Annotated in this window: 52 protein-coding genes (2 of these 52 only partly in view); 37 read left to right on the forward strand and 15 right to left on the reverse strand. The window is 48.3% G+C overall.

What is annotated here, in order from left to right; all coding sequences use genetic code 11:
* Positions 1-91, reverse strand: partial view of an NUDIX hydrolase gene (locus tag ABXR35_RS15465; protein WP_367062344.1) — the start only. The gene continues 557 nt to the left of window position 1, outside the view; only the first 91 of its 648 coding nucleotides appear in the window; it begins with the start codon at positions 89-91; its stop codon lies beyond the left edge, outside the window.
* 324 nt (positions 92-415) lie between these two features.
* Here ABXR35_RS15465 and ABXR35_RS15470 point away from each other — a divergent pair, with 324 nt between their 5' ends.
* Positions 416-721 carry a hypothetical protein gene (locus ABXR35_RS15470; protein ID WP_367062347.1) on the forward strand — a complete coding sequence of 102 codons (306 nt, stop codon included), beginning with the start codon at positions 416-418 and terminating at the stop codon, positions 719-721.
* A 195-nt stretch (positions 722-916) separates the two neighbouring features.
* Here the strand turns inward: ABXR35_RS15470 and mscL are convergent, their stop codons facing one another.
* Positions 917-1,396 carry a large conductance mechanosensitive channel protein MscL gene (mscL, locus tag ABXR35_RS15475; protein WP_367062350.1) on the reverse strand — a complete coding sequence of 160 codons (480 nt, stop codon included), beginning with the start codon at positions 1,394-1,396 and terminating at the stop codon, positions 917-919.
* Between the two features lie 528 nt (positions 1,397-1,924).
* Between mscL and ABXR35_RS15480 the strand changes: the two genes are divergently transcribed.
* The 17 genes from ABXR35_RS15480 to ABXR35_RS15560 all read left to right on the forward strand — a co-directional run bounded on the left by ABXR35_RS15480 (position 1,925) and on the right by ABXR35_RS15560 (position 20,663).
* Entirely contained in the window at positions 1,925-2,302 is a 378-nt protein-coding gene (locus ABXR35_RS15480; protein WP_367062352.1) for a hypothetical protein, read from the forward strand.
* A 424-nt stretch (positions 2,303-2,726) separates the two neighbouring features.
* Positions 2,727-3,479, forward strand: coding sequence for a YveK family protein (locus ABXR35_RS15485; protein WP_367062355.1), 753 nt, complete (start codon positions 2,727-2,729; stop codon positions 3,477-3,479).
* A complete protein-coding gene (locus tag ABXR35_RS15490) occupies positions 3,463-4,134 on the forward strand; it encodes a CpsD/CapB family tyrosine-protein kinase (RefSeq protein WP_367062358.1) in 672 nt (223 codons plus the stop codon). Before ABXR35_RS15485 ends, ABXR35_RS15490 begins: the two co-directional genes overlap by 17 nt.
* A 554-nt stretch (positions 4,135-4,688) precedes the next feature.
* Positions 4,689-5,594: a UTP--glucose-1-phosphate uridylyltransferase GalU gene (gene galU / locus ABXR35_RS15495; RefSeq protein ID WP_367062361.1), complete on the forward strand. Its 906-nt coding sequence runs from the start codon at positions 4,689-4,691 to the stop codon at positions 5,592-5,594.
* Between the two features lie 74 nt (positions 5,595-5,668).
* Positions 5,669-6,289 (forward strand): sugar transferase, encoded by a 621-nt coding sequence (locus ABXR35_RS15500; protein WP_367062821.1) that lies wholly within the window; start codon positions 5,669-5,671, stop codon positions 6,287-6,289.
* A gap of 34 nt (positions 6,290-6,323) precedes the next feature.
* A complete protein-coding gene (locus ABXR35_RS15505) occupies positions 6,324-7,262 on the forward strand; it encodes a GDP-L-fucose synthase family protein (protein ID WP_367062364.1) in 939 nt (312 codons plus the stop codon).
* Between the two features lie 38 nt (positions 7,263-7,300).
* A complete protein-coding gene (gmd, locus tag ABXR35_RS15510; protein ID WP_367062367.1) occupies positions 7,301-8,284 on the forward strand; it encodes a GDP-mannose 4,6-dehydratase in 984 nt (327 codons plus the stop codon).
* Between the two features lie 20 nt (positions 8,285-8,304).
* Positions 8,305-9,672: a flippase gene (locus ABXR35_RS15515; RefSeq protein WP_367062370.1), complete on the forward strand. Its 1,368-nt coding sequence runs from the start codon at positions 8,305-8,307 to the stop codon at positions 9,670-9,672.
* A gap of 215 nt (positions 9,673-9,887) precedes the next feature.
* Positions 9,888-11,051, forward strand: coding sequence for a glycosyltransferase family 4 protein (locus tag ABXR35_RS15520; protein ID WP_367062373.1), 1,164 nt, complete (start codon positions 9,888-9,890; stop codon positions 11,049-11,051).
* Entirely contained in the window at positions 11,048-11,662 is a 615-nt protein-coding gene (locus tag ABXR35_RS15525) for a DapH/DapD/GlmU-related protein (RefSeq protein ID WP_367062376.1), read from the forward strand. The genes ABXR35_RS15520 and ABXR35_RS15525 overlap by 4 nt, the downstream gene beginning before the upstream one ends.
* Positions 11,659-12,918 carry an O-antigen ligase family protein gene (locus ABXR35_RS15530; protein ID WP_367062379.1) on the forward strand — a complete coding sequence of 420 codons (1,260 nt, stop codon included), beginning with the start codon at positions 11,659-11,661 and terminating at the stop codon, positions 12,916-12,918. Before ABXR35_RS15525 ends, ABXR35_RS15530 begins: the two co-directional genes overlap by 4 nt.
* Entirely contained in the window at positions 12,848-14,098 is a 1,251-nt protein-coding gene (locus ABXR35_RS15535; protein ID WP_367062382.1) for a glycosyltransferase, read from the forward strand. The genes ABXR35_RS15530 and ABXR35_RS15535 overlap by 71 nt, the downstream gene beginning before the upstream one ends.
* A 25-nt stretch (positions 14,099-14,123) precedes the next feature.
* Positions 14,124-14,714 carry a WcaF family extracellular polysaccharide biosynthesis acetyltransferase gene (locus ABXR35_RS15540; protein WP_367062385.1) on the forward strand — a complete coding sequence of 197 codons (591 nt, stop codon included), beginning with the start codon at positions 14,124-14,126 and terminating at the stop codon, positions 14,712-14,714.
* A gap of 358 nt (positions 14,715-15,072) precedes the next feature.
* Positions 15,073-16,365, forward strand: a complete 1,293-nt coding sequence (locus tag ABXR35_RS15545) for a glycosyltransferase family 4 protein (protein ID WP_367062388.1) — start codon at positions 15,073-15,075, stop codon at positions 16,363-16,365.
* A gap of 86 nt (positions 16,366-16,451) precedes the next feature.
* Positions 16,452-17,819, forward strand: a complete 1,368-nt coding sequence (locus tag ABXR35_RS15550; protein ID WP_367062391.1) for a sugar phosphate nucleotidyltransferase — start codon at positions 16,452-16,454, stop codon at positions 17,817-17,819.
* Complete coding sequence (locus ABXR35_RS15555; protein WP_367062394.1) at positions 17,783-18,937, forward strand: glycosyltransferase; 1,155 nt, start codon at positions 17,783-17,785, stop codon at positions 18,935-18,937. Before ABXR35_RS15550 ends, ABXR35_RS15555 begins: the two co-directional genes overlap by 37 nt.
* Positions 18,938-19,337: 400 nt before the next feature.
* Entirely contained in the window at positions 19,338-20,663 is a 1,326-nt protein-coding gene (locus ABXR35_RS15560; RefSeq protein ID WP_367062397.1) for a UDP-glucose dehydrogenase family protein, read from the forward strand.
* Between the two features lie 365 nt (positions 20,664-21,028).
* On the opposite strand, the gene ABXR35_RS15565 is transcribed toward ABXR35_RS15560, so the two are convergent.
* On the reverse strand, positions 21,029-21,388 hold the full coding sequence (locus tag ABXR35_RS15565; RefSeq protein ID WP_367062400.1) for a helix-turn-helix domain-containing protein: 360 nt from the start codon (positions 21,386-21,388) through the stop codon (positions 21,029-21,031).
* Between the two features lie 564 nt (positions 21,389-21,952).
* Between ABXR35_RS15565 and ABXR35_RS15570 the strand changes: the two genes are divergently transcribed.
* Positions 21,953-22,525, forward strand: coding sequence for a xanthine phosphoribosyltransferase (locus tag ABXR35_RS15570; RefSeq protein ID WP_367062403.1), 573 nt, complete (start codon positions 21,953-21,955; stop codon positions 22,523-22,525).
* Positions 22,526-22,695: 170 nt separating this feature from the next.
* Here the strand turns inward: ABXR35_RS15570 and ABXR35_RS15575 are convergent, their stop codons facing one another.
* Together ABXR35_RS15575 and ABXR35_RS15580 are read right to left on the reverse strand one after the other, a co-directional pair.
* Positions 22,696-23,904 carry an MGDG synthase family glycosyltransferase gene (locus ABXR35_RS15575; protein WP_367062406.1) on the reverse strand — a complete coding sequence of 403 codons (1,209 nt, stop codon included), beginning with the start codon at positions 23,902-23,904 and terminating at the stop codon, positions 22,696-22,698.
* A gap of 18 nt (positions 23,905-23,922) precedes the next feature.
* The gene (locus ABXR35_RS15580) at positions 23,923-24,888 is read right to left on the reverse strand and encodes a serine hydrolase domain-containing protein (RefSeq protein WP_367062409.1); all 966 of its coding nucleotides are present in this window, start codon (positions 24,886-24,888) and stop codon (positions 23,923-23,925) included.
* 565 nt (positions 24,889-25,453) lie between these two features.
* Here ABXR35_RS15580 and ABXR35_RS15585 point away from each other — a divergent pair.
* The 9 genes from ABXR35_RS15585 to ABXR35_RS15625 all read left to right on the forward strand — a co-directional run bounded on the left by ABXR35_RS15585 (position 25,454) and on the right by ABXR35_RS15625 (position 34,314).
* Positions 25,454-25,642, forward strand: a complete 189-nt coding sequence (locus ABXR35_RS15585; protein ID WP_367062412.1) for a hypothetical protein — start codon at positions 25,454-25,456, stop codon at positions 25,640-25,642.
* A 433-nt stretch (positions 25,643-26,075) separates the two neighbouring features.
* Positions 26,076-26,792, forward strand: a complete 717-nt coding sequence (locus ABXR35_RS15590) for a hypothetical protein (protein WP_367062414.1) — start codon at positions 26,076-26,078, stop codon at positions 26,790-26,792.
* Positions 26,793-26,843: 51 nt separating this feature from the next.
* On the forward strand, positions 26,844-27,239 hold the full coding sequence (locus ABXR35_RS15595) for a GntR family transcriptional regulator (RefSeq protein ID WP_367062417.1): 396 nt from the start codon (positions 26,844-26,846) through the stop codon (positions 27,237-27,239).
* Between the two features lie 13 nt (positions 27,240-27,252).
* Positions 27,253-28,230 (forward strand): ABC transporter ATP-binding protein, encoded by a 978-nt coding sequence (locus tag ABXR35_RS15600; protein ID WP_367062420.1) that lies wholly within the window; start codon positions 27,253-27,255, stop codon positions 28,228-28,230.
* Complete coding sequence (locus ABXR35_RS15605; protein ID WP_367062423.1) at positions 28,227-29,135, forward strand: ABC transporter ATP-binding protein; 909 nt, start codon at positions 28,227-28,229, stop codon at positions 29,133-29,135. Before ABXR35_RS15600 ends, ABXR35_RS15605 begins: the two co-directional genes overlap by 4 nt.
* Positions 29,128-30,504 carry an ABC transporter permease gene (locus ABXR35_RS15610; protein WP_367062426.1) on the forward strand — a complete coding sequence of 459 codons (1,377 nt, stop codon included), beginning with the start codon at positions 29,128-29,130 and terminating at the stop codon, positions 30,502-30,504. The genes ABXR35_RS15605 and ABXR35_RS15610 overlap by 8 nt, the downstream gene beginning before the upstream one ends.
* 85 nt (positions 30,505-30,589) lie before the next feature.
* Positions 30,590-31,702, forward strand: coding sequence for a peptidoglycan DD-metalloendopeptidase family protein (locus tag ABXR35_RS15615; RefSeq protein WP_367062429.1), 1,113 nt, complete (start codon positions 30,590-30,592; stop codon positions 31,700-31,702).
* A 125-nt stretch (positions 31,703-31,827) separates the two neighbouring features.
* Complete coding sequence (locus ABXR35_RS15620) at positions 31,828-32,763, forward strand: alpha/beta fold hydrolase (protein WP_367062432.1); 936 nt, start codon at positions 31,828-31,830, stop codon at positions 32,761-32,763.
* 171 nt (positions 32,764-32,934) lie between these two features.
* The gene (locus tag ABXR35_RS15625; protein ID WP_367062435.1) at positions 32,935-34,314 is read left to right on the forward strand and encodes a TraB/GumN family protein; all 1,380 of its coding nucleotides are present in this window, start codon (positions 32,935-32,937) and stop codon (positions 34,312-34,314) included.
* Between the two features lie 232 nt (positions 34,315-34,546).
* Here the strand turns inward: ABXR35_RS15625 and ABXR35_RS15630 are convergent, their stop codons facing one another.
* Positions 34,547-35,245 (reverse strand): hypothetical protein, encoded by a 699-nt coding sequence (locus tag ABXR35_RS15630; protein WP_367062438.1) that lies wholly within the window; start codon positions 35,243-35,245, stop codon positions 34,547-34,549.
* A gap of 139 nt (positions 35,246-35,384) precedes the next feature.
* A complete protein-coding gene (locus ABXR35_RS15635) occupies positions 35,385-35,975 on the reverse strand; it encodes a hypothetical protein (RefSeq protein ID WP_367062441.1) in 591 nt (196 codons plus the stop codon).
* A 210-nt stretch (positions 35,976-36,185) separates the two neighbouring features.
* Here ABXR35_RS15635 and ABXR35_RS15640 point away from each other — a divergent pair, with 210 nt between their 5' ends.
* Positions 36,186-37,397 carry an ROK family protein gene (locus tag ABXR35_RS15640; protein ID WP_367062444.1) on the forward strand — a complete coding sequence of 404 codons (1,212 nt, stop codon included), beginning with the start codon at positions 36,186-36,188 and terminating at the stop codon, positions 37,395-37,397.
* 103 nt (positions 37,398-37,500) lie between these two features.
* Here the strand turns inward: ABXR35_RS15640 and ABXR35_RS15645 are convergent, their stop codons facing one another.
* Together ABXR35_RS15645 and ABXR35_RS15650 are read right to left on the reverse strand one after the other, a co-directional pair.
* Positions 37,501-38,097, reverse strand: coding sequence for a hypothetical protein (locus tag ABXR35_RS15645; RefSeq protein WP_367062446.1), 597 nt, complete (start codon positions 38,095-38,097; stop codon positions 37,501-37,503).
* A 126-nt stretch (positions 38,098-38,223) separates the two neighbouring features.
* Complete coding sequence (locus tag ABXR35_RS15650; protein WP_367062449.1) at positions 38,224-38,916, reverse strand: hypothetical protein; 693 nt, start codon at positions 38,914-38,916, stop codon at positions 38,224-38,226.
* 267 nt (positions 38,917-39,183) lie between these two features.
* Here ABXR35_RS15650 and ABXR35_RS15655 point away from each other — a divergent pair, with 267 nt between their 5' ends.
* Positions 39,184-40,590 carry a dihydrolipoyl dehydrogenase family protein gene (locus tag ABXR35_RS15655; RefSeq protein ID WP_367062452.1) on the forward strand — a complete coding sequence of 469 codons (1,407 nt, stop codon included), beginning with the start codon at positions 39,184-39,186 and terminating at the stop codon, positions 40,588-40,590.
* A gap of 151 nt (positions 40,591-40,741) precedes the next feature.
* On the opposite strand, the gene ABXR35_RS15660 is transcribed toward ABXR35_RS15655, so the two are convergent.
* Positions 40,742-44,413, reverse strand: a complete 3,672-nt coding sequence (locus ABXR35_RS15660) for a collagen binding domain-containing protein (RefSeq protein WP_367062455.1) — start codon at positions 44,411-44,413, stop codon at positions 40,742-40,744.
* 397 nt (positions 44,414-44,810) lie between these two features.
* On the opposite strand from ABXR35_RS15660, the gene ABXR35_RS15665 reads away from it, so the two are divergent.
* Both ABXR35_RS15665 and ABXR35_RS15670 read left to right on the forward strand, forming a co-directional pair.
* Positions 44,811-45,818, forward strand: coding sequence for an LLM class flavin-dependent oxidoreductase (locus ABXR35_RS15665; protein WP_367062458.1), 1,008 nt, complete (start codon positions 44,811-44,813; stop codon positions 45,816-45,818).
* Between the two features lie 142 nt (positions 45,819-45,960).
* On the forward strand, positions 45,961-46,650 hold the full coding sequence (locus tag ABXR35_RS15670) for a hypothetical protein (RefSeq protein ID WP_367062461.1): 690 nt from the start codon (positions 45,961-45,963) through the stop codon (positions 46,648-46,650).
* A gap of 104 nt (positions 46,651-46,754) precedes the next feature.
* Here the strand turns inward: ABXR35_RS15670 and ABXR35_RS15675 are convergent, their stop codons facing one another.
* The 3 genes from ABXR35_RS15675 to ABXR35_RS15685 all read right to left on the reverse strand — a co-directional run bounded on the left by ABXR35_RS15675 (position 46,755) and on the right by ABXR35_RS15685 (position 49,990).
* Positions 46,755-47,357: a nitroreductase family protein gene (locus ABXR35_RS15675; RefSeq protein ID WP_367062464.1), complete on the reverse strand. Its 603-nt coding sequence runs from the start codon at positions 47,355-47,357 to the stop codon at positions 46,755-46,757.
* A gap of 214 nt (positions 47,358-47,571) precedes the next feature.
* Positions 47,572-49,374 carry an oligoendopeptidase F gene (pepF, locus tag ABXR35_RS15680; protein ID WP_367062467.1) on the reverse strand — a complete coding sequence of 601 codons (1,803 nt, stop codon included), beginning with the start codon at positions 49,372-49,374 and terminating at the stop codon, positions 47,572-47,574.
* Positions 49,375-49,510: 136 nt separating this feature from the next.
* Entirely contained in the window at positions 49,511-49,990 is a 480-nt protein-coding gene (locus ABXR35_RS15685; protein ID WP_367062470.1) for a GAF domain-containing protein, read from the reverse strand.
* 357 nt (positions 49,991-50,347) lie between these two features.
* On the opposite strand from ABXR35_RS15685, the gene ABXR35_RS15690 reads away from it, so the two are divergent.
* The 4 genes from ABXR35_RS15690 to ABXR35_RS15705 all read left to right on the forward strand — a co-directional run bounded on the left by ABXR35_RS15690 (position 50,348) and on the right by ABXR35_RS15705 (position 53,978).
* The gene (locus ABXR35_RS15690; RefSeq protein ID WP_367062473.1) at positions 50,348-50,683 is read left to right on the forward strand and encodes a hypothetical protein; all 336 of its coding nucleotides are present in this window, start codon (positions 50,348-50,350) and stop codon (positions 50,681-50,683) included.
* A gap of 280 nt (positions 50,684-50,963) precedes the next feature.
* Positions 50,964-51,704 (forward strand): energy-coupling factor transporter transmembrane component T family protein, encoded by a 741-nt coding sequence (locus tag ABXR35_RS15695; protein WP_367062476.1) that lies wholly within the window; start codon positions 50,964-50,966, stop codon positions 51,702-51,704.
* A 142-nt stretch (positions 51,705-51,846) separates the two neighbouring features.
* Positions 51,847-52,464, forward strand: coding sequence for an ECF transporter S component (locus ABXR35_RS15700; protein WP_367062479.1), 618 nt, complete (start codon positions 51,847-51,849; stop codon positions 52,462-52,464).
* Positions 52,464-53,978, forward strand: coding sequence for an ABC transporter ATP-binding protein (locus ABXR35_RS15705; protein ID WP_367062482.1), 1,515 nt, complete (start codon positions 52,464-52,466; stop codon positions 53,976-53,978). The genes ABXR35_RS15700 and ABXR35_RS15705 overlap by 1 nt, the downstream gene beginning before the upstream one ends.
* 105 nt (positions 53,979-54,083) lie before the next feature.
* Here the strand turns inward: ABXR35_RS15705 and ABXR35_RS15710 are convergent, their stop codons facing one another.
* Positions 54,084-54,551: a MarR family winged helix-turn-helix transcriptional regulator gene (locus ABXR35_RS15710; protein WP_367062485.1), complete on the reverse strand. Its 468-nt coding sequence runs from the start codon at positions 54,549-54,551 to the stop codon at positions 54,084-54,086.
* Between the two features lie 782 nt (positions 54,552-55,333).
* On the opposite strand from ABXR35_RS15710, the gene ABXR35_RS15715 reads away from it, so the two are divergent.
* A complete protein-coding gene (locus ABXR35_RS15715) occupies positions 55,334-56,200 on the forward strand; it encodes a glycerophosphodiester phosphodiesterase family protein (protein ID WP_367062488.1) in 867 nt (288 codons plus the stop codon).
* Between the two features lie 299 nt (positions 56,201-56,499).
* Here ABXR35_RS15715 and ABXR35_RS15720 read toward each other — a convergent pair whose 3' ends face one another.
* Positions 56,500-57,671, reverse strand: partial view of a BaiN/RdsA family NAD(P)/FAD-dependent oxidoreductase gene (locus ABXR35_RS15720; protein ID WP_367062491.1) — the 3' portion only. The gene runs 97 nt beyond the window's last position; only the last 1,172 of its 1,269 coding nucleotides appear in the window; its start codon lies off the right edge, out of view; the stop codon is at positions 56,500-56,502.

Consider the following 57,671-nt stretch of genomic DNA (forward strand, 5'->3'; position numbering starts at 1 on the left):
AGTGTCCGAGGCGATGAACTTCCGACCGCTCACAAACACCCAAATGATGATCCTGATCGTCGTAAATATCGAGCAATTCCTGCTTTGACATGTAAAATCACATCCTTAAATGTTAAATGATTCATAGGTTTTTGATCGAGTTTCTACTATTATAATAGTACGCCGTGCAGCACCGGAAATTGTAAAAGCGGCAAGGGCATCCACCGGCATTTTGCACAGTCTTCACACAATCATGATTCTATGCAAAACCGGTTCCGCAGATAGCGACTCTATAAAGGAAATCAGATTCCGCTGTTCTGCTTATGATTATACCGTTGTACCTCCATGTCCGCCAATCCGGTCAGACGTATCCGCATCGTCTGCATGTGAATAACGGCTAGTCCAATCAAATGAGATAGAGAGGATGGAGAATGAGATGGAATGTATTGTGAAATTTGATGTTGTATACGAGCATGAAGTAAAATCACTGCGAGGATTGGTGTTTGTCAACGAGGATACGTTGCCAACCGCCGATCAATTAATTGAAATGTTCAAGGATATGAAGTACGAAGTAACTCCCGACCGGACAGAAGCGATGCACTTTGTACCGGTGCAGCCACAGGCAGGCTACACGTATATTCGCATCCGTGAGCTAGATACGGGTGAAAAGAAGTATACTGAAGATCGGGACTTAAAGAATATCGTATCCAATCTAATGCCTAATCAAAATCGCCCGATTTGATTTGAAGCAGAGACCGAGGGAGCAAAAAAATGAGCATCCGGTACTTGTTGCCATATAAAAAGAGCGTATCCCCAGTGTTTACAGACTGAGGATACGCTCTTTTTTGCATATTTGTGAAAATGCGCTGAATATAACGATTGATGATGTGAATATAGCGAAAAGATTCCGCTTTATGAATCGATCCTATGGGCAGGATCATCCATTTACAGTGGCAGACAACTCCGATGTGCAGTGTGGGCAGCGCGTAGCTTTGATCGAAATCTCATTGGTGCAATACGGGCATGCTTTGGTCGTTTTTTCGGGTTCAGGTTTAGCATGTTCTTTGCGCTTCAGCATGTTTACTCCTTTGACGAGCAGGAAGATACAGAAGGCAACGATCAGAAAGTCGATGACATTGTTGATAAACTGACCATAAGCGATCACCGCTGCTCCAGCTTGCTGTGCTTCTGCCAGCGAATTGTACGTTTTGGTGCTGGTACCGGTTAGTTTGTCCAGATCGAGGAACAAATCGACGAAATTGACGCCCCCTAGAAGCTTACCGACAGGTGGCATAATGATATCATTTACCAGAGATGTAACGATTTTACCAAAAGCTGCGCCGACAATAACACCGACTGCAAGGTCGATGACATTACCGCGGACGGCAAATTCCTTAAATTCCTTGACTAATCCCATAGTTCTTAGCTCCTTTTTATTGAGAAATTGATTTTTTTGCTTCGATTTGTAGAAAATGATGTCGGATTGGCCAATCTGGAACTTTGGACACCCGTAAAAGCCGTTTCTATTTTAACATATTTGATAAAACGTGCATGAGTTCCTGCTTGCAGATCGAAGGAAATCCATATGGTTAAATAAATGTAAACGTATTCATTAAAAGGTAACAATTCATTAACCACTGTAATACCCAAATTTTGGATGTTTCATAGCTAAAGAACTGTTTAAATTAACGGGTAAGCAATAAGAGGGGGTGGAACTAGACGAAAAGACCCGAAATGCTAAAAGAATAACTGTCGTGTGCGACCAAAGGTGAAAAAAACGACATTTACCCCGTCTTAAAGCCCAAAACTAAAGCCGTGGAAAGTCGAAAATTAAATAAATAAAGTTTTATTTTTATACTAGCTTTCGACATGATTTTCAGATAACCTAATTTATAATTTATTCAAAACGAATAAATGCTAACCGGAATCATAGGAGGGAATTGATGTGAGAAATCAATATGTTTTGAATCAAGCGTGGGTTGAAAAGAAGAATGAGGTCAAAACATTCTTTGATCGACTCTCAATCGATCCGGCACTTCAAGAGAGCGAAACTTGCAAAACGGATGAGCATCTGGCAGACTGGTTGTCGTTGGTTCGTTACCCGCTACATCAAGAAATCTCGTATCATCAGGGGATTTACGAAGATAAAACGTATCGTCCACTGACCGATCAGCCTGTGAAAAGTGTCAACGTTGCATTATTGCTTGATATGGTATTCGAGAAAATGGGCGTACAGGGCAATGTCAATGATCTCATGAACCATATCAACAATGGAGGAACGCTGGAAGGATTCATGACAGAGCAAGATAAACATTCTTCATGAAAATGGGAAATGCAACCATTTTCGCAACTCTGGGTGGTTTACAAAGTTTTCATGAGGCAGTATAATGAGCGCAGGAGTTATTCAAAACGAATAACAATATGATTGGAAATCCAATTACCAAGTGATTGAACTTTCCATCATCGGCACAATTTCATACGCATTATGAAAATGAATGTGAAAAGCAACTTTTGCAGCTTTCAGACAGTCATAATATACAGAACGGCAATCTCTCTTGATCAGCAATGAAGTGAAAGCCGTTATTTTCTATTTTGTACATGTTACAATTTTGTAATTTTAAAATGAATTTTTGTAACCATATTAATCACAGCGCTTGAGAGGAGAATGGTACACCACCCTGACGGACCACGGCGATAACGGGCATCAACATGATAACCCGATTTCAAGAGTTATTGGAGGAGAAATAGTGGAGATTAAACAGTACTTTAACATCATAAAGAAACGCCTCTGGCTGGTGCTGCTGATCGTGTTTGTCATTACAGCCGCCACTGCGGTGTACGCGTTTATGACGAATACACCCAAGTATACGGCTACCGCGAAGCTGGTGGTGAACAGTACATCCAGCTCGGCGGATGGTATCGCCAATCAGCTGGATCTGGGAGCTATCAATTCCAATATCCAATTGATCAAGACGTATCAGGAGATTATCAAAACTCCAGCCATCATGAACAAGGTGGTTGAGGAGCATCCAGAACTAGGGCTGAATGCCACACAGCTGATCAACATGGTCAGTGTAAGCTCGGTCAACGAAACGCAGGTCATGTCGCTGACAGTCACCGACGGCTCGTATGAACGTGCTGCTCAAACCGTCAATGCGATCGCGACCGTTTTCCAGCGCGAAGTACCTCAGATCATGAAGCTGGATAACATCAATATTTTAGACCAAGCAGATCCATCGGCTGGCGGTCCTCCAATCGGTAACAGTCCCATCCTGTTCGTGCTGATTGCACTGGTACTGTCCGCAGTGATCGGAATCGCTGTTGCCTTTGTACTGGAATATATGGACGATTCAATCAAAACCGAAGAAGACATCCGTGATGTACTCGGACTTCCGGTGCTTGGTGTCATCGCTAAGATGAATGAAGAAGACCTGACGGCAAAAGAACATGTGCCGGCGAAGCCTTTTGTAGGAGGTGGGGAACGTGCCAACCACACTTAAATGGCCACTGATTACGAAGCAGAATCCCAAGTCACTGATCGCAGAATCTTATAAAGGTCTGCGTACCAATATTGATTTTTCCCGACTGGATGCCAAGGTGAAAAGTATTCTCGTCACATCAGCAGCACTCGGTGAAGGTAAGAGCACGACGGTAGCCAATCTTGCTATCGCCTATGCAGAAACGGGACGCAGCGTACTGATCGTCGATGGCGATCTGCGCAATCCGGCAATGCACAACATCTTCAACCTATCGAATGACAAGGGATTGTCCAATGTACTGTTCAACACCGCGGATCTGGAAAAGAACATTCAATCCAGCCGCACGATGAACCTCAGCGTCCTGACATCCGGTCCGGTGCCACCGAATCCATCTGAGATTCTCGGTTCGCATCAAATGGAAGCCCTGATGAATGAAGTGAAATCGCAGTACGATCTGGTCATTCTCGATACGCCACCGACACTGCCATTTACTGATGCGCAGGTCGCGACCGCACTATGCGATGGTGTCGTTCTGATTATCAAGTCCGGTGGTGAAAGCCGTAAGGACATCAGCAAAGCGGTAACCAGTCTGGAATTCGTCGGTGCTCGTATACTCGGTGCTGTACTGAACCAAGCTAGCCGCAAAACATTGTCTGCCGCGTATCACGAACAATAAGTGTCACTGCCGCTTCATTAGAGGCGGCGGGGTCAGCATCGTGTGTTTCTCAGCTGTGGACCGGCACTGCCGGACTCCAAAGTTGATCAAACCGATCTGATAACTGTTAAAAAGAATGAACCCGGTCAACGACTATTGTCACCGGAGACGGCGTCAGCTTCATATCTATTAACAACTTTGCTTAACATATTGTCTTTGCCGTCAAGGCCAAGCTTGGGGTAATGCCTCCTGAACCCATATCACTGGAGACACTCGGTCATGCCGTGGGCTGCAAGGGGCAGCCTTAGACGTTCATCGTCAAAGGTATGGTGATGAGGACGGGTTGAATGCCCGGCACCTGTTATTTGCCGGTCGCATACGGATGCGTCTGAAATCATGCGTTATATCCATATACAGTAAAGGAGAGAGTATAACGCGTTGTTTCAGGCGTCCCAGATGCAGACCGGAAGGCAGTGCAGTCTCCATGACAAGGGGTTATGGAAACATTATTGCCTACATAAGCGCAACTTGGTCATCATGAATGCAAACAAAAACAAAGGATAGGGTGTGATCTTGTGAAGAAGGTTCGTAAAGCCATCATCCCTGCTGCAGGACTTGGAACACGCTTCCTGCCTGCAACCAAGGCGATGCCGAAAGAAATGCTTCCCATCGTGGACAAACCAACGATTCAGTACATTGTTGAGGAAGCCATCGCTTCCGGTATTGAAGACATCATCATCGTAACCGGTAAAGGCAAGCGCGCCATCGAGGATCACTTTGACAACGCGTTTGAGCTGGAAACCACATTGCTGGAAAAAGGCAAGCTGGACCTTCTGGATGAGGTACAAAAATCATCCAAAGTCGATATCCACTATATCCGCCAAAAAGAAGCCAAAGGGCTTGGACATGCGGTATGGTGCGCACGTAACTTTATCGGTGACGAGCCGTTTGCAGTTCTGCTCGGCGATGATATCGTCGAATCCGATACACCGTGCACACGTCAGCTGATTGAACAATATGAAGTAACGGAGAAATCGGTCATCGGTGTACAAACCGTACCGGAAGATCATACACACCGTTACGGCATTATCGATCCGATTGAACAATTCGGACGACTGCATGAAGTGCGCCAGTTCGTAGAGAAACCAGCTGCGGGCACAGCGCCATCCAATCTGGCGATCATGGGTCGGTATGTACTGACACCGGAAATCTTTGAATTCCTAGGCGAGCAACAAATCGGCGCTGGTGGCGAGATTCAGCTGACCGATGCGATTCAACGCTTGAATGAGTTGCAGCAGGTGTTCGCGTATGACTTCCAAGGTACACGCTTTGATGTAGGTGAGAAACTCGGCTTTATTCAGACAACGATTGAGTTTGCTTTAAAGAATGAAGATCTTAAAGCACCGCTGCTGTCTTCTCTCAAAGCCGTATTGGAGAGAGAATCACAGGAGGATGTGCTGATAGCAAGAGGTGAGGGATAATGACTCCAAGACATGGGAGTGAAGCGGAAGCTTTAGCAAGCTATAGCGAGTTTTATGCGAGACATGTAGGCAGCATGACGACCAAGCTTCGTTTTTATATGCTGATGAAACGGACCCTCGATATTATTTGCTCACTGCTGGGGTTAATCGTACTATTACCACTCTTTATTGTGCTTGGCATTCTGATTAAACTGGAAGACCCGAAAGGGAAAGTATTTTTCTACCAGACGCGAATCGGCAAGGATGAACAGCCGTTCCGAATGTACAAATTCAGATCCATGGTTTCGGATGCAGAGGAGAGGTTAAAAGAACTGCTCGCGCAAAACGAAATTGAGGGTGCCATGTTCAAAATGAAAAACGACCCGCGCATTACGCGAGTCGGCCGTTTTATCAGAAAAACAAGTATTGATGAATTGCCGCAGCTGTGGAATGTGCTGCGTGGGGATATGAGTCTCGTTGGACCTCGTCCGCCATTGCCGCGTGAAGTAGAAGAATACAGTCCACGCGACAAGCTGAGACTGAGTGTAACACCGGGGTGCACCGGGTTATGGCAGGTCAGCGGACGGAACGAGCTAAGCTTTGATGAGATGGTTGATCTCGATTTACATTATATCAAAAAAAGAGGGATCATTTTCGATTTATTTATTCTCGTTAAAACGGTTAAGGTGCTGTTTGGCTCCAAGGATGCGTTTTAAGAGACGAATTTCAGAATTGATGAGGTGATTATTGATGAATAAGGACTCCAAGATTTATGTGGCAGGGCATCGCGGGCTAGTCGGATCCGCGATCCTGCGCTCGCTTGAAAAGCAAGGGTATACGAACCTCATCTACCGTACTAGTTCCGAACTGGATCTGCGGAATTTGAATGATGTATATGCCTTCTTTAAAGAAGAAAAGATTGATTATGTGTTCCTAGCTGCCGCAAAGGTCGGCGGTATTGCGGCTAACAACGATTTTCCGGCAGACTTCATCCGTGACAATCTGATGATTCAAACGAATGTGATCGATGCTGCCCACTTTAACGGCGTGAAAAAATTGCTGTTCCTCGGCTCTACGTGCATCTATCCGAAGTTTGCACCACAGCCACTCAAAGAGGAATATCTGCTGACTGGCGAACTGGAACCAACCAATGAGCCATACGCTATCGCCAAAATCGCTGGTATCAAAATGTGCGAATCGTACAATCGTCAATATGGCTCGAAGTTTATCTCTGCCATGCCAACGAACATGTACGGGCCAAATGATAATTTTGACCTGAAAACATCGCATGTACTGCCAGCACTGGTACGCAAAATCCATGAAGCGAAGGAAAGCAACTCGCCAACGGTGGAAATCTGGGGAACTGGTACACCGAAACGCGAATTCCTGCATTCCGATGATCTGGCAGATGCTTGTGTATTCCTGATGAACAATTACGAAGGCAACGAGATTGTCAACGTAGGCGTGGGCGAAGACATCGCCATCAAGGATCTGGCACATCTGATCCAAAACATCGTTGGCTACGAGGGTGAGCTGGTATTCAACTCCTCCGTACCGGATGGTACACCGCGCAAGCTGGTGGATACAACCAAAATCAATGCACTGGGCTGGAAAGCCAGCATTCCGCTGGAAGAAGGCGTTCGTGCCGTTTATGAAGATTACCGTAACAGCCTAGCTGTTCAACCATAACTTATACAAAAAAACATATTGGTGGAGGGAATTAACTTATGAAAAGCGCATTGATCACAGGTGTAACGGGACAAGACGGATCTTACTTGGCAGAGCTGCTGCTGGAAAAAGGATATAAAGTATACGGCGTACGCCGCAGAACAAGCACACCGAACTACGAAAATGTTGAGCATATCAAAGACCAAATCGAATGGATCTCCGCTGACCTTGGCGACTTGGCTTCCCTGATCGAAGCGGTTCGCGTGTCTGATCCAGACGAAGTGTACAACTTGGCAGCACAATCGTTTGTAGCTGCTTCGTGGCCACAGCCAATTGCGACTGGTCAAATGACAGCAATGGGCGTAACGAACATGCTGGAAGCCGTACGTTTGGTAAAACCAGAAGCACGCTTCTACCAAGCATCCAGTAGTGAGATGTTCGGTAAAGTACAAGCGATTCCGCAAGTAGAAACTACACCGTTCTATCCGCGCAGCCCTTACGGCGTAGCGAAACTGTACGGTCACTGGATCACAGTCAACTATCGTGAAAGCTTCGATATGTTCGCTTGCTCCGGTATCCTGTTCAACCACGAATCCCCGCGTCGCGGTCTGGAATTCGTAACTCGTAAAGTAACCGACGGTGTTGCACAGATCAAGCTGGGTCTGGCAAAAGAACTGCGTCTTGGTAATCTGGATGCACAACGTGACTGGGGCTTTGCTGGTGACTATGTCAAAGCAATGTGGCTGATGCTGCAACAAGATACGCCAGACGATTATGTCATCTCTACTGGTGAGATGCACACCGTTGAAGAACTGGTACAAATCGCGTTCGACCATGTGGGTCTGAACTGGAGAGACTATGTTGTGATCGACGAGAAATTCGTTCGTCCGGCTGAAGTGGATCTGCTGCTCGGCGATTGCACCAAAGCGAAGCAACAACTGGGCTGGGAGCTGGAAGTCGGATTTGATCAACTGGTGAAAAACATGGTCGATGCTGACCTGAAACGCCATTCTCTGAAACCGTCCGCTGTACCTGTCTACTAAGCTAAGTGAGATGATTATGAATGGCTAAATCATTTGCCAAACTGAAGAATAAATTTTCCATGAGCCCGGAAAAACGCAAAATCTTCTTTAATAGCAACTGGCAGTTGATGGATAAATTCCTGCGACTCGGAATCAACCTCATCGTCAGTATCTGGATTGCGCGCTATCTCGGTCCGGAACAGTTTGGACAGTATAACTTTGCGATCTCATTCGTCACGATCATAGCGGCCGTTGTGCCGCTCGGTCTGGCGAATATCATCGTCAAGGAACTCGTTCAACACCCGGATAACAAAAACGAGATTCTCGGAACAGTCTCCACGCTGCGTATGCTGAGCGGTCTGATCGCCTTTGCGATTACGGTTGTGCTGGCATTTATGATTCCCGGTCAGGACGCGATCGTCCGCTGGAGTATTGTCGTCATTGCGGCGAACATGCTGTTCCAACCGCTCGATGTCATCTCCCAGTGGTTTGATTCCACAGTGGAAGCCAAGTATGCGGTCTATGCCAAAGGTATTGCCTTTGCGATGACCTCAGTGATGAAGGTGGTACTGATTGTATTCCATTCATCGCTGATCTGGTTTGCCGCATCGTATGCGTTGGAACTGATTCTCGGCTACGTCTTCCTGCTGTTAACGCAGCGCAAACGGGTTTCGATTACGAAATGGTCGTTCAACTGGAAGCTCGGCAAACGACTGACAAACAGTTCGTGGCCGCTGATCGTGGCAGGTATCTCCACCATCATTTATCTGAAGATCGACCAGGTCATGCTTAGCTATATGATCAACGACACCGCAGTCGGTATTTATGCCGTTGCTGCAAGGCTGTCGGAAGTATGGTACGTCATTCCGACCGTCGTCGCTGCATCGTATTTTCCAAGCATGATCAAGAACAAGCAGCTAGGACCGGATATTTATCACGCCGAGCTGCAAAAGCTGTACAACATGCTGTTCTGGTTCGCACTCGCGATCTGTATCTGCGTGACGGTAATGGCTAAACCAGTCATCTCCATCCTATACGGAAAAGAGTATCTCGAATCGATCAGTATTCTGGTTATCCATGTGTGGGCGTGTCTGTTCATCTTCATGCGCGCTGCTCTGAACAAATGGATCATCAGCGAAGGATTGTATCGCTTCGAACTGATCAGCCAAGTGATGGGCGCTGTCACCAAAGTACTTGTCAACTTGATCCTGATTCCAATGTTTGGCGGTGTGGGTGCTGCCATTGGTACGGTGCTTGCCTTTATCGTATCCAGCTACGCGTTCACCTTCCTATTTAAGGAAACCCGCGTATCCGGCATGATGATGTCCAAAACACTCATCTCGCCTATCACCACACCGATCTCGAAGCTAAAAACAGGCAAAGCCAAGCTATCCACCAATCAGGAATAAGCATCCTAGTCATCAGGTTCCCCATCACGGGGACCCGATGCTTTCCTGCTTCATTACTTGAAAATAAGCTTCGCATTTGCGAAAACCGTTCATGAAAAAGACATAGCACATCGTATGTTATCCATACCCAGTCTTAAATATTTTTGAATGTGATGCAGTGATACTGCTTCCTATTCAAGTTCATTTGAGCAACCACTACTAAGGAGGCGTAGGCATTGAAAAAAAAGGTACTGTACGTTCATCACTCGGGTCATATGGGCGGTGCACCGCGTAGCCTGACCTACCTGATCAGCCATCTGGACAAGGAGAAATTCCAGGGCAATGTACTCACCATTCGCAACGGCCCTGCGGTCAAGCTGCTGGAATCTGGCGGATTGCCGGTTGAAGTGGCGAAGGGCATGTTCCCGTTTCACGGTTCTACTGTATCGGGCATGACACCGAAGCTGTTCGTTCGCAATCTGATCGGAGCGCTGCCGACCTATTTTCAGGCTAAAAAATACATTCGCAAATACAAGCCAGACATTATCCATCTGAACAGCACTTGTCTGTTCCAAGTCGCACGAGCTGCCAAAAAAGTATCCCCGGATACCAAAGTGGTCTGCCATGTGCGTGAGCCACTGCTCAATTCCTTTGCTGGTAACATCCTGAAACGGATGAATCACAAATACGTGGACGGCTACATCTCCATCGACCAATTCGATTCCGAGACGGTAGATAGTCAAGGACGCGAGCTTGATGTCGTGTATAACTTCGTTGATTTCAAATCGTACAACCCACAAGTCAATGGCGCACCGGTTCGCCGGGAGCTGGGCTTGGCGGACGACGATATTGTGTTCTTGTATATCGGACGGGTTGTATCCGGTAATGGTGTACTGGACATGGTTAACGCGTTCAACAAGATTGCTAAGGATCATCCGAAGTTCAAGCTGATCGTTGGCGGATTTTATTTCAATAAGAACAATGCGTATGAAGATAAAGTCATGGAGGCTTGCAAAGGCAATGACCAGATTCACCCGCTTGCCTTCCGCGACGATGTACCACAAATGATCGCTGCCAGCGATGTGATGATGTGCCCATTCGTAGAGCCGCATTTCTCGCGCAGCATTATCGAAGCTGCTTCGATGAAGAAGCCGTCTATCGGCACTAACATCGGCGGACCGAACGAGCTGATTCTGCAAGGCAAAACAGGCTATCTGTTTGAAGCCGGTCAATACGATGCAATGGCACAGTATATGGTCAAGATCGGAACCGACCGCGCACTGCATGAGAAGCTGGGGCAACAAGCACTGGAATTCGCTGAAGAGAACTTTGACGCTAGAAAGAACACCAAGCGCACCTTTGAATTTTACAACCGATTCTTCGTTAGGGAGCCTGTATGATCACTTCTTTTATCAAAATCAAACGTAAAATTGCAAAAAAATGCTCTACTTGGGTGACCCGCCGCATGTTCAAGGAACAGCGGATCTCCTTTGGCCACAACCTGATTGCAGTCGGGGTACCGATTGTGGAGCAGGTTCCGGGCAGCAGCATCACCATCGGACGCAACAGCATTCTCTGTTCGGACGATTACAGCAACCCGATTGGACTGAATCATCGCACGGTAATCCGCACACTATCCAGTGGCGCGACTATCCAAATCGGTGACGATGTCGGCATCAGCGGCGCGAGCATCTGTGCTGCGTCGAGTGTGACAATCGGCAGCGAGGTGATGCTCGGCGTCAACGTACAGATCAGTGATACCGACTTTCACCCGATCAAGCCGGATGGACGACGCTTTAATAAGAATGTCGCTGATGTCGGCACATCGCCCACTGTCATTGAAGACAATGTATGGGTCGGTGCCAACTCGATTGTATTGAAAGGCGTAACGATTGGCAAAAATAGCATCATCGGAGCAGGCAGCATCGTCTCGGGTTCCATTCCGGCAAACTGTATTGCCGCCGGAGTGCCTGCCAAAGTGATCAAACGTCTGGATGTGAATAATGGATGATGTCAACTCCACATACACTGTCCGATTCGTCGGACATTACGGTGAAAAGTAAGTTTTTGACCTTTGTAGCGGTGATGCTCATCGTGGTCACTTCAGGCTCGGTCCTGTTCGGCAAGCTGCTCTACTCCGACTTCATTATGGTACTGTTCGCGATTGCGCTCGTCTTTTTCTTCCCGAAAAAGATTGAGCCGCGCCAGTTTCTCATTCTGATGGCGGTCATGATCGTGATCCTATTCAATATGCTGATCTACCGTACGAATATCGGCGGCTATGCCGGATTGATACTCAAGATCATGGCGGTATTCATGGTACTGAATCGGATCGATCTACGGCAGGCAGCCAAAAGCTATCAATGGCTGATCACCGCACTAGCCATTCTCGGTATGCCATTTTATCTGCTAGGGGCATTCGATGCGGCGCTGGTACGCGAATTGTTCCCACCAACTGCGGTATGGGGCGGCGCGTATCGGATCACTCCGTTTCATGTATATGGGCTGTGGAATATGTCGCGTAACCAAGGCATCTTCTGGGAGCCGGGCGCGTATCAGGTGTTTCTGAATCTGGGCATTCTGCTTACCCTGTTCGTGAACAAAAAGGTTCCCAAATGGCGGTTGATTATCCTTACCGCTACACTGCTGACGACGATGTCCACATCCGGCTATATGATCTGCGGATTAATCTTTCTAGCCTATGTGATTCGCAACGGCAAGAGAGAGCAGATGGCACAAATGCTGCTATCGCTACTGCTATTCATCCCGCTTGTGTTCTTTATCGCTCAGAGCGGAGTCGTTACCGACAAGTTTCAGGATGGCAATGCCTCCTTTGACAGACGCTCGCTGGATACCAGCTCTAACTTGGAGCTGATGGTAGAGAAGCCACTGCTTGGCTGGGGCTTCCAAAACAATACGGTGCTGATGGAGCGCTACGGTATCCCCGATTCGTCGAACTCGCTCTTAACGTTCGGCTACCAATTCGGATTACCGATGCTGCTCATCCTGATGATCTATTATTACTTTCAAATCCTGAGACCGGTCGGCGGTGTGTTCCAAGCACTCCTGATCTTTATCGGACTACTGATCGTGTTCTCAACCGAAAATATGCTGTTCCAACCGTTATTCATTATGCTGATGTTCTTGGACACCAGCCGCATTCAAGCAGCCGTACAGGCAGAACGAGGTGAAATCCGTGGAAACGAAGTCAGTCGCATACGTGGCCCCTTACGTCAACAGCGAGTTACAGCTGAAAAGGGGATATAGTGCCAAGCATACAGCCGGTAACAAAAAGATCGATTGTATCTTACAGGCATTAGAGGAAGGCGGACATCAGATAACGGTCATCTCGCCACTGCTGCTCAAGCGCAACACGCTGAAATGGTTCAGCCGTGATACGTACGAGATCGGCAAACGCAGCAAGGCTGTCTATCCGGGCAATGTCGATCTCAAAGGATTCAGCCTGCTAGTCACGTTATTCACAACATTTTTCCAACTGGTTCGCTGGAATCGGGAAAACAAAAAGCAGCCGCGTGCCGTCGTCTTTTACAACTATCGATTGGAAACGGCGCTGCCGGCGATTCTGTTCAAACTATTGTTCCGCGTGCCACTGATCGTCGAGTACGAAGATGGCATTTACGCGGTAACAGAAACGAACCGTCATTACAAAAAAATCTCGGTGGCGGTTGAGAAGTTCGCTAACAAGCTGCTCGATGGTGCTGTGCTTGTTACATCCGTTCTGAAAAAACGGGTGAGCACAGACAACTACACCGTTGTGCGCGGTGGTACGGTTCATCCCGCTCGGCTCAAGCCGGTGCAGGAGGTCGATTTTGGTACTGAGCGTCCATTTCGTATGGTCTACTCCGGTCGCTTGGATTATGACCGAGGCATCGAGATTCTACTGGATGCACTGCCGCATGTACACACCGATCGTCCACTGGAGCTGCATATTACTGGCTATGGTCCGGTCGAGGACAAGCTCAAGCAATTTATCCGCGATTTCCATCATACGCACATTAAGATCCAATTCCACGGCTTCCTAGATGATCAGGAATACGGCGAATTGATGGAAACGGCAGACCTGTTCATTAACACCCAGCGTGAGAAGATTGCATTCAGCGAATGCTCCTTCCCGTCTAAGGTGGTCGAATATATCAAATATGGCAAGCTGGTACTCACATCTGGCGTGTCCGACATCAACGTGATCAATCAGCAAATGTTTGTGACCTACGACAATGACGATCCACAATCGCTCGCCGCAGGGCTGAACGAGATTCTGGATCATCCGCAGCAGTACAGTCTGTATCCGGTACGTGCGATGGAATGGCTCGTGAGCGATTGCGCACATGAAGTCGTGGCAGGCAAGCTGGACCGCGTACTGAGTCAGGCGATTCACGGCAAACCGGGACAGCCGGTCTACTCGTCAGAATCACCGCAAGCGGAATAATTTCAATCAAGAGAGGAGAACGGACATGACACAAATCCGACTGGATCAATACTCGCAGGCAGAATACGATCGCGGCAAGCCGGGCTGGTACTGCCTGATCTGGTGGTTCGTCCAGGGAACGGTGTTCCGTTTCTCACTGCATAATATGTATGGCTGGCGACGCTTCCTACTCAAGCTGTTCGGAGCGAAAATCGCCCCCGGCGCCAGAGTACGAGCATCCGCCAAATTCACCTATCCATGGAAAGTCACCATTGGCGAACATTCATGGATCGGTGACGACGTAGAATTTTACAGCCTTGACGAAATCATCGTCGGCAGCCAGTGCGTCGTTTCACAAAATACGTACCTCTGCACTGGTAGCCACAAACTGAGCGATCCAACCTTCGGCTTGATCACCAAACCGATCGTGATCAAAGACGGCGCATGGATCGCCAGCGACGTATTCGTCTATCCAGGTATCACAATACACGAACTCGCCGTTGCCGGCGCAAGAAGCACGATCACCAAAGACATCCCGCGCAACGAAGTTCACATCGGCTTCCCAGCAGCATTCCATAAACACCGCTTCCCAGAAGCCGAAACTCAAGCCAAACCCGCCGTCCACATCGTGAAGTAATAACAACACACACAAGGACAGCACCGAACCAAACCAACATTTCCGGGACACCCCGGCTTAACGTAAAAGTAAAATGCTAATGGTTTTAAAACAAACTAAAATCTTTTCCAAACTGCTGCTCCCACATCTCTCCTGCTTTGAACAGTTGAGCGCGTCATGCGCTTGATTGCACAGAGCGGAGGCAAGGGGAATCGGTCAAAGGACGACTTTGGATCGGGGGAATCTACAATTCATTCCTAATCCGTAGATTCCCGCGATCCACCGGAGGACGTGACCGATCCCCTTGCCGGAGCGGTACTTGCAATCCCAGCCATGCACAACGCAAAACCCTGTCAAAGAAAAGGAGGGATACCCACCCATGAATGGTAAGCCGAAAATCGTCTTTGTCATCAACTATTTCTATCCCGACTACGCTTCGACCGGACAACTGCTGACCGAACTGTGCCTGTATCTGCAAAACGACTTTGACATTACCGTCATCGCCGAATGCCCACCGGGCTACGGTGGCGACAACGCAGGCAAAGGACGCGTCATCCGCGACCGTCTGGAAAATATCGAAGTCGTGCGCATCCGTTTGCCGGAGGTCGACAAGCAAAACAAACTGAGTCGGATCAAGTACATCTCTACCTACTTCTGGTTCGCGACCTACCAGCTGCTCAAGGAAAAGAATACAGACTTTATCTATACCATCTCCACCCCGCCAGTGCTGGGCGGCCTGATCGGAACGATCGGCAAGCTGTTCAAGCGTGCCAAGCACATTTACAACATTCAGGATTTCAACCCTGAACAGGCGGAAGCGGTCGGCTACACAGATCGCAAATGGATTTTCAATATCGCTCGTGCTATCGACAATATCAACTGCTCCATGTCCGACCATGTCATCACCGTCGGTAAGGATATGCAGGAGACGCTGGACAAGCGCTTTGGCGGACGGAAGAAGATTGCCAACACGGTGATCAACAACTGGACGAACGAGCAGGAGATCGTGCCAGTGAGTAAGGATCACCCACGCGTCGCGAAATTTATCGCCGATAATGGATGGCAGGACAAATTCGTTGTGATGTACTCCGGTAACCTCGGATTGTACTATGACCTCGAAAACCTGATTAGTGTCGTACCGAAGCTCAAAGATTGCAAAGACATGGTCTTCGCCTTTATCGGTGAAGGCGCCATGAAGAAGAAAATGCAGGAGTACGCCGAGCAGCATGGATTGATTGCTTCCGGTCAAGTATGCTTCTTGCCGTTCCAACCGAAAGAGGATTTGAAATATTCCCTCAACGCTGCCGATGTGCATCTGGTCGTTAACCAGAAGGGCATCAAAGGCGTATCTGTACCAAGTAAAATCTACGGCGTGATGGCTGCTGGTAAACCAGTACTAGGTGTACTGGAAGAAGGTAGTGAGGCGCATCGCCTGATCGTGGACAGCTATTGCGGTCTAGTAGCAGAGCCACAGCAATACGACGATGTTGCTACTCATCTGCGTACGATGTATGAGATGGATCGCGTCGAATTGCAGCAGGTCGGTCACAACGGCCGTCACTATCTGGAAAAGTATTTACGCCGCGATGTATCGCTGGAAAAATACCGCCAGCTGCTGTTGTCCATGGCTACACCGTCCTCGTCGCCAAGCATGCTGCCTGAATCGCAATAACATTCGGCATCATCGCATGGTGAAACAGGACGTCAACGATATACACAACCGAACGACCCATTACAGAAAACACAGGAGGGATCGGAGTGAAACTTATCCTTTTATCCGGAGGTTCAGGCAAGCGTCTGTGGCCTCTATCCAATGATGCGAGATCCAAACAGTTTTTGAGAGTGCTGGAAAATGAACGCGGCGAACTGGTATCGATGGTACAGCGGGTGTGGAACCAGCTGGACATTAGCGGCTTGAGCGAATCCAGTTATATCGCGACAGGCAAATCTCAGGTGGAGATTATGCGCAGTCAGGTGGGCGCCGATGTGCCTCTGATCGTGGAACCGGAAAGAAGAGATACGTTTCCTGCCATCGCATTGGCGGCGACCTACCTTTACTCCATCAAAGGCGTTAGCTTGGACGAAGTCGTTACGATTTTGCCGGTTGATCCTTATGTAGACAATCACTTTTTCGAGACGGTGCGCAGTCTGGAAGATGCGATCAACGAATCGCAAGCCGACTTAGCGCTGATCGGTGTAGAGCCGACCTATCCGTCTTCCAAATACGGTTATATCATTCCTTCTGGTGAAACAAGCGAAACGGGACTGCGTTACGTCAGCCGCTTCCAAGAGAAGCCGACTGAGGAATATGCGGAGCAACTCATCGAGGAGAAAGCATTGTGGAACTGCGGCGTGTTCGGGTTCAAGCTGGGCTATATTATTAACCTGCTGGAGCAAAAAGGGCTGCCAATCCACTATGAACAATTCCTCAAAGCCTATGCGAGCCTGCCGAAGATCAGCTTTGACTACGAAGTTGTGGAAAAAGCACAAAACATCGTGGCAGTGCCATACACTGGCTACTGGAAAGACTTAGGTACATGGAATACATTGACCGAGGAAATGAGCAATGTGCAGATCGGACGCGGCATTATTAGCGAAGATTCAACCAATACTCATCTGGTCAACGAAACGAATATTCCGGTTACAGTACTTGGTATGCAGGACGTTGTCGTGGCAGTTAGCCCGGATGGCATTCTCGTCTCTGACAAAGCAAGCAGCCCGAAACTGAAGGAACTGGTGAACTTTGATCAGGGACCGATGTTTGAGGAGCGTCAATGGGGCTGGGTGCATGTACTGGACGACCAAACCTACGAAGACGGACGCTGCGTATCAACCAAGCGAATCGGCTTGAAGCAGGATCATAACCTGAGCTATCGCACCCATACCGAACGTGAGGAAGTATGGACGATTGTGAAAGGCGAAGGCGAATTCGTACTCAACGGCAATATGATGCGTGTGAGCGCAGGGAATGTACTTCATATTCCGCTCAAAGCGATGCACAGTATGAGAGCTACAAGCGACATGGAATTTATCGCTGTACAAACGGGAGTGTTTGAACGCGAAAATCAACTGGTGGAGCTGTTCCATTCATGGGAAGAAATCGCTCAGAACTGCATGAAAATCTGACGTCGATTGCGTACTACGTATCTGATTACGGGTACGGGCATGCGGCGCGCAGCATTGCAGTAATCCGGCGGCTACTGGCGGACAGTCCCGAACCGCTGCGTCTGATTATTCATTGCGGCAAAGCACTGGGGTTTATGTACGAATCACTGCAAGAGGACAGCAGACATCAGCTGGAGTTCAGAACGGTTAGCTCTGATACAGGCTACGTGCTGAAGCAGGATTCCATCGCTGCCGATACGGAGGGATTGCGAATCAAGTACCGGCAGGATATGTCGTTGTTTCACGAACGAGTGGAGCAGGAAAAGGAGTTTTTGCTGCAACATGAGGTGCAGCTGGTGATCAGCGATATTTCACCAGTGCCAATCGTGGCGGCGGCAAGAGCGGGCATCGAATCGCTCGGTATCTCCAATTTCACTTGGTATACCGCGTATCGCGATATGCTGGAGCCAGCGGAGCTGAATGCGCTACGTACAGCGTATGCGCGTATGGATCACTTTATCGGATTGGCAGGCTGTGCAGAGCCTGCATGGGGCTGTAAGGATCGAATTCATACCGGATTCTTTTGCCGACAGCCGGAAGCACGCGAGGTAGCACGTATCCGCCGCAAGCTAAACCCGGATGGTACACGCAAGATTGTATTCTTCGCACTTGGCATGAGCATCGAAGTGGGCGAGCTGGAACGGCTGCCGCTATGGAACAGCGAAGGGTATAGCTTTATCGTTTCCTCCAATGTGCAGTTGGAGCGAGAGCATATCGCCCGAATTCCGTTTCATTACAGTGAGTCGCAAAACTATCTGGCAGCTGCCGATCTCGTCATTACGAAGCCCGGCTGGGGCACGATTGGCGAAGCGGTCACGTTAGGTAAACCAATGCTGCTGCTCAACCGCAGTCAGTTTTATGAAGATCGCCATACCGTGGCGGCGATTCCTGATCATCATCCCTATATGCTGATGAGCTGGGAGGAGATTAGCCGCTTGGATCTGAATGATCTGCCAGCAGTGGAGCAACCGTATCCGCATCGAAGCATCCAGCGAAGCGGCGTGCAGGCCGTATCGGAAGATGCACTGAGCGAGATTGCAGGATATATCCGCAATTTGCTACAGCAGGTCAAGGTATAAGTTGCTGCCGATGATACATCGTGTGTTCATACAAACAATGGGCTACTACCAGTCGTATCTAGGCAAGCTTGCATCCAACGGACTTAACGCAGAGCGATGGCAACGGTGAAGATTGCTGCCCACAGCAGCAGGGACAATGCAGTGCCCCACAGACAGCCTCTGGCAAATGTCGGGTTTCCCTGATTTTTCATCTTGATCAGCCTCCAAAAGTATATAAAATGCTTCAACAACCAGCGTTTGATGAGGGTCAAACACGATAGTGAATGGAATGAGATTTTTGCAGCAGCAATCATCTTACACTTTATATCGGTTGCTTCAACTCAACCATGAATAGAGGTTTTTTAATCAACAGACAATATCGGCAACACCAACAAAAAAAACGGAAATGGGAGTGTGGATTATGAAAATTACGGTTATTGGTACAGGTTATGTGGGTCTGGTATCTGGCGTATGCTTTGCAGAAGTCGGTAATACAGTTACTTGCGTTGACAAAATTCCAGCGAAAATCGAAACGCTCAACAACGGTGAGGTACCGATCTATGAGCCGGGCTTGAAGGAGATCATGCTGCGTAACGTCGAAGCAGGTCGTCTGTCCTTTACAACTGATCTGAGCGCTTCGGTACCAGATTCGGATCTGATCATTATCGCCGTAGGTACACCGCCGCTTCCGTCCGGTGAAGCCAATCTGGAATATATCGAGGCAGCAGCGCGCGAGATTGCGCTTTCAATTCAAGGGTACACAGTAGTTGCGGTTAAAAGTACCGTTCCTGTCGGCACCAACGAACGCGTCAACAGCATCATTGGCAGCTTGACCGACCAACCGTACGATACAGCGTCGATGCCTGAATTCCTGCGCGAAGGCTCTGCTGTGAAGGATGCCTTTAACCCAGATCGTCTCGTAATCGGTGTGGAAACACAAGCCGCAGCTGACGTGCTGGTTGCCCTGCACAAGCCGCTGACTGAGAATCTGGTCGTTACAGACATTCGCAGTGCGGAAATGATCAAATACGCATCCAATGCGTTCCTAGCTACCAAAATTTCTTTCATCAACGAAATTGCCAACATTTGCGATAAAGTCGGTGCGGATGTGGATCAAGTCGCACGTGGTATGGGTATGGACCGTCGTATCGGCGCTTCCTTCCTAAATGCGGGTATCGGCTATGGTGGTTCTTGCTTCCCGAAAGATACGCATGCACTGATTCAAATCGCAGGTAACGTCGAGTATGACTTCAAACTGCTGAAATCGGTCGTTGAGGTGAACCAGTCGCAGCGTTGGGCAGTGATTGACAAGCTGCTGGATGCACTGGGTACACTGAAAGGTAAAAAAGTTGCGGTCTGGGGTCTGGCGTTCAAACCAGATACGGACGATGTGCGTGAAGCACCATCCCTGGAGATCGTACCGAAACTGGTTGAATTCGGAGCATTGCCACAGGTGTTTGATCCGGTAGCAGCCGACAACTTCCGTCGCGAGTATGATCACCCATCCATCACGTATGCAGCAAATGCACTGGAAGCTGCGCGCGGCGCTGATGCGATCTGCCTGCTCACCGAATGGGGCGAGTTCGTGAATATCGATTTGGCAGAAGTGGAAGCCATTATGGGCCAATCCGTTCTGATCGACGGTCGCAACGTATACAGCGCGGATCGAATCAAAACGACTGGCTTCGACTACCATTCTATGGGTCGTCCGGCACTGCTGCGTGATAATTCTATAGTAGCCAAATAATCCAAATTTGAACCAAATTTTGTTAAAAATGAACAAGCCATCGGGTACGTTTTGCGTACTCGGTGGCTTGTTTTGGCTATATTTTGTTCCATATTGTTATGCAGACCGTTGAAGCGATGGGGAGCATATGACAGAGATACAGGACTATATGCCTGAACAGAAGTACCATCATGTGCATTTGCGCAAAGAACATGCTGTTGTCCATATTCTGTTATATCAACACGACAAAAACCGGCTTCCGATATTCATCGTTAAAGCCGGCTGTGTATGACTGACACTATGCAACGATACGGAAGGGTACCTGTGGAATGGGAAAGAAACGAAATCATGGCAGTAGAAGCAATAGAGGTAAAATACGGATATGATTAATGATGTTCTTCCTCAGATTGGGCACGATCCCGCACAACACGCTCCAGTAGCTGACGAATCAATTGCAGATCATCGGCCTCAAGCGGAACGCCGTCCCAATGCAAATGGGCATAATTGAGAAATTCACGGGCATTCGTATTTTGCAAAACAGGATCAAACTGCTCAGTTAAGCCAAGCAGATAATCGGACGTTGTACTCAGCTTGCGCGCAATAGCCTGGATGGTTTCCAGGGTTGGTTGACGATACCCAGATTCATAGCCTGCATACGTACTTTTGGCTACTCCAACATAATCTGCGACTTCCTTCATCGACATATTTCGCCGTTTGCGAAGTTGTTTGAGGCGTTGGGCGAACAATACAAAGACCTCCTAATGAAGCAATAATGTATGCGGCCCGAGCAGGCGGAAATAGGAAAAAAGCCGCAGACAACAATTAAATTATAGCATGCTGATGCACCATTGCCTACTTGACCTGAAATTCGAAAAACGGGCCACTATACTGCTATTTCATTTTCAAATAGATAAGCCTAAATTCTTCCATATAAACAATTTTTACAAAAAAAGTGAAAACATAGAGTGTTTAGTATACATCGTGTTTAGGGAAATCAACATTTGCTATTTTATGTAAAGCATGTTTGAAGAAGAATACAGGCTCATCGCAACACGTCAATATAGTATGATCCTGCTTAACGGCTGCGTAGTATACATATAATTTTAAAATATTCAAAGTATATATCGGTTATTTTAACGTAATCCTGAACGAATTTGGTAAAAAACTGTAAAGTTTTTAAAAAAGTTTTAACATCAGCATACTATTACAGGGTGGTTGGCAGTCTAGCACTTCGGTTATAGTGAATATAATCCAACCCAGTTAGGTCATCATCCTATAGACCGAATATATGCCAAAGGAGCTACGATAATATGGAACTACTGCGCAATAAGGTAATAGACGAAGGAATTGTCCTGCCCGGTAACGTCCTGAAAGTCGACTCGTTTCTGAATCACCAGATGGACCCCGTATTGATGCAGGAGATTGGTCGCGAATTTAAGCGCCGGTTCGCCGAGGCGGGTGTCAACCGTATTCTCACGATTGAATCGTCAGGTATTGCGCCGGGGATTATGACGGCGCTAGAAATGCAGGTACCGCTGATTTTTGCTCGTAAACAAAAGTCGCTCACGCTGACTGAGGATATTTTCGTGGAAACGGCGTATTCGTATACGAAGCAGCAGAGCAATGATATTACCGTCTCCAAAAAGTTCATTCAGCCCGGCGACAAGGTACTGGTTATCGACGACTTTCTCGCCAACGGGGAAGCAGCATTTGCGTTGGCACGGATCGTGAAGCAGGCAGGAGCAGAAGTGGCGGGAATCGGTATCGTGATCGAAAAGTCTTTCCAGCCGGGTGCCGATCTGCTAACAGGCGAAGGCTATCGACTGGAATCACTAGTACGCATTGCAGGGCTGGAAGATGGCGGCGTGCAGTTTGCTGACTGATTCAATAGATACACCTAAGCTTCTGTTTCGATTGTTTATACGCCAAACAAGGTGTGTGCTGTCTCTGATGCACGCGCCTTGTTTGGTTTTCATTCCTATTACATATAAGGTATGCGATTTTATTCCTACCTATCCCATTTCTACCTGTCGCAATACCTATGCACATGACGTTAACGATATACGCCCTTACTTAGCTTATTCAATATTCGCAGCGGTACAGTTGCCGTATCGGTAGCTGGTGCGTCCAAATAGCGTGTGATCAGATCATTGGTGATATAACCTGCTGCATCCGGCATATGCAAAGCGTCCATCTTGCTGCGCATCTGTTCTAGCCGCTCTGGTTGATCCAGCGCTGCGCCCAGTGCCTGCGATAACTCTGCGGCGGAATGGCACACCTCAGCGATGCCTTCCTGCTGTAAATAGAGCGCATTGGCAAGCTCCTGCCCCGGTACCGGCTTGAGCAGGAAAACGGGCAGCTCACAGCGGATACATTCGGACATCGTAATCCCACCGGGCTTGGTGACGGCGCAATCGCTGAGCATCATCCAGTCGCTCATACGGCGGGTGAAGCCTTCGATATGGATATGTTCGTAATGACCGTAGCTTTTGCTCAGATCGCGACAGAGCGACTGATTTTTACCGCAAATGACGACTAACTGAGTATCTTGACGCTGGACGATCTCGTCGCACACTTCATGTACATTTTTCAGCACGCCATAAGCACCTGCCAGTAGCAGTACTGTCTTTTTATGTGGATGCAGCCCTGCTTGTTCTCGCAGACGCTGCTTCAATGCTTGTCGTTCATGGCGTTCCGACGGATACTGCTCAAAGCTGTGATGCAGCGGAATGCCTGCTACGCTGATGCTGGATGCGGGAACGCCGCGCTGGATCGCTTCATTGCGCATATGGGCAGACGGCACATAATAATGGTCAATATGCGGATGCAGCCAGCGTCCATGAAGATCGTAATCGGTCAAAATATTGATCAACGGAATATTCAAGCCCCAGCGCGTTTTCAGATGCGGTAGCGTCAGCTGGGGAAAGGTATGCACGATCAGCTGTGGCTGCTCGGTATCCAGCACTTGACGCAACCGCCGAATGCCAAACGAATGTAGCCAATGGGAAAAGGGCGAATTGGCTTTCATCTCACGGGTCGAATGGTATACCCAGCCATACAGATGCGGAATCGTCTTGAAGCTCTGCATATAGATGAATCGGGTGACTTCATTGATCAACGGATGTGCCTCCGCCATCAGATCAAGTAGGATCACCCGCTGCACGCCCTGCGCCAGCAGGCTATCGTACAGGGAACGCGCTGCCTGTAGATGACCGTCGCCATAACTTGCATATACAATCAGAACACAGGAATTGTGCTGCATAGGGATGTCCTCTCCTGATTAATTGGTTGGATTGCTGGTTGTTGGATTACTGCTCGCATGAAGCAATGGAAATAATAACTCCGGCAGCAAATGCCGCGGATTTTTGTATTTACGTACTTTGCTCTCGGACGTGAATACAACGACAGTATCCCATTTGGGCAGCAGAATGATCTCCTGACCGCCATGTCCGTGGGCGCAGACATAATCTTCGCCATCCTGTACGCCGTTCCACCAGCCATATCCATAGTGACCAAAGCCAGCGTAGCCTTCTGTATGGGGCTGAAATGATTGCTCCAGCCAGTGCGCCGGAATCACCTGCTGATCCTGCCAGCGTCCCTGCTGCATACAGCAAATGCCGAATTTCAGCATATCGCGCGGCGTCATACATAACCCGACATGACCAATCGAATGACCTTCCGGCGATGGCGACCAAGCGACCTGCTCAATGCCGAGTGGAGCGAATAAGCGGTCATTTGCATACGTAAACGCATCCTGTCCGCTCCAGCGACTGATCAGTACGGATAATAGATGTGTGTCAATACTCCGATATTGGAACACATCGCGCATATCCGGTACAATCTGACGCCGTAGTGCTGAACGGCTCCAGCCGCGACTACGATGAAAGGAATGAATATCCGGCTCCCCGAGCTTCTTGCCAGTCTTCCAAGCGAATCCGGTTGTCATCGTCAGCAGATGCCGAATCGTCGTTTCCTGTAAAAGAGACGAAGGATGTGGAGGAAATAGATCACCCAGCCATTGCTCAATCCGTTCCTCTACGCTCGGTATGCCGTATTCCTGCATTGCCATGCCTGTTAGTATGGATGTGAAGCTTTTGGTAGCCGAGCGCAAATCTGCCAAACGACTTGGTGTATATCCATTATAATAGCTTTCCTGTACCAGTTGTCCACCTCGGGCGATCAGGAAGCTATTCACACCCGGATACCGTTCCGCTACCTCCTGCAAGAAGAAATGTGTATCATTCATTACCCGGTTCAAGAGAGGGATAAGAATATTTATACAAATTTCGCATTTTCCCTCAGAAGCATGTCGACATATTCCGATATAAAATTACAGGTTTTTATGCTGCATCGTTGTTTTAGGATGTGCGGCTGACACGGTGAATCGAGAAATGGCAGACGCCCTGCCGCTTTTTCTTAGCATAAAATCTGCCTTCGCGAATGATTGGCAAATTGCTTTATTTGCAAATGAAGTGTGCTTTTCAAGCGTCGATTATGGTACAATAGGGAAAGATGGTGCTTAGATAAGTGCTGATAATGTAACATGATTGACGACCGGTCAGCACGCCAGAGACGCGCTCTCAAGCAAGAAATTGCAGCATTACGAAGGGCAATATCGGCCTTGTACAAGCGATAGGAGCATTCAGCCGGATTGATTCAGGTATCGTATCCACGGGTAATTTTTTAGATAAATGCCTACCGATACAGGTGCCAGAAGATCACAGACGAGATATAACTTCATACTACTACGACACAGCTACGGATCTTTTCGGCGTTCTCACAAACAAGGCACGTTTTGGGGAGGGAATTCCATGGCAACTAAAGGTCACAATGAAGTCAAGGAAAGTCTACGGGAGATGACAAGAATCTTCCGGCCTAAGGATCCAAAAAAATTCGTCAAAGAATATGTGCGCAAATATCACATTACCGGCGGCTACGAAGAAGAACTCACGCTTCTTGTAGAGGATGAACTGCACAAGTTAAACTCATCCGTTTCCTGATGGAATGAACGATAGCACATGCACTTGCAATGCTGGCTGGTGCATACGGTAGAATCAAATCATGATTGAACATTGTTAACATTGACAATATGAATAACGGCAATGAATGGTCCTTTGGCGGTTGCGCCAGAGGACTTTTTTTACGTCTGCACAGTGACTGCTTTTGGCGGTGGAAAAGCAGGCGTTTTTACTATTTTATAGCATAGGGACGCGGGTTAGGAGCGACAGAATTCATTTCATGCAATCGTATAAATGAAAAGACAAACTCGAAAAAATTCCGAAAAAAGGAAATTTGATGTTGCATCAGTGTGTATGCTGTGTATATACTGTGCATATAGATATACACACTAAGCACAGGTCATCTACACCGTAGCCTATCCTTCGATCAAGATATGCCACACCAAGGATGACCGTTAACAGAGAGGGTGTACATATGCTGGATTTTAAAAAAGGCTGGATATTGACGAAACGGGAAATGTCGCTGAACTGGACTATGTTTATTTGGTCGACCATTTTCATGCTATATATGGGCGGAGTGATCGGATTTCTGTACTTTACGCAGGATGAATCGCGGATGACTCATGCATTGCTTGATTTTATTCTGCTGCTCATTGCGCCGCTGCTTGGTATCGACTATTCACGTCGTGCTTTCCGGTTGTGGCAAGAGGATTCGTATCGCAAACAGATGCAGTATTATCGCTCCTTGCCGATTCCGTTTGCTGCTGTACTGGGCAGTCGGTTACAAATTTTGCTGATGAGTCTCGTGTATAACAGCACACTCGTGTTCACACTGACGTATGTCATCGGTATACGCAACATGCCTGATGTAACATGGACTGGTTATCTGGTATTCGTAGTGACGACGATTGGATTCGGGCTGCTGCTAACGGCATTTTATATTTACTGGGAGTACATGGTCAATTACAAGCGATATGTATTATGGTCTAGCATTATGACGATTCTGATCGTGATTGTAACGGTGATTAGCATGACGCTGGGCTGGGGGATTGCCGATCGAGTGCTGACGCTGTCGGTTCAATACGGTCTGGCTTCACCGCTGATGTGGATCGGATTGATCGTTGGTGCGGGCGCGCTGACAGTATCCTTTATTATCGTGAATCGCAAAGCCAAAACAAGAGATCTATTGTGATCCTACCCTACCGAAGGGAAGCAACAGGTGGAATGGACGGAGGACAGAACAATGAGAATACCTGTGCAAATTAATGAACATAGTGCGGAGCCGCTGTATCGTCAGGTGGAGAATCAGCTTCGTGCGCTGATCATCAGTGGACAACTGCAAGAAGGCATATTGCTTCCATCGATCCGTGAGTTTGCCGCTGATCTGAAGTGTAGCGTGATCACGATTCGGCGCGTGTATCAGGACTTGGAAAATGAAGGGCTACTGCGTACCCGTCAAGGAACGGGAACCTTTGTGACTGGCGTGGAGGAGGAGCTTCGTAGCCGAATGGGAGAGGAACAAGTGCGTCAGCTAATCGACGATATGATCGTACGCAGCTACAATCTGGGCTGGACACGGCAGCAATTGAGTCGTTTGATTGAAGACATGCTCAACAAGCATGACGACCAACAGACATAAGGAGATGGTAAACATGAACCGCAATCCTTTGCAAAGCGTCAATACTATACAGCATCCAACGGAGCCGCAACCGGCAATCCTGCTAGAGCAAGTATGCAAAGCAAGACGTGATCATATGATCGGTCCGCTGAATTGGAGTGTTCCACAGGGGTATGTGACTGCACTCGTCGGCGAGAACGGTACCGGCAAAAGCACACTGCTACATATGCTGCTGCGCACAGTTTACCCAGATCGTGGAGATATTCACTGGTTCGGTCATCACTATGCAAGCGAGCTGCCGATCGAGCTGCGTCAGCAGATTGCGTATATCGGCGATGGTTCTTCGCCAGAGGAAAATCGCATGACTGCCCATGAGGCAGCAGCCTTCCGCGCTCAGTGGTATCCACGCTGGAATGCGGAGCGATTCGAACAGCTATTGGAGACGCTGAATGTACCATCCAATGCTCGTCTGTCCAAAGTATCCAAAGGGCAGCGGCAAAAGTTTGAATTGGCGGCAGCACTGGCATCCTCGCCACGTTTACTGCTGCTGGATGAGCCATCGTCTGGTCTGGACCCGTTTGCTTGGAAGGATATGCTGGATGTGCTGCATACGTATATGGATAGCGGCGAGATTACGATGATCATCACTACGCACCGGATGGAGGAAGTGAAGCGCCTTGCCGATTATGTGGCGCTCATGCACCACGGTCAGATCGTTGGTATGCGGGAAAAGGACGAGTTGTATCAGCAATGGAAAGAAATCTGGCTTGAGCCGCATCCACAGTCTGGTGCCGCCGATGCCGAGTTGCTGCGTGATTGGCATGGCATATTGGAATGGGAGCAGCGAAGCGATGGCTCGGTACGCATCCTGACCGCCGATGCCGACGCGTTGGTGCAGATTGCGAACGAAAATGGTATCACTTTACAAGTACGTGGATTGGAATGGGAAGAACTGCTGTTATGCTGGGTACGCCATCATCAAATGAATGTGAACAGGGAGGTCCAATCATGAATCAGCCGTTACAATTGCACGACATCGTCAAGCAGTATGCCGGTCACACGGCAGTAGACGGGTTATCGTTTCAAGTGGAAAAGGGCGAGATCTATGGGCTGTTAGGAGGCAACGGCGCAGGCAAAACGACAACCATGCGCATGGTGCTGGGCTTGATTCATCCAGACGAAGGGCATATTTCATACGATGGCAAGCCGTATCATAACGGATTACAGCCGCTTATGGGGTATCTGCCGGAGGAGCGCGGATTGTATCCGAAGGTAAAGGTCAGCGATCAACTGCTGTATCTGGCGCATCTGCGCGGCATGAAGGCAGCGGATGCCCGTCAAAGTCTGCGGTACTGGCTGGAACGCTTTGATGCGATGGAATACGAGAACAAACGGATTGAGGAGCTGTCCAAGGGCAATCAGCAGAAAATGGGCTTTATCGCTGCCGTTATTCATCGTCCGAGTATTCTCATTCTCGACGAGGCATTTAGCGGATTGGACCCAGTCAATGTAGAGATGCTCAAGGAAGTAGTGCTAGAGCTGCGTAATGAAGGAACCGCGATTCTCTTCTCCACCCATCGGATGGAGCATGTGGAGGAATTGTGTCGTCACCTGACAATGCTCAAGCGGTCCAAGCCCGTACTGCAAGGCGATATTCGCGAGATCAAAAAGGCATATCCAAGGGAGCATGTGCTGCTGCGTACGCCGCAGGACATTGACGGATTGGAACAACTGCCCGGTGTGCTGCAAGTCGAGCGCCGCGCAGAGGGCGATTATCGGCTTAAGGTGGGCGACGAGCAGACGGCAAGGCAGGTATTGCAAACGGCGCTGGCAGTCGGCAATGTAGACCGTTTCGAGATTCAGGAACCAACATTGAATGAAATCTTTATTAAGGTGGTGGGACAATCTCATGAATAAAATGGGCGCAGTAATCTCCTTCACATACCGGAACAAGGTCAAAACAAAATCATTCCGTTGGACGACCCTTTTGCTAGCATTATTGCTCATCATCGGCTTGAATATTCCATATGCGATCCAGCTCTTTTCCGGTGGCTCCGCAGATGGCACGATCCGTATCGGCATTGCTTCTAGTTCCTACAATGATATTGCTGACGATATCCGGCAAGCATCGGATGAAGCGCAGCAAACAGCCACTACCTCCGCGTCTGGAACGTCGAGCGACAATGCTAATAACAGCATGAGCAATGGAGGATCATCAGCATTGTCCACTAATACAGATGAGGGTTCGTCTACCAAACTGACGTGGAACAATGAACCCCAATCCGCCGCTCAGTTGAATCAACAGCTAGAGCAAAAGGAGCTGGACGGATATCTATTGCTGCGCAGTGGCACGGATAAGGATGCCTTTCCGACCGTCACCTATGTGAGCGATGACAATAATGCCAACGTACAGGCTATTTTGCAAGGAGCTACACAAGCGGTTAAGCTGCGGACGATTGCTGCTGGTCAGCTTAGCGATGAGCAGCTTGCCGAGCTGGGCAGCCCTGTCACGGTCGGCACAATATCACCGGATACCTTAACTGGTGGAGCAGCGACACCTAAGACGTTTTCATCCGAGAACTTTATTCTAGTCTATATGCTAATGGTGCTGTTCTTTATCTCGCTTACGATGACTGGCAATATGGTCGCGGCTGAAATTACCGCCGAGAAAAGCTCGCGCGTGATGGAGATTCTTATCACCAGCGTCTCGCCGCTGACGCAGATGTTCGGTAAGATTATTGGCATCTTCCTTGTCGGGCTGACGCAGATGGGTATCTATGCACTGGTGTTGGGTATTCATTTGACCTTGCCGTATTACCAGCATGTGCTGGCGCAATTCGATCTGCATGTATCCAATCTGTCGTGGGAAGTAGCAGTATTCGGCTTCCTTTACTATATTCTCGGCTACTTCCTGTACTCTACGCTGTATGCGGCAGTCGGTTCGATTGTGAGCCGTACTGAGGATTTGGGACAAGCGGTATCGCTATTGACCGTACTGACGCTGGCGGCATTTTACATCGGTATCTTCAGCATTTCCAAGCCGGATACACTGCTGATTCGCATTGCATCGTATATCCCATTCTTCTCGCCAACAACGTCCCTGATCCGACTGGGATTGGGCAACATGGCATGGTGGGAAATCGCAATCTCTATATTGATTTTGCTAGTATCCATCGTGATCTGCGGCTGGATCTCTGCGAAGATTTATCGTACCGGGGTACTGATGTATGGCAAGCGTCCGACGTGGAAGGAATTAAGAAAAGCTATGAAGGCGTACAAAATCTGATTGATGACTGCTCGCCTTTACGCAAGGCTAGAGGCGAGCAGCATAGGATGTCATAGCGATCATCCAACTTTGGGAGGGATGACAGATGAACAATCGGTCGATTTTACAGAAATGGCAATGGGCAGATGGAAGGGGCAAAAGAATTGCTGTTACAGCTTGTATCCTTGCCGCTACATGGACGATGACTGCATGCAGCAATGCCAACGATGGCAGTCCTAGCAGCGACACATCGGCGTCTACCCGTTCTACAGCCACTGAGCAATCTGGACAGGAGGAAGCAGCGATGCAGAATCAACCGTCTAACGCACAAGATCAGAATGAACAAGCACAGCCAACCACGTTGCAGCCGCAGCACATACCGACCGCTTTATTGCAAGGTGATACCAAGACGGTGTATGCCCAGCTGACACCGGAGTTTCAAAAGCTGCTAACAGAGCAGCAGTTGGCGGACACCGTGCAAGCATCTTTGCAGCATATACAATCCTTTCATATGCTAGGCAAAGGGATAGAGCTCAATCACCATACGCAATATAGTTGGCTAGACAGTACCGGCAAGCTTGGCTTAATCGCCGTATTGGATCAACAAAATAGAATAGCTGGTCTACAGATGCAACCAGTAGAATCTTTTCCAACAACGGATGCCAAACGGACTGATACTGTGTATCGTTTACCATTTCAAGGGGATTGGTTCGTCTTTTGGGGCGGCAGTAATGTGCTGCAAAATTATCACTATGCGGTAGAATCGCAACGATACGCATATGATTTTATTCAGGTGAAGGATGGTATGTCCTACAGCGGCGATGCCACAATCAATCGCAGCTATTACGCGTTCGGGCAGCCCGCACTATCACCGGCGGATGGTACGGTGGTGGCAGTCGTGAACGATATTGTGGATAACGAGCCAGTCGGCAAAATGAATCCAGCACAGCCCGCAGGCAATCATGTTGTGATTCGTAGCGGCAGCGAATATAGTCTGCTGGGGCATTTGCAGAAAGGTTCAGTGACCGTGAAGAAGGGCGATACCGTCCAAGCTGGACAGATCATCGGTAAGGTCGGTAACTCCGGTAATTCTAGCGAAGCACATCTGCATGTTCAGGTGGCAGATCACCCCGATTTGGCAAAGGGCAAATCGATTCCGATCCATTGGCAAGGCGATATTCAGCCTACTAGAGGTCAAACCGTGAATAGCAATCAATAATTCATAGTAAATAAGAGAGAAGCAACCATACACTAATTCTCAATATAAGTCTGCTAACAACGTATAAAAGATTTCATATCAATACCTGCTCGTCCTACCGTGAGATTGGGAGAAGGAATAAAACAATGAAAAAATTATTAAAGATTATGCTCATAGCTGTAGTCAGTATCGTGCTGCTCATTGTCTTGTTCGTAGCGACGGTCTATACCGTTAACGTTATAGCGAGTCGCTCCGAGCAAAAGGAAATTCAGCCCTACGGTCAAGCAGTGACTGTAGATGGGAAGAAGATGAATGTACTGATTGAAGGTACAGGTAGTCAGACGATTGTGCTGCTGCCGGGCTTTGGTACCGCTTCGCCTGTGCTTGATTTTAAGCCGTTACTTGCACAATTGTCTCCGCATTATCGGGTCGTGGTGGTAGAGCCGTTTGGCTACGGACTGAGCGATGTGACAGACAAGCCGCGTACTGTGGACAATATCACGAGTGAGATTCATGCCGCATTACAGCAGTTGAAGATCAACAACTATGTACTGATGGGTCATTCGATTGCGGGAATCTATGGGCTGGACTATGTGAACAAATATCCGAAGGAAGTGACCGCCTTTGCCGGTATTGATACAAGCTTCCCGACACAACCTACCGATGTCATGGATACGCAAACACTCAGCTTGTTAGAGAAGTCCGGCTTTTATCGCTTCATCGCCAAGCTGAATCCAACTCAGATCATGACTCCGAATGTAGATGAGCAGACCAAAGAGCAGATCAAAATGATTACTCTGAAGAATATGATGAATCCCGATATCCAAAATGAAGCCCAACTGCTGCCGGAGAATTTCAAGTCAGTACAAGGTCTACAATTCCCGAAAAACTTGCCAGTGATCTTCTTCCTTGTGAAGAATGATGCAGAGATCAAGGATTGGATTCCAGCGCATGAGGAGCAGATCAAGAACTCTGTACACGGCGAAGTGGTTCCTTTAGAAGGCACGCATTATCTGCATTATACCCAGTCGAAGGCGATTGTGGAGGATTTGAGAAGTTTTTTGAATGGAGTCAAATCATAAGATAAACTGCTTTTCCTTTATTTATACGAAAATATAAATATACAACAACAATGTATTGTACTTGAAATGAGAATATGCAATATTTAGAGAGACACGTTTGGCTTGCACAATCCCTGTCATATCAAGGAACGGGACAGTCCGGATATCAAAACATGCAAAGGGAGTTATGCAATGAAAAAATGGCATCACAACATTCTGTCCCTCGTTCTCGCAGCAGGTTTGCTTGCAACCTCTGCTCCAGCGCTGGCGTCCGCAGCCCAGCCGCTGACTGTCAAAGTCAATGACAAAAAAGTGGAGTATAACGTTAAGAGCGGCGCACCAACGGTTCAGCAAAAGACGACCCTTGTACCGCTACGCTCCACGCTAAAAGCAATGGGTATCACCCTGTCCAGCGCATCGGGTAACAGCATCACTGCCATCGTTAACGGTAAAAGTGTCACGGTCAAAAGCAAGCTGACCAAGATCAACGGTGTCGTATACGTGCCGATTCGTACATTTGGCGAATTGACAGGCTATACGGTCAGCTGGAATGCCAAAACGCGTACAATTCAGCTAACGTCCGCTCCAGCCGTGCCTGTAACAACCGAACCTGTCACTACACAGCCGGTAGATAGCACTACAACTGCACCGACTGACAGTACAGCGACGCCAACCACACCGGCAGCTTCCACAGCGCCGACAGTTAGCAATCCGGCTCCGGCAACTACGACCGAAACAGCGGATACAGGCGGACGCGGCTTTATGTGGGAGGTTCAGGCGAACGGCAATACCGTGTACCTCGTCGGCTCTATGCATATTGCCAATGACAGCTTTTACCCGCTGCGCAAGGAATACGAAGAAGCGTTCTCGCAGGCGGATTATCTCGGTGTTGAAGTGGATATTACGAAGACGACCGACGAGCAATTTTTCCAGCAACTTAGACAGATGGGCACGTATCAGGATGGCAGCACGCTCCCTAATCATATCGCTGCGGATACATATGCCAAACTCGGCAAATACCTTCAGGCAAACGGCATGAAGTCCGGTGACATGGATCGCTTCAAACCATGGGTGGTTGAAATGTTCGTGGACTCTGCATCGGCTTCCAATTCTAGTTACGAAGCTGAAAGCGGCATTGATCGGTACTTCCTCAAGCAGGCGGCTACACGCAATGTGCCAGTGATCGAGCTGGAATCAGGCGAGTCCCAGCTGAATATGCTGAACAGCTTCTCCCCAGAATTGCAGGATGCTCTGCTGTACTTCGCCCTTCGCGATCTGGAGGAAACCGATAATGGCAAGCAGGACAATAGCATCGATGAGATGGCAGAAACGTGGAAAACCGGCAACGAAGCCGAGCTGTTGAAACTTACGACTAGCTCTGCCGACATTCCTGAATACCACAAAGCGATGCTGGTTGACCGCAATATCGGCATGGCAAACAAAATCGACGGCTATCTGAAAAGCGGCGGCAACAAACAGTACTTTATCGTTGTCGGCGCCGCTCATTATCTGAGCGATGACGGTATCCTCCACCTGTTGGAGAAAAAAGGCTACACCGTCGTGCGTAAGTAGAACCAGCTTTCCCCCCAGAACGATAACCCTATACCACGTTCACGTACCAAATAAAAAGAAAAAACAATGTTCAACCAAAACAACACGAGTCCGTACCCACCATACTGCGATGCTGCTGTCTGCAAGCCACCAACGTGATCACAAAAACCCGCCTGTCTCTTTGGGAGAATAGGCGGGTTTTGTTTTGGTATACGATGTAACACCTTAACGTGCAGATCTGACTAATCTTGTATTACGATGCTGTGTTGCCATTGACACGATCCAATAGCTTCGCCAATTGCGCTTGATCATAAGCGTCATTAATGACTTTCCATTCGCCGCTGACCTGCTGCAATTGCAGTGTACCTTGGAACGGAATCTTTTCCTTGTCACCGACAGCAATATTCATTTCATAAGCAATTTCCATAATACCGTTAACCTTGAATACCGGATCGGCAGTCAGCTTCAGATCGGTTGTTGTTACATTGGACTTGGATTGTACAGCGAGTCGTTGTGGCAAAATAAGCACTCGGCTTGTTGTTTGTTTATTTAGGAATTCTGGCGTAGCATACGACTTCAGTTGATCATACTGCTGTTGATACACCGCTGGCAGTGAGGGCGTATCCGTACTGGCTTCGTTGTCAGTATCCATATTCAGTTTGCTATAGTCAGTGACTTGATATTCGGCTTGTTTGTACTGCTTGGCAACGTCAGTGGCTGCTTGCACCTGCTCATCCGTAGCGGTTTCACCCTGTTTGGCTAGGGTAGCTGTTGTCGTTGTAGATGTCTCGGTCTGTCCGGCTTCATCGGTCGTCGTTGTCGCTGGGGTACTGCTCTCCGCAGTAGTAGAACTAGATGATGCGTTGTTACTTGCTGTATTACTTTGCTGTGTGCATCCGAGCAGTGAACTGCTCATCACCAGTGTTAGTAATAGAAGAGTATATTTCTTCATATGTATTGAACCTCCTTTGATGTGTGTACAGGGTGGTCATGTTAAATTTACCATTAAAAGGCTTAGTTATGCAAATTTGAACATGGAAAAGGCTCCATTCCCCTGATTCTATAAGGAAATGAAGCCTTGGCGGCAAAAGCTATTCTGGGCTAAATTGATTCACGTAGGCATAGATGCTTTGATTGTACTGGGTAATGATTTTGCCTGCTAGATTGATTTTGGCGTTAATCGTATATCTTTGCTTGGCAGTTGGGTTAGGCGTGTTCAGATAGTTGGCGAATAGCTTGAAGCCTTCTAGCTGGATGTTAGCGCCTTTGATGAACTTTTCATGTAAAGCAATGAGTTTGGGCTGCTGAGGCTTGGCTTTTTTGACTATATTGATGAACTTGGTGTAATTGGGAATAGCGATGTTTTTGATGTTATTATATGCTTGCTTACGAGTTGCTTTGGTAAATGCGGTGCTTTTGTTGTAAGTTGAGAGTCCAAGATCACCGTACTGTTTGGCGCTGTTGGTCACTTTAAAATAAGCGACATAATCATCGTAAGCATCCAGCAATTTGGGATCAACAATGGTGCGGAAGTCGTCCAAGTAGTCATATGCCTCGTCTTCGGATTCGAACACCTCAGAGGCGGAATACGCGTCTGCATGGGCTTTGGGCGGTGTGGCAGGCAGAAGGACAGCTAGCAGTAATAGACTGCATAGCAGGGACAGGACAGATTTTTGGTTCATGGTTTTCGCTCCTTTGAATCGTATGTAAAATAACGTGCTTTATCTTTATCGGCATTTGGGTCGAAAATTGGAATATTTCTGGTATATTTTCTGTGGTGGTCATTCTATTAGGAGGCGGATACAATGGAGAAAGAGACTGTTCATGCCTATTTTACCAATGAAAATGAAGTGGACAGTGGATGTTATTATGGACAGGGAGAATGAATAATTGTGTATCGGACAATCGCCAAAACGCTGAAACGGCAAACGTATGACCGGATTGCCGTGCAGGATGATGTTTCCAAAATCGAACTCATGAAAGATATTGATATTACGAGCAGCAGCCTAAACCGTGTACTGGATGAATTGCTCCATGAAGGCTGGATTATGGAATCCGGGCTTGGGCAATCGACCGGAGGACGCAAGCCAGTGCTGTACCGGATTCAGCCGCATAATCGCTATGTGTTCGGATTGGACATTTCGCGTAAATATTCGGTGCTTGGGCTATATGATCTGCGGATGAACTCGCTGTACAGTCACCGCTGGCTGATGGATGAGCAGATGACGCCGGAGCGACTGGTGGAGGAAGTGGCGCAGCAGATTCAGCAGGTGCTAGCAGAGAGGCATTTGTCCAAGCGACGGATTTTGGGTATTGGAATCGGAGCTGTCGGTCCGCTTGATTATGAAAAAGGGCTGATTCGCAATCCGCTCTATTTTACTGCACTGGGCTGGAACCATGTCTCCATCTGCGATCTGATTACCGCCAAAACAGAGATTCCCGCGCTACTGGACAACGGCATCAATACCGCATTATTGGGCGAATACTGGGCTGCTCGTGAGGAGCATCCGCAGCATCTGTTGTATGTAAATGCGGGTGTTGGGATTCGCGCCGCCTATCTGTCGGATGGACGTATTATGCGCGGAGCATCTGATCAGGAAGGCTCAATCGGGCAAATGGTCGTTCATGCAGGCGGTGCAAGACTGCATGAGCGGGGAAACTATGGCGCGCTGGAAGCCTATGCTTCCATTCAGGCATTAGAACAACAGACTCGACAGCGCGCCCGGATGGGGCTGGAGTGGACGGCGTTTGGCGATGTGGATGCAGATCTAGCTGCCAGTGACAAGAACGATCTGTCATTTGACCAGATGATTCGTCAATTGCAGGAAGGGGATTCCTTTTTGCAGGAGTTGTTCCATCGGTCTGCTGGATATATGGGCATTGGGCTAGGCAATCTGATCAACACGTTGCAGCCGGAGCGAGTCATTGTTGGCGGCGCACTGATTCATGAGGCCCCCGGTTATTACGAAACCGCAATCGCTGTGGCTAGAAAACAAATCTATGGCGAACCGACTACCCATCCGCAATTCTCACGCGGACACTTGCAAGACAAGGCAGTGTCTGTGGGAGCAGCAGTAATGGTACTGGAACGGATGGAGATGTAATGGTAGGCTTTGATATGTAAAAAACAACCCCCTATTCGCAGTAGCTTCTGCCATGCAGAGATACGCAAATAGGGGGTTGTTGTGTTGTTCAGATCAATCGTACTTACTGCTCAAATTTGGCAGAGTATTTCTCAACTGCTGCTTTGTAGGCATTCAGTTCGTTCATACCAGCTGTAATTTTCTGATTCGCTTGGCTCAATACGGATACATTCAGCTTGCTGCTGGATACGTATTTTTTGAACAGATTCAGGGCTTCCAATTGCAGGGAAGCAGCTTTGATGTACTTGGTATGGATTTTTGCTAATTCAGCATTGGCAGGCTTGATCTTTTTCAGACCAACCACGAATTTGGTATAGCTTGGAATGACTGTATACGTCATGGCAGCGTATGCTTTTTTGCGGTTGGTGGATGTAATGTAACGGTAGCCGTTGTATGTATCTACAGCTTTGTCTTCATAAGTAGCAATCGCGGTCAAAGCATCGCCGTAATCCAGCAGTCCTTGTGCTTCCGCACGCAATTCTGGGCTAACGTCGCTAAGTGCGTCTTCCACATCATCGCTAACATCTTCGCTGGTGTCGTCTGTGCTTGGCGCAGTTACGCTAGGCGTGGAAGCAGCAGAAGCGAATGAAGCTTGGAATGGAGATACTGCACCAAAGATACAGGTCAGAGCAAGGGCAAGTAGTAATTTGTTTTTCAACATCTAGTTAAACTCCTTTTACGTTCGATTAGGTTAGAGATGTAGTCATGATGACGAGAGGACTGCATCCCTGTACAAGAAGATAGCGGTATATCTGGTGATCGTAGTATATCTAGTGATAAGTGGATATTAGGTGAAATCCTCGCTCCATTGGGTGCTGGCATCATCGCTGGAATCGGCATCCGTACTACTGTCGTCTAATCCGTCAAAGCGTGTAATATAGTCGTCCAGCTCGGTATAGAAGTTAGCGATCAGTGTGCCGCCAGCATCTAGCTTGGCTTCGGCTTTTTTGAGCAGTGACTTGTTCAGTGTGGTGCTAGATACGTACTTTTTGTACAGCTTAAAGCCTTCCAGCTCTGCATAGGCACCTTTGAGATATTTGGCATGAAGGGCAGCCAGCTCGGCATTCGCAGGCTGAATCTGCTTGAGACCAGCAACGAACTTCGTGTAGTTCGGCACAACGGTATACGTCATCAGGCGATACTCTTCCTTGCGGTTGGAGGCGCTGACGTATTCATTTTTGTTGTAAGCCGTCCAAGCCTTGTCTTCATAAGTGAGCAGCGGGTCCATCGCATCGGCATAGTCGAGGAATTCGCTTGCTTCCTGCGCCAATGCCGGATCGACATCATCGAGACTGCCATCATCGCTGTACGTATCGTCCTCCACATCACCAGATGTGCTGTCATCACTGTTCAGGTCCATCGAATACGAACCATCGGGTGAAGCGTCAGTGGAGGCAGCAGAAGCGGTACTGACAGGCAAAGCAGCGAATCCCAGCAAAACAGCAGTCAGCAGCATGGTTGTCCACGTTTTTTGTTTCATTGTTCATAACCCCTCTATTATGTATTTAATAGATTTTTTTTACAATTTAACACGGAAAGCCATTAAATGAAAGGATAAAAATAAGATAGATTCCATAAAGTGGAATAATCAAGCGAAAAGTAGGAAAAAGGCGAGTGCGCAGTGACAGGAGAAGTTCAATCGGACATGATGGATGTAACCTGCTACCGCAGGATTGCACCGGATCATTCACGGTTAATGGTAAAGAGAGCATTTTACCAAACTATACAGAGAATGAGGCGATACTCCATGACATCAAGCTTCGATCTGATCGTAATCGGAACTGGTAGTGCAGGCGCATCCATCGCGCAAGCATGCCGTAAAGAAGGCTGGAACGTAGCCATCGTTGATGAACGTGAATATGGCGGTACGTGCGCCCTGCGCGGCTGTGATCCGAAAAAAGTACTGGTCGGTGCAGCAGAGCTGGTTGACCATACGGCGCTACTGAAAGGGAAGGGCATTGTCGATACAGCACGCATAAACTGGCAGGATCTTATGGCATTCAAGCATACATTTACCGACTACATCCCCGGTGCTCATGAGCAAAAGCTCAAGGACGCAGGTATTCATACGTTGCATGGGCAGGCGCATTTTGCTGATGACGATGTAATTGAGATTGATGGCAAGACCTTTCAGGCAAAGCATATTGTTATCGCTACCGGAGCGGCACCTGCACCGCTGGATGTGGATGGCGAAGAGCATCTGGCGGATAGCGATGACTTTCTGAGCTTGGAGACATTGCCGGAGCGGATCGTCTTTGTTGGCGGCGGCTATATTTCGTTTGAATTTGCCCATATTGCCGCTCGTGCTGGGGCAGAGGTGCATATTCTGCATACTAGCAACCGTCCACTCAAGGGATTTGACCCCGATCTGGTGGACGAGCTAGTAGAGCGTTCACGAGAAGTGGGTATTCACATTCATCTGAATGTATCGCTACAACAGATTCAGTCGCTAGGCAACGATACCGATGGAAATACAAGTGCACGCTATCGACTTACTGCCGCCTACAAAAGGGAGGATGGCGAGATTGACGAGAAGCGTGATCCACTGGAATTAACCTGTGGTCTAGTGGTGCATGGTGCGGGACGTGCGCCGAATATCCAGCAGCTACAGCTAGAGCAGGGGAACGTGAATTACAGTAAAAAGGGCATTGTCGTCAACGACTATCTACAGAGCACCAGCAATCCACGCGTCTATGCAGCAGGTGATTGCGCCGATTCGCCGGGGCTACCATTGACCCCGCTTGCTGGGCTAGAAGCGAAGACGGTCGCCCATAACTTGCTGAACGGAAACAGCCAGACGACGGACTATACCGAAATGCCAAGCGTAGCATTTACCATTCCACGTGTTGCCGCAGTCGGTCTGTCGGAGGAAGAAGCACGCAAGCGGGGCGGCAGTATCAAGGTCAACCATATGGACATGTCCTCATGGTACACTTACAAGCGTACGAATGAGCAGGTCGCTAGTGTAAAGATCATTCTAGATACCGAACAGCGTACCATTCTGGGTGCTCATGTGCTGAGCGGGGAAGCGGACGATCTAATTAACCATTTTGCGGTTGCCATTCGGCTCAAGCTGACGGTAGATGATCTGAAAAAAGTCACCTTTGCGTATCCAACGGTAGCTTCGGATCTAGGATATATGCTAGACCTATAAAGGGTAACGGTCATCTAGGTTGAAGAACGTAAATTGGATACTCATTCTGCACTATCTCTTCCTATAACAAAACAAACCCCCAACCTATATAGGTTGGGGGTTTTTATGAACGTTCTACGATTCACAGATTACGTAAACGATGATGTTATTTCTAATCAGAGCGCCCGCTCGTTTTCACTTTGCGGTTGTGCATACGGTTGAGGAAGATACCCAGTGCGATCAATGCCGCACCACTCAGCCAATATGGCATGCTGCTCGACTCACCCGTTTGCGGCAGCATCGGCTGCTGCTGTGGTGTCGGTTTTGGTTGCGTCGTTCCTGTTGGAATCGGCTCATCCGGTACGGGTACATCCGGCGATTGACTTGGTTTGTCAGTCGGTGTTTGATCCGGTGGCGTTGTACCTTGCGGTACAGGCTCATCTGGGATCGATACATCCGGTGTACCGCCTGTATCCGTCGGCTGCTCTGGCTGAGATGGCGTTGTTGTTCCTTGCGGAATTGGATCGTCATCTACTGGCACTGGCTGCTCGGTTGCAGGTGGTGTTGTCGTACCACCCGGTTGCGTCGGTTCTGGATTCGATGGTGTATTTGGCGTATCGTCGTCATCGTCACCCGGATTGGACGGGTTCGATGGAGTTCCCGGATTACTTGGGTTACTTGGGTTCTCCGGTGGAGTTCCCGGATTTTCCGGGGTTGGTGGTGTTTCAGGAGTCGTCGGTGTTCCCGGCGTCTCTGGTGTTGGCTGCTTCGTATTCTTGATCGTTACCAGTGGTACATTGCCAGATTGCTGATTAGCGGAGCTGATCGTGATCGGATAAATGGTAGCATCTGCAACGTATCCGTTTGGTGCTTGAATTTCTTGCAAGTTGTACTTACCGTACAACAAACGAGTAAACAGAATACGACCTTGTGAGTCGGTAGTCTTGGTGATCGCTGGACGATTGCCCGCAGCATCTTGCAAGGTGAAGACAGCGCCTGCCAATGATACGGTATCATCGGAAGCATCGACCTTGTGTACGATCAGATTGCCGACAACACCGCTACCTGTACCGGAAGCGCTAGATGTGCGTACGACGATTTCCTTAGTTGTATCGACGGTTCCAGTCGTAATACCATTCCCGCTGAATTGAACATTATTGCTCAGCTTTTCACGGTCGTTAGCATTGATGAGAGTGGAATATTCCAAAATATAAGCGGACGAGATCGGCTTCAGGAATGCCAGCTCGAACTTCTCCGGCGTACCGGATAGTACAGTCAGCTTATAATCGGTACCTTGTACCATTTCAGTGCTCTTAGTCAGCGTTCCGTCCTCAGCAGGTACAGTGCTGAACAGATGGAACGAATCGGTCATCAGAATCTGATTGGCGGTTGGCTGATCAATGATTTTGGCATTTTCCACATAGGATTGTCCACGGTTGATCTGCACCGTCCAATTGACTTTATCGTTGTCCTGTACACCGGTTTTGTATACATATTCGCCACCATTTGGAATGCTGACTACTGCTGCCCACGGATAGCTGTTCTCATCGCCTTTCAGTACAGCATCATTGCGTACGGTTGGCGGAATGACTTTGCCAGTGAGTGTCGTTTTAAAGGTAATCCAGTATGCAGAATTGATCGGATTATTGAATTTGACTTGCAATGCTCCGCCATCGGTTCCGACTGCTGGTGTGGTCGCTGTATAAGCGGATGGATCAACGGCAACGCCGCGGCTAACTCCGTTCCACCAGCCCAACACATTCATATTGTAGACGCCTAACGAGCCTTCGACATACGTCTGACCAGCTTGCAGGTTATCGTTCAGAATGGCATTGGTTAACGTTTTGTTGTTGTAATTGGCTTTGATGGTCCAAGTGATCTCTTTGGTGACCGGATTATAGACGCCTTCTTTGGCACCATTATTCACAGTCAGATTGTCTGGCCAGAATCTAGCTTCGGCTGCGATAGTACGGTAGTTACCGTTTTCCAGCCAGTATAGAGCACCGATATTCTGGTAAGACACTTCGGATTTGTTTTTCTTCCAATCCGCATCAAACGTCGTGCGGTAGACGATAATAAGCTGCTCTTTAACGGATTCTTTAAAATCAATTCGGAATCCAGCACGGGCATCATTCACAGTCAGCGTGTACAAGTTGGATGGATAGTCGCTACCGTCTGCACGAGTGATCTTCAATGTGTTCGGTAGGAATTCCAGACCGCCGTTCGGGAATTGATCCTCGATTAATGCGCCTTGCAGTGGCTGATCCTTTGTATTCAGCGTCAGCTTCCATGTAGCATCTTTGCGAATATAGTTCGCATCGGTCAATGCTTTAGTGAACAGCGCACCCTGTACGCGCTGGTTCACACCGACGCTAACGCCGCCTGCAGTAACAATATTGCTAATGTTCTCGTTACGGACGACCTGATCGACCGGACGCGTTTGATATTTAATGGTGTACGATGAGTGAATGTCGCTTAGGAATTGCAGATCAAAGCCAGTACGTCCATTGGTTGGCGTAATCGTTTTGACGCTGTAATCTTGGTTCAGTGTAAGCACATTGCCTTGACTGTCGTATACTTTCAACGAACCATCGACAACCTGCTGACTGCTGTTGAAGCGGTCTTTGACAATCGCATTGCTTTGCGAGATCGTCTGATTGTTCAGGTTGTAGCCAATTGCCCAGTCAATGGTACCTGTTGCTTCATCGTAATTCTCAACCTTTTTACTCAAAAATTGCTGTTGTACTGTTACTTGCGCCTGTGCTTGGGCATCGCCCTTGCTACTGGTCAGTGTTGCCGTATTGGAGAAGACAGTACGTGCATTATCTGTCATATTCGTCACGTACACGATGCGGTACGCAGAATAGATCGTTTGGTCAAAAGAAAGCTTGAATTGGGATTCGTCCGCACTCAGCGTATAGCCGGAAGTCACCGGATCACCGAGCGTCGTCGTTCCATCTACATTCACGTTCAATCCGTATACTTGCACCGATACAGTATCCAGCTTCATACCATCGCCAGTCGGATCGGTCACTACGGCATTTTCTAGCTTTTCCTTGGTTGTATTCAGATCAATCGTCCAGCGGATTTGCGAGCTGTTGATGGCTTCCCCGCGCTTAGCGATATTGCTGCCCTTGTCCGGTTTCAAATAGACAACAACGAACTGCGAGCTTTCGCCCAGTGGAATGGCAATCTTGACTTCAGTACTGCCACTTACAGTTTCTTTGCTAAGAGAAGTGCGGAATTGCATTGTACCGTGAATATTGGAATACTGTTCGACCGTTGAATTGAAGGTAACGGTCACATGGCCGGACTTGGTTGCATTGAAGCTGCCGACTGTAGTATCGCCAAATTGCAGCGGAACATTGTTAATATCGTTGTACAATTGAAAAGCGGACGGCAGATCAAACTCGAAGGTCGAACCGCTTTTGTAGGAACCGTCATTCGGTAATGCCCAATCATAATTCAGATTAATCGCTTCATCGGGATCAATCGCATCCCCCGGATTGGCTTCGCCGTCGATGATATTGCCATCGGCATCCGTCAAATAAGCTTTCGTCAAAATGTTTTGCTTTTCAGCGGGTGTGGTTGGCTCGGTAGTAGGTTCCGTCCCTGTTGTATCGGTGGGCGTTCCTCCGGTTGAACCATCCGTTGAGCCGTTATCCCCGTACGTGTCGGATTGAACCGTAGCGGGTGTGCTACTATCCGTCGTGGTAGATGTACTGCTAGTAGATGAGGATGTGCTGCTTTCGTCGGCAGCATGCGTAATTCCCGGCATAAACAGACAGTTCAAAATCAATATGAGTGCGATTGCTAATACACTCACTTTCTTAAATACATTCATACGTGACCTCTTTTCGTATGTAGTTATTCGTACCTAGTGACCGAGCAACAATGAATTTCCATATAAACCGCTGGAAATGGATAATACAGGGGGAAGCGACATTTATATGTACAATGACTGTATTGATTATACATGATTGTACAACATAAAGTACCGAACTTATTAACGAATTTAATGATTAATTTTATAAAAAGTCATTCCATTCGCATAAGTCCAAAGAACTAAGGCGATAAGGTATGCCGTATGTACTAATAAAACGGTAACCTAGCAAGTGAAACATGGTAAAAATTGTTTAAAAACTGCTGGATTGCAAGATGGAAGCAAGCAGGTATTCGCTTATATTCCCCACCACGCTGTTTAATGAAAAGATATAGCCAAGGAAAGGATGGAAGCATTCATGATCAGATTGTCGATACTGGACTACTCGCCAGTGGATGAAGGCAGTAGCGACCGCGAAGCGCTACGTCAGACTGTACAAATGGCAATTGCCGCTGAGCAGCTGGGCTACCATCGCTTTTGGGTGTCAGAGCATCATTATTTGCCGCCACTTGCGGGCAGCAATCCCGAAATGCTGATGATGCACCTTGCCGACCGTACGCAGTCTATTCGCATCGGCTCTGGCGGTGTGATGCTGCCCAACTATAGCACGTATAAAATCGCCGAAAACTTCCGCATGCTAGAGGCGCTGCATCCGGGTCGTATTGATCTTGGTGCTGGACGTGCTGCTGGAGCTGGGCGGATTGGACGCAGTGCTTTAAACGAAGGACGCACCGAAACGGTATCCTATGAGCAGCAGCTTGTCGATTTGATTCGCTATTTGCATGACGATATAGAAGACGCGGAGCGCTATCCCGGTCTTATAGCGACGCCGCAGATTGATACCCAGCCTGCATTGTGGCTACTGGGAACGGGCAATGGCAGTGCCGATCTAGCCGCGCAGCATGGAGCAGCGCTTGCGTTTGCTCATTTTATTAACGCATCGTCCATCGGCGCACAAGCGGCTAAGCGCTATCGGCAGCAGTTTCAGCCTTCCTTATCGCGCAAGCAACCGTATACGATGGTTGGTATCTTCGTCAGCGTGGCAGATACAGATGAGGAAGCCCATCGGCAGGCGCTGAGTTGGGACTATTGGCTGCTAATGTCGGAAAATAAAGGGCTGCGCAAGCCCGGGCTGTTGCCGCCGGAACAGTTAGCATCGTTCCCTTATACGCAAGAGGAGCAGGAACAGATCACTGCCAAGCGAGAGCGAATCATTATCGGTACGCCTCATGCTGTACGTGCAAGGATCGAACGATTGGCAGCCCGATACGAAGCGGATGAGGTGCTAATCCTGCCGTTGGTACATGGATTTGCGACCCGGATGCGTATGATTGAGCAGCTGGCAGAGGTATTCGGAATCAAGTGAAGCATAGACGGCATGCGGGATTTGCAGCATTTGGCAGGATTACAGTTTGGAGAGCACCGTGTTTGGGGTAAAAGGATGATGTGAGAGGTTCAGATATGATCCCAACAACCAACGGACACTATAGCGAGAGGGGCTTTTCCGAATGATGAATCCATTTAAAATGAGTGCCGCAGCGGCACTGCTGTTATCGGGTGTAATTGCAGGTTGCAGTAATGGAAGCCAGCCTGATCCCACTGCGCCTGCTCAGAGCGTAAGTGAAGCAGAGCCAGATCAAGCAGGTCAGGCGAATACGTCTGCCCAAACATTGGAGGGCGATTTCCGCCAGTATTCCAGCGATCCGAACAAATCGGATGCTAGCTCTGACTATAATGTAGTCGGCAAATATGTAGCCGAAAATGGCGATACGATGACACTGGATGTTAACGGCAAGCAGCTGACTATTCCGAAGAGTAATTCGTATGAAGCCGCAGCCGATTTGCCCAAATCGACAGATCTGCCCGGTCAAGAGGTCAGCGTAACGCTGAACGCGCAAGACAGTACGATTGCAACGGCTCAGCTTGCCAAGGATGCAGACGACATGGACAATTCACAGCCTGATATGGTTGGTCAATTCGTATCTGAGACAGATACCAATGTGGTGATCAAGCAAGGTAATGAAGAGAAATCCTACCAAAAAGCATCTGACTTTGAAGGTACAGATGGTCCGTCCAATGAAATTACTGTTGGTTCAACGGTAAGTCTGGATCTGGACAAAGATGGTAAAGTTGTTCGTGTTCGTGGCGAATATCAGGATGGTAGCTCGGTTGGCGACGGAAGTTCGGTCAACAACTAAGCGAGTAATCCTCGTGTATCCCAAATGAGTGTAATCAAAAAGCTCCCGTCCGCAGCCTAAGCGTTGCAGATGGGAGCTTTTTTTTAACAATGAAGCCGCGTGCCTTATTTGTACACTTTTACGCGTTCTTCCACTGGTTGGTACGTTTTCTCGCCAGCTGGAGCAGCTGGTGTACCGAAAGGCATTTGAGCAACCAGTTGCCATTGTGCCGGAATGTTCCACGTGGATTTGACTTCCTCGTCGATAACCGGATTGTAGTGTTGCAGTGTAGCGCCCAGACCTTCGGCTTCCAGTGCAGTCCATACAACCAGTTGCAGCATACCGTTAGCTTGTTGTCCCCACAGTGGGAAGTTGTCTTTGTACGCCTCGAATTGATTTTGCAGGTTGGTGATGATATCGGTATCTTCAAAGAACAGTACAGTACCGTAGCCGTTTTTGAACAGACCCATTTTTTCTTCAGTCGCTTTGAAGACTTCTTCGTTGTTCACGATACCACGCAGGGTTTCTGTGGTGATGTTCCACAGCTTGTCGTGCTGCTCACCGAGCAGTACAACAGCGCGAGCGCTTTGAGAGTTGAACGAAGACGGTGTATGTTTGATCGCTTCCTCTACGATATGTTGGATCTTAGTATCGTCGATTGGCGATTCTTTACTGATTACATAAACGGAACGACGGTTTTCCAGAGCTTTGAAAAATTCAGCAGACATGAAAAAATCCTCCTCTTTGATATGTAAATGTTTGTTACTTACTTTTTTAATGATACTACATAATTGTTGTGAGTCAAGCCTTTTCTATAAAAATAAACCTGCTTCCACAGACAGGGTGTCTGTGAGAAGCAGGTTGGATGTGCATGAAGTGTATTCTATTTTATGACCTTATATTGCTATATGGTCGGTTCCATATTACTTACTATTACTCTTATTACTCGTATAGCGATTCCAGCTCTGCGATCAATGAGCCGACATAATCGGCGGCGGATTGGATGGGCGCTGGTCCCGACATATCCACACCAGCCAGCTTCATCAGCTCCAACGGATCTTGCGAGCCGCCAGCCTGTAACGCTTGCAGCCAGCGGTCGATTGCCGGTTGCCCTTCCTGACGAATAAGCTGCATAGCCGCGGTGGAGGCGGTCAATCCAGCAGCATAGGTGTATGGATACAATCCCATATAATAGTGCGGCTGGCGCATCCAAGTCAGTGTGGCGCCCTCGTCTAGCTCTAGCGTCTCACCCCAGAAGTTCTGCAAAATATTGCCCTTTGTGGTCGACAGCCAATCGGCAGTCAGCGCCTGACCTTGCTCGGCAGCAGCATATACTTGTCGTTGCAGCTCCGCTTCCAGCAGATGCGTAACAAAGTTATGGTAATACGTACTAAGGAGCTGTTGAATGACCCAACTACGCAGACGCTTGTCGTCGGAGCCTTGTAACAAATGATCTGCCAGCAGCAGCTCATTCATCGTGGATGGCGCTTCGACGAAGTACGTGGAGCACCAGTAATTGCTAAACGGCTGATGCTCAGCAGCAAGTGCAAAGTGCGCCGCATGTCCCAGCTCGTGCGCCAATGTAAAGACATTGCGCATATTGTCTGACCATGCCATCAGGATATAAGGATGTTCCCCGTAGATCGGCGAGCAGAAGGCACCTGTCGATTTGCCATCATTGTCCGCATAATCGATCCAGCGTGCAGCAAACGCATCGCGGATAATATTGTTGTACGTTTCACCCATTGGCGCGAGTGCCTGCTGGATGATGTTGCTTGCTTCCTCATACGATACGGATGGATTGTACGATGGATCAAGCGGTGCTTTTAGATCGCAGAAGTACAGCTTATCCAGTCCAAGCTTGCGCTTTTTCAGAGCGGCATAGCGCTGCATATGCGGAGCGAGCTGTTCCAGTAGTACATTGTGGATATTATGGTACATGTCCACATTCACCTGTTGTGGTTGTAGCAGCATGTCAGTAGTGGAATCGTAATGACGCAGATCGGCAAGTACAAGCTGCTTTTTCACTTCGGTTGCATACGTTTCGGCAAAGGTATTTCGATATTGCTTGAGCGATTTGGTAAACGAAGCAAAGGCGTTGCGGCGGAGTGTCGTATCAGCGGACACTTCGTACGCATTTTCATACAATCGGAAGGAAACGGGGATCGTATTGCCTTCGCCGTCTGTGCAATCGTCAAATGTCATATCGGTCAGCTTGCTGCGCACATAAATGCGATACGGCGCGCCCATCACTTCGCCCAGTGCTGCGAGTGCATTTTCTGTTTCTGGTGCAAGACGATGCGGACGTGTATCATCCAATTGCTTCAATGTGCGTTCGTATGGCTGTAGCCCGGCTTCTTGCTGTCTAAAATTCGCAATAACTTCTTGTGGTAAATCTAGTATTTCGGATTCGATCCATGTGATCGCTGCTTGCACGCGGGAGTACAGGTCGCCAGCTTTGGCGGAACGCGCAATATTAGCAGGATCACTGCCATCGGCGGATTGCTGTAGACTGGCGTAGCTGTACGCTTTGGATAGGGCAAGCCCTAACGTGTTTTGTTGCTCTAGGCATTGCAGCAACACCTCTGCGCTCTCACCGAGACGACCGCGGAATTGCTGGATTTGCTCTGTTTGCTGTTCAATCTCGGTCAGGGCGGCGTTCCAATCTTGTTCGCTGGCGTATAGATCATTCACATTCCATGTTGCTGGAATGGGGACTTCGGAGCGGGTAAGCGTTTTGGACATGATCGTATTCCTCCTTGACGATGGGTATGTAGTAAAGACGTTCATTCTATCCATTATAAGGATGATGTGCTTGAAATCAAAGAAAGCCGCTCATAGGAGCGGCTAACAAAGAGTTGCATATAGAGTGGTGCGATGATTAGATGGCTTGCACGAGAATCTCGGCAAAGCGTTCCAGAAATTGCTGATCCTGCTCATCAAAGCGACTTTTGAGCGGGCTGTCGATGTCGATTACGCCGAGCAACTCGCCATCGCGTACCAATGGCACGACGATTTCGCTGTTGGAAGCAGCATCGCAGGCGATATGACCCGGAAATTCATGCACATCTGCGACTAGCAGGGTACGGCGCTCAGATGCAGATGTCCCGCATACGCCTTTGCCCAGTGGAATACGGATGCAGGCAGGCAGCCCTTGAAATGGTCCAAGAACCAGTTCTTTGCCATCATACAGATAAAAACCAGTCCAGTTCGTATCCTGCAAAAACTGCTTCAGCAGTGCAGAAGCGTTGGATAGATTGGCAATCCGATCTGGCTCGTCGTGAATCAGACCTTTGAGCTGGCTGAGGGCGGTTTCGTATTGTTCTTCACGAGAGCCGCTATATGCTATATTTTCAAACATGAAAGTCACCTTTTTCAGATAGATTTACAGACCTTTACGCTGTAGCTGTGCCGTAGTGGGCATCTACACCCAGTATACAATTGTTGTCCTCATTTGCAAATGAACCTACTCAAAATACAAGTGCTGATTGGAAGCGATATATGCAATGGATAAAGCATTACTTTAAATGTAAGGTAAAAATTGGAATAAACTTGATGGATATGTTTACGTAATCAGTGAGCAGGGTAAATACAGCTTGAATCATAACGGTTTACAGGGCTGATCTGTCAACGGCGATTATTGTTTGCTTCCACTCTTAGCCAAAACCGCTAACGGCCTATACACATCATTCAATCGACTGGAAGGAGAGAAGGGTATATGCATGCGGAGGTACAAAATTTGTTTATACGAATCCATATGCTGCATCAGGCAAATCAGCACATGCTGACCATTGCGAATATGCAGCCTGTATTGGAGGACCGTGGTTATCGTGTTGGGGATCGTGAGATTAAGCAGGAGCTGGTCAATCTGACATCCGAAAATATGCTGACTGTCAGTGGGGAAGAGTACCGAATCACTGGCACGGGTATCAGCGAATTGAGAGAAATCCGCAAGCGGCTATCGCTGTTGTGCGGCGAAGTGGCTTCACCTGCGGCTCCCGGTAACCTCCCAGAGCGCACCATGTCCAAGCAGGCATCTTCTGTAGTCGTTTAATTTGGATTTATAACAGTCGGCAAAAAGCCGGTATCCGCTGTGCGCAGCGAATACCGGCTTTTTGCCGTATTTCACACAGGGAGATGCAGTAGGGCTGGTTGTTGATGGTGACAGTGACAGGAAGGAGATTAGATGTGCATCTTGCAGTTGCACAATTCACAGACGCAGGTTATTCTAAGACGGTTCTGGCATATGCTAAAGCATAACGGAGGAACAAGAGTAATAAAGGAACAAGAGTGATAAGAGTAATAAAGTCACAAGAGCAATGGAGGAATCAAACGTGAATAGGGAGAACAAGCCATTTCTCTATCGAATGGACCCGCTGACAAAAATATTCATGCTGCTCTGCCTCTCAATACTGGCTGTTCATATGAAGCACGCTTTGCCTCAGTTGATCCTGTTCGGATTCGTCTGGCTGGCAGTGGTAATCGGAACGGGGCAAATGGTCAGTCGTCCATTGATGCAATTGCTGGCAGGAATCGGGATTCCGTATTTTGGGTTATCGCTATTATCTGTACGCGAAGGCGAGGTATGGTGGCAGTGGGGCGCATTGCAACTAACTAGCGGCGGATTGGAATATGGCGCGGTGATGACGCTGCGTATTTTTATCTTTTGCCTAACTTCGGTGGCGTTGTCAGTGACAACCGATTATCGTGAACTGGTCGGCGCACTTGTACTGAAGCTGAAGGTGCCGTACCGTTTTGCGTATGGATTGGCGCTGGCGTTGACCTTTTTGCCTTTGCTGCGTGAGGAAGGAAGATTGGCACTGGCAGCAAGGCGTCTGCGCGGGCAACGCATCTCGCGTGGACCGGCAGGACTGTTGCATGCACGAGATTATTTGGCAGCTGTATTTACTGGCTCCGTTCGGCGTATTCAGTATATTGCTGGTGCTATGGATGGCAAAGGATTTGGTGCGTCGGCACATCGTACCTTTTACCGTTCCTTTGTACTTCCGTCGTATGCGTTACCGTTAATGATTGTTAGCGCAGGAGTTACACTAGCGCTCTGTGTACTGGTGTAGCTGCTGTCCTATCGCTGACAGTGGGAAATAAAAAGATTGACTTATCTTTATTGTTAACCTAAATTATATTTTGTGGTTGACAATAAAGTTGTGGCGTTCCGTCATGCCAACCACTGAATATCCATATACAGGGAGCGAAATCATGAGTACAAATGTAAATAGCAATTCTTCCAACAGCAAAATGAGCCGTACTTTCCAAGCGTTTACGACGATGGATATCGTGCTGATGGCGTTGCTGGCGACTGCCAATGCAGTCATGACGATGTATCTGGGTGCAGTAAATCAACTGCTAAGCAGTATCGGTGGCCCTATTCTGACCTCCACCATCGTCGGTCTATATATGATCTATGGTCTGCTGGCTTGTTATATTATCCGTAAACCGGGCACTGCCGTGATTACATACGCGCTTGGTGCGCTAGTGCAAAGCTTTGTCGGCGTATCGTATGGGATTGCTTCTGCCTTTGCCGCGGCGATCTGTTATATGCTCGTGGCTGAACTGCTGATGGCGATGACTCGTTATCGTCGCTGGTCAACTGGCTGGATGATGCTGATCGGTGGCGCTATGGTGCCAATCTGGTTCGTCGTGGCGGTACAAATGTTTGGCTACGCCAAATGGGGCATGACCATTCTGTCGATTGCACTGGTCGTGCGTATACTCAGTGGTATGCTGCTGTGCGGTCTACTCACAGTAGTGTTTGCCAAAGCGATTGGTAAAACAGGGTTGCTACGCCGGTTTGCCGGGTTTAACGGACGCCGCTAATGAGCAGCAACGGCATTGACATGACGAAACCGGCAGTGATGCTACGGCAGGTGTCGTATGTGTATGACGACAGCGAGCAAGCAGCCGTACAGCAGCTTGATATACAAGTGGAGCAAAGACAATGGCTGGCGATTGTTGGTGCAAGCGGCAGCGGCAAATCAACACTCTGTCGTCTGATCAATGGTCAACTACCACGCCTAGCTGGTGGACAGCGCGAAGGCGACGTGCATATTCAGGGCATTGATCCTGCGGAAGCAACAATTGCAGAACTGGCATCTACTATAGGATCGCTTGGGCAGGACCCGGATGCTGAGCTAGTGGTCGGTACGGTAGAGGACGAAATTGCCTTTGGACCGGAAAATCTGTGCCTTGCGCCATCAGAGATTGGTCAGCGTATTGACCGGCTAACGACAACACTAGCATTGGAGCATGTACGTAATCGCCATATACACCAGCTATCTGGCGGACAGCGACAACGCACCGCACTGGCGGCAGTATTGGCGCTGGAACCACAGATTCTGCTATTGGATGAGCCAGCAGCAAGTTTGGACCCAGCTGGTCGGCAGCAGGTGTTGGATATGATTGGCGACTGGCATGCCGCCGGTGGAACCCTAATCACTGCATCCGCTCGTTGGGATCACAGTGTACAGCGCGCAGATCATGTCCTCGTTTTGGAAAAGGGTAGCATAGTACTGCAAGGTACACCAGCGGAGCTACTGCAACAGAATGCGGACGATCTGCGCCAGTTGTATATTGTGCCAGCGATCACACAGGACGAGTCTTCGGATGCGCATCAAGTGTCCGTATCATCGGAAAAATCACAGTCATCACCTGATCTGTTGCAGCCTATCGTTGATATTCGGCAGCTGAATTATCAGTACGCGGGTAATTCTACTCCTGCATTGCAGGATGTTTCGCTACAAATACATCCCGGCGAAATGGTGCTGTTATGCGGTGCAAACGGCTCCGGTAAGACAACGCTAACCCGACTGCTGGCAGGGCTGTTGTCTCCACCGACTGGTCATATTTTCCGTCATGGGCAGGACAGCGCCCGCGACGATATTCATGCGCGCGCGCAGGATACGGGGTATCTATTTCAACACCCCGATCATCAATGGGTAGCATCGACTGTATGGGATGAATGTGTCTTCGGCATCCGGGCGCAGCTTGGCTTGCGCCGTCGTCAGCCGCTACCACAGCCATGGGTGGAGCGAGTGGAGCAGATGCTATCGCAAGCCGGACTGCTGACAGAGCGTGATGCTTCACCCTATAGTCTGAGTGCTGGGCAAAAGCGGCTATTATCCGCGACTGCGCAATTTTTGTTGGAGCGTCCATTGTATATTTTGGATGAACCAGCAGCAGCGGTGGACTATTTTACCATGCAGCATCTATTGCAGCTGTGCCAAGCTGCGATGGCGCGTGGAGCAGCGCTATTCATAGTCACGCATGAGCCGGAATTGTTCAGCGAACATGCAACGCGTATGATTACGCTGGCACATGGGCGCATACAATAAGATATTCCAACATATCAACATATCTATTCAAACAAAATGCAGTTCCTCTCAGGCGAGCAAATGTCGCCGTGAAAGGAACTGCATTTTGTGTTGTCCGGTTGTATATTATTTGCGAACGGATGGGGATAGACGTTCTGCTTCCATACCGAGCTTTTTGAGCAGATAGATAAGCTGTTCTTTTTCCTGTATGTTCAGACCGCCTAGTGCGAAGTTCAGGCGTTCTTCGTATTTGGGATAAATTTCATCCATCATCGCGCGAACCTGATCGGTCAGTTCGGCGTAGATCACACGGCGGTCGGTTGGGCAAGGATGACGGCGCAGCAGACCACCGTGCTCCAGCTTGTCGATAACATACGTAACGTTGCCACTTTGCAGCAGTAGTTTAGCTCCGATCTGTTGAATCGGCTGTGCACCTTTAAAGTAGAGCACTTCCATGACAGAAAATGCGGTGGAGTTGAAGCCTTCGATCTTGCTTCCGGCAACGGCATGTTCGTTCAAGCTTTTGAAGGCTTTGGCGAAGACGCGGTACAGATGCATGGATTGTTCGGTGTTGTTCATGGACATGTTAATCATGGTACATTCATCCTTTCCGGTTGTGGGATACATAACATCTATGCAAAAGAGTTATAAGAAGTAATCTAGAATCTACTTCCATCTTACCTGCAATTAAAATTAAAAAATGTATCATTTGTCACAATGCCATCCATTTTAAATATTAAATTTAAGGATTAAATTGCGTTTAAAAACCTACATATCTATTTATCCTTCCCAATGGACAGCAATTGTGGATAAAATGTATCCGTTTACGATCATTTCTGTATATTGATGTCGCGAATCTGGAATTGTACAAATGAAACACCATTTTCTCTTCATTTTGCAGAGATTAGATACAAAATTGGAAAAAAGTCTGTGCGCAAGATGTGTACGACCTGTGGAAAAGTGGATAAATATTGTGGATAACCATGTGCATAATTTCTCTTGTATTCAAAATAGTACACTCCATTGCATAAAAAGGAGACGTTATACATAGTCAGTCAGCAAAAAGGCGATTTCATAGCTTTTTATACACATGTTGTTCTGCATAATTGGTTTAACCTGTGTATAGAGTGGAATAATTTTACTGAAATCTATCCTCAGGCTGTGTATAAGTTGTTGATAACTTGTGTGTAAATCCTTAATATCTGGTACTAATTTGTGTATAGCATGTTGGTAACTGAAATTTTTCTTTTACAAAACGTTTACGCAAACATTGCACAAATATCCATTTCATTTAATGTTGGCACGTTAAAGTGGATAAAAAGAAAGTGCAGCTCCAAGCGACTGCCCAAAAATAACGAAGCGGAGAGACAATAGCGATGAGAGATAAATCATTGACTTTGAGGACGGAGTCGTATGACAGCGGTTTGCAGCAGATTAGTGCTAGCTTTTACGATAGTCGCGGACGTATTATGATTGCCGCTCATCGTGGAGACTGGCGATTGGCACCAGAAAATTCGTTAGCAGCGATCCAGTATTCGATCGTGGCGGGAGCAGATTTGATTGAGATTGATGTACAGCGCACAGCGGATGGTCAATTGGTGCTGATGCACGATGAAACGGTGGATCGCATGACCAACGGGAGTGGCAGACTATCGGAGATGACGCTGGAGCAGCTGCGAAGCTTACGTCTACGTCAGCATCAGGGTGGTAGCGAGCAACGACTCACCAACTATTTGATTCCGACGCTGGAAGAGGTCATGATTCTTGCACGCGGCAAGGTTATGATCAATCTAGATAAATGCTGGGCTTGGCGCGAGGATGTATACGCTGTGCTGCTACGCACAGACACGGTGGCACAAACGCTATTTAAAAGCACGGCTGAACCGGAGGAAGTTTCTTCGTTTCGACATAACAAACTACAAAAGCCGTTATATATGCACATATTGGACGATAGCAATATACAACATGTAGAACGCATAGACGAAATCTGCCAAACTGTACGTCCAGAAGCGGTAGAGATTTGTTTTGAGCAGGAGAATAGTGAACGGCTGGAGTCGTCGCTGCTGCAACGTATTCAGCAATATGACTGCCGTCTGTGGGTGAATACGATGTGGGATTCTTTATGCGGTGGTCACTCCGAGCTGCACGGAGCGGAAGGCTGGGATTGGCAGCTACAGCATGGATTCAATATGATCCAGACCGATAATGTTGGGCTACTGCGTCGTTATTTGGATGAGAGATGAAGACCCTTAGGGATGAAGAACAAGAGGATGAAGAATAAGAACGTGATTGTAGTAGACGAAATAGGCGATATAGCGATATGGCAACGGATAGGGTGTTGTTCCTGTCGATATTGTATGGTTAATACGTGTATAGAGCAAAAACCCCGTGCAACTGCTTACTCAGCAGGACGGGGTCTTTGTTCTATAATTAGGTGTTTGCTCTATAGTTAGATTTTTCATCTGTATGGAACTATTGATTCGCTTGCAGAACAGTTGGCATGACTTGGCTTGCTTCCGCATAATATTCTTCATGCCAAAATCTAACTCCGACCCACCGCTTCGGCAGCACTGCTGCCCGCTGCATGACCGGTCGTAAAGGCAGCCGTAATATTGTAGCCGCCGGTATACCCATGAATATCTAGTACCTCGCCACAGAAATACAAATGCTGCATCAGCTTGGATTCCATCGTCTGCGGGTGAATTTCTTTGAGATTGACACCGCCGCCAGTCACGAATGCTTCCTTGATCGACAGCGTACCATTAATCGCCACTGGGAATGCCTTGATCAGCCGTGCCAGCTCCAGCCATTGCTGCTTCGGAATATTGTGATATGTTACATCCTCAGCGATTTGCGCCTTTTGCAACAACAGTGGAATCATACGCTCGGGCAGATAGCCCTTGAGTACATTTTTCACGGCTTTACGGGATTCCTGCTCGGCAAGTTGAAGCGTTTCGCGATAAATGTCGTCCGCGCTTTTGTCCGGCATGAGATCAATCGTCAGCTGCACGGAAGTAACAGGGAACTTTTTGAGCGCCTTGACTACATACTGACTACAACGCAGCGCCGCCGGACCGGAAATGCCGAAGTGTGTGAACAGCATATCGCCGTCGTGCATGATCAGCTTTTTGCCTTTCGGATTCCAGACGGTTAACTGTACATCACGCAGGGACAAGCCTTGCAGTTCCTTGCTCTGGATAAACGATTCTGGCGATGTCAGCGGCACTTCGGTTGGATACAGCTCGGTAATGGTATGACCAGCCTTTTCCGCCCAAGGATATCCGTCACCCTCGGAGCCGGTTTGCGGAACGGATTTGCCGCCGACTGCGATAATAACTGCCTGACTGCGAATCACTTCACCAGCACGCAGCTTCACACCGCAAGCTGTCCCTTCATCGTACAGCACTTCCGCCACTGGGCTATTCACCCGAATGTCTACGCCCTGCGCGCGTACTCGGTTCACCAGCGCATCCACGACTGATTTGGCTTTGTCGGTAACAGGGAACATCCGTCCATTGTCTTCTTCTTTTAGCGCGATACCCATATCCTCGAAAAATGCCATAATATCGCGGTTGCTGAAGTTCGCCAGCGCACTATGCAGAAAGCGTCCGTTACCCGGAATATATTTAATTAATTCATCGACTTCTTTGGCATTAGTGACATTGCAGCGTCCGCCGCCGGAGATGCCCAGCTTGCGACCCAATTTGTTGCCTT

The sequence above is a fragment of the Paenibacillus sp. JQZ6Y-1 genome (genome assembly GCF_040719145.1).
In the GTDB taxonomy this organism is placed as follows: Bacteria; Bacillota; Bacilli; order Paenibacillales; family Paenibacillaceae; genus Saccharibacillus; species Saccharibacillus kandeliae.

Coding starts and splice junctions, on each gene's coding strand:
- ABXR35_RS15560 (WP_367062397.1), top strand. CDS start 19,338: ATGAAAATTACGGTTATTGGTACAGGTTATGTGGGTCTGGTATCTGGC.
- ABXR35_RS15590 (WP_367062414.1), top strand. CDS start 26,076: ATGCTGGATTTTAAAAAAGGCTGGATATTGACGAAACGGGAAATGTCG.
- mscL (WP_367062350.1), bottom strand. CDS start 1,396: ATGGGATTAGTCAAGGAATTTAAGGAATTTGCCGTCCGCGGTAATGTC.
- ABXR35_RS15615 (WP_367062429.1), top strand. CDS start 30,590: ATGAACAATCGGTCGATTTTACAGAAATGGCAATGGGCAGATGGAAGG.
- ABXR35_RS15555 (WP_367062394.1), top strand. CDS start 17,783: ATGGGAAGAAATCGCTCAGAACTGCATGAAAATCTGACGTCGATTGCG.
- ABXR35_RS15570 (WP_367062403.1), top strand. CDS start 21,953: ATGGAACTACTGCGCAATAAGGTAATAGACGAAGGAATTGTCCTGCCC.
- ABXR35_RS15675 (WP_367062464.1), bottom strand. CDS start 47,357: ATGTCTGCTGAATTTTTCAAAGCTCTGGAAAACCGTCGTTCCGTTTAT.
- ABXR35_RS15650 (WP_367062449.1), bottom strand. CDS start 38,916: ATGAAACAAAAAACGTGGACAACCATGCTGCTGACTGCTGTTTTGCTG.
- ABXR35_RS15635 (WP_367062441.1), bottom strand. CDS start 35,975: ATGAACCAAAAATCTGTCCTGTCCCTGCTATGCAGTCTATTACTGCTA.
- ABXR35_RS15700 (WP_367062479.1), top strand. CDS start 51,847: ATGAGTACAAATGTAAATAGCAATTCTTCCAACAGCAAAATGAGCCGT.
- ABXR35_RS15665 (WP_367062458.1), top strand. CDS start 44,811: ATGATCAGATTGTCGATACTGGACTACTCGCCAGTGGATGAAGGCAGT.
- gmd (WP_367062367.1), top strand. CDS start 7,301: ATGAAAAGCGCATTGATCACAGGTGTAACGGGACAAGACGGATCTTAC.
- ABXR35_RS15705 (WP_367062482.1), top strand. CDS start 52,464: ATGAGCAGCAACGGCATTGACATGACGAAACCGGCAGTGATGCTACGG.
- ABXR35_RS15655 (WP_367062452.1), top strand. CDS start 39,184: ATGACATCAAGCTTCGATCTGATCGTAATCGGAACTGGTAGTGCAGGC.
- ABXR35_RS15585 (WP_367062412.1), top strand. CDS start 25,454: ATGGCAACTAAAGGTCACAATGAAGTCAAGGAAAGTCTACGGGAGATG.
- ABXR35_RS15685 (WP_367062470.1), bottom strand. CDS start 49,990: ATGTTTGAAAATATAGCATATAGCGGCTCTCGTGAAGAACAATACGAA.
- ABXR35_RS15575 (WP_367062406.1), bottom strand. CDS start 23,904: ATGCAGCACAATTCCTGTGTTCTGATTGTATATGCAAGTTATGGCGAC.
- ABXR35_RS15610 (WP_367062426.1), top strand. CDS start 29,128: ATGAATAAAATGGGCGCAGTAATCTCCTTCACATACCGGAACAAGGTC.
- pepF (WP_367062467.1), bottom strand. CDS start 49,374: ATGTCCAAAACGCTTACCCGCTCCGAAGTCCCCATTCCAGCAACATGG.
- ABXR35_RS15470 (WP_367062347.1), top strand. CDS start 416: ATGGAATGTATTGTGAAATTTGATGTTGTATACGAGCATGAAGTAAAA.
- ABXR35_RS15660 (WP_367062455.1), bottom strand. CDS start 44,413: ATGAATGTATTTAAGAAAGTGAGTGTATTAGCAATCGCACTCATATTG.
- ABXR35_RS15630 (WP_367062438.1), bottom strand. CDS start 35,245: ATGAAGAAATATACTCTTCTATTACTAACACTGGTGATGAGCAGTTCA.
- ABXR35_RS15540 (WP_367062385.1), top strand. CDS start 14,124: ATGACACAAATCCGACTGGATCAATACTCGCAGGCAGAATACGATCGC.
- ABXR35_RS15505 (WP_367062364.1), top strand. CDS start 6,324: ATGAATAAGGACTCCAAGATTTATGTGGCAGGGCATCGCGGGCTAGTC.
- ABXR35_RS15670 (WP_367062461.1), top strand. CDS start 45,961: ATGATGAATCCATTTAAAATGAGTGCCGCAGCGGCACTGCTGTTATCG.
- ABXR35_RS15625 (WP_367062435.1), top strand. CDS start 32,935: ATGAAAAAATGGCATCACAACATTCTGTCCCTCGTTCTCGCAGCAGGT.
- ABXR35_RS15500 (WP_367062821.1), top strand. CDS start 5,669: ATGACGACCAAGCTTCGTTTTTATATGCTGATGAAACGGACCCTCGAT.
- ABXR35_RS15545 (WP_367062388.1), top strand. CDS start 15,073: ATGAATGGTAAGCCGAAAATCGTCTTTGTCATCAACTATTTCTATCCC.
- ABXR35_RS15715 (WP_367062488.1), top strand. CDS start 55,334: ATGAGAGATAAATCATTGACTTTGAGGACGGAGTCGTATGACAGCGGT.
- ABXR35_RS15710 (WP_367062485.1), bottom strand. CDS start 54,551: ATGATTAACATGTCCATGAACAACACCGAACAATCCATGCATCTGTAC.
- ABXR35_RS15595 (WP_367062417.1), top strand. CDS start 26,844: ATGAGAATACCTGTGCAAATTAATGAACATAGTGCGGAGCCGCTGTAT.
- ABXR35_RS15690 (WP_367062473.1), top strand. CDS start 50,348: ATGCATGCGGAGGTACAAAATTTGTTTATACGAATCCATATGCTGCAT.
- ABXR35_RS15580 (WP_367062409.1), bottom strand. CDS start 24,888: ATGAATGATACACATTTCTTCTTGCAGGAGGTAGCGGAACGGTATCCG.
- ABXR35_RS15600 (WP_367062420.1), top strand. CDS start 27,253: ATGAACCGCAATCCTTTGCAAAGCGTCAATACTATACAGCATCCAACG.
- ABXR35_RS15525 (WP_367062376.1), top strand. CDS start 11,048: ATGATCACTTCTTTTATCAAAATCAAACGTAAAATTGCAAAAAAATGC.
- ABXR35_RS15605 (WP_367062423.1), top strand. CDS start 28,227: ATGAATCAGCCGTTACAATTGCACGACATCGTCAAGCAGTATGCCGGT.
- ABXR35_RS15530 (WP_367062379.1), top strand. CDS start 11,659: ATGATGTCAACTCCACATACACTGTCCGATTCGTCGGACATTACGGTG.
- ABXR35_RS15620 (WP_367062432.1), top strand. CDS start 31,828: ATGAAAAAATTATTAAAGATTATGCTCATAGCTGTAGTCAGTATCGTG.
- ABXR35_RS15645 (WP_367062446.1), bottom strand. CDS start 38,097: ATGTTGAAAAACAAATTACTACTTGCCCTTGCTCTGACCTGTATCTTT.
- ABXR35_RS15515 (WP_367062370.1), top strand. CDS start 8,305: ATGGCTAAATCATTTGCCAAACTGAAGAATAAATTTTCCATGAGCCCG.